The sequence below is a fragment of the Alteribacter natronophilus genome (assembly GCF_006007885.1).
In the GTDB taxonomy this organism is placed as follows: domain Bacteria; phylum Bacillota; class Bacilli; order Bacillales; family Salisediminibacteriaceae; genus Alteribacter; species Alteribacter natronophilus.
Genome location: NZ_VCRO01000007.1, coordinates 1 through 57,342, shown reverse-complemented (window position 1 = coordinate 57,342; position 57,342 = coordinate 1). Strand labels below are relative to the sequence as shown.

The window sequence follows — 57,342 nt, the reverse complement described above, 5'->3', positions numbered from 1 at the left end:
TCGTATCCAGTTCCTTCGTCGTAATACCAGGCTGGATGTGCTTTTGAAGCTCTTGATGTGTCAACGCGACAATCTTACCGGCAACCCGCATGATTTCAATCTCACGCTCAGTCTTGCAGATAATCATCGATTGTTCCCTTTCAGGAGGGTATCAAGATCTTCAAAGACGTCCTGAATGTCCTGCTTGCCATCAATATTGCGAAGGTAGCCTTTGTTGTCGTAGAAATCTACGAGCGGCTGGGTTTGTTCAAGATTAACCTTAATCCGGTTTTCAACCGTTTCGGGTTTATCGTCTTCTCGTTGAATCAAGTCGCTGCCATCCTTGTCACATTTACCGGCCACTGCAGGAGGGTTGAAGATCTCATGATAGCTGGTACCGCAGTCCGGGCAGACCCAGCGTCCAGTCAGGCGCTTGAACAGGTCCTCTTCCGGGACGTTAATGTAGACAACGTGGTCGAGCTGACGATCGAGTTCAGCGAGAATCTCTTCCAATGCTTCAGCTTGTGCTACTGTACGTGGAAAACCATCAAGGAGAAATCCGCCCTTACAGTCATCCTGACTCAGACGATCCCTTACGATTCCGACAGTAACTTCGTCTGGAACAAGGTTTCCGGCATCCATGAAGGACTTTGCTTTCAACCCGAGCTCCGTTCCGCCCTTAATAGCAGCACGGAACATATCTCCGGTTGAAATGTGCGGTATACCGTATTTATCTACGATTTTGTCGGCTTGTGTGCCTTTTCCCGCACCCGGAAGACCCATTAAGATTAAATTCATCGATTATCCCTCCATCGTACTTCATTCACGATCGAAGGCAAAGGGAGCGTAAATCTCCCTTTCCTTTTATTTAATGAATCCTTTATAGCTCCGTTTAATCATCTGGCTCTCGATCTGCTTCATGGTATCAAGGGCAACTGCCGTCACGATGAGGAGTCCTGTTCCCCCGATCTGAACGCCTGCAGGTAGACCTGCCAGTTCAGTGAAAAAGACCGGAATGACGGAGACAGACGCAAGGAAAAGCGCACCGACGAACGTGAGACGGTACAGGATTCGTGTAATGTAGACTTGCGTTGTTTTTCCTGGACGGATTCCCGGGATATATCCACCCTGCTTTTTCAGGTTGTCAGCCATCTGTTCCGGGTTCACCTGTACGAACGTGTAGAAATACGTGAAACCGATGATCAGTGCTGCATAAACAGCAAGTCCAAACGGCTGCGTATAATCAAAGTTCTGAGTGACCCAGCCCGCGATTGTGCTGTCGTCTCCGAAGAATCCGGCAACAGTCGGCGGGAAGATGAATAGTGACATGGCAAAGATAACCGGAATTACCCCTGCTGAGTTCACTTTCAGCGGAAGATGCGTGCTCTGTCCGCCCTGAGGCTTACCTGAAACAAGGCGCTTTGCATACTGTACAGGAATCTTGCGAAGGGCCTGCTGAACGAAGATTACGAAGACCACGAGCAGCAGTACAGCCAGTGCAAGCAGTGCAATTGTCACAATTCCGAGGAACAGGGCATCACCGGCATCTGCGATCTGTGTCGCATACAGCTGGTTCACTCCGTTCGGAATCGCGGCTGCAATTCCTGCAAAGATCAAAATTGATATTCCGTTTCCAACACCCTGGGCCGTAATCTGTTCACCGAGCCACATCAGGAAGGCTGTACCTGCCGTCAGTGTGAGGGCGATCAGAAGATAGGTTACGACACCCGGATCCGGAACAAGCCCCGGAAAGATCCGGTTAAAACCGATGGACATCCCCAAAGCCTGGACAAAGGCAATAATAATGGTAAAGTACCGTGTAAACTGAGCCAGCTTACGACGTCCGGCCTCACCCTGCTTCGCCCATTCCGTAAACTTCGGTACTACGTCCATACGGAGTAACTGAACAATAATGGATGCCGTAATGTAGGGCATAATCCCGGTAGCGAAGATCGAGAAGTTCTCAAGTGCTCCGCCCCCGAAAGTGTTCAGAAATCCAAATGCGTTCATCTCGCCCTGAAAGTCGAGAATGTCCGCGTCTACTCCCGGCGCCGGGATATGCGCTCCAATACGGAAAATTACGAGCATGGTCAAGGTAAATAATACCTTTTTTCTTAAATCACCAATCCGCATGATATTGGAGATTGTTCGAAACATTAGACCACCTCTGTAGTTCCGCCGGCAGCCTCAATTGCTTCTTTTGCAGAAGCGGAGAATTTATGGGCTTTCACTGTAAGCTTGTTTTCAAGCTTGCCATTCCCAAGAACCTTGATTCCGTCCTTCGCGCTGCTGACAACGCCGGACTCGATCAGAAGCTCAGGAGTTACTTCAGTTCCCTCTTCGAAACGGTTAAGCGTTTCAAGGTTTACAATCGCAAACTCTTTACGTGTAGGGTTTGTGAAACCGCGCTTTGGAAGACGGCGGAAGATTGGCATCTGGCCACCTTCAAACCCTGGACGTACGCCACCGCCTGAGCGGGCGTTCTGTCCTTTGTGACCACGGCCTGCAGTTTTTCCGTTACCGGTAGCAATACCGCGTCCAACACGTTTGCGAACTTTACGGGAACCTTCTGAGGCTTTAAGTTCGTGAAGTTTCATGTCGGCACCTCCTCAACTCTTAATCTTGTACTTATGCTTCGATTTCTTTAACAGTTACAAGGTGAGATACTTTGTTCACCATACCGCGGATCGCTGCGTTGTCTTCCTGAACCACTGTATGGTTCATTTTGCGAAGACCCAGGGTATTCACGGTAACGCGCTGATCCTGCGGGCGTCCGATCAGGCTGCGTGTGAGGGTAATTTCAAGTTTTTTAGCCATGTTAATTCCCTCCTTAACCTAGTAGCTCTTCTACTGATTTGCCGCGAAGCTTTGCAACATCTTCCGGGCTTTTTAGTTCAGTAAGTCCCTGGATTGTGGCACGAACCATGTTGATTGGGTTGTTTGAGCCAAGGGATTTACTGAGGATGTCACCGACACCGCCAAGTTCGAGTACGGCACGGACAGGTCCACCGGCGATAATACCAGTACCCTCGGAAGCCGGCTTAAGCAGTACGCTTCCTGCTCCGAATTCACCAGTGATCTGGTGAGGGATTGTCGTACCCTGAATTGGGATCGTGATAAGGTTTTTCTTCGCGTCTTCAATCGCTTTACGGATCGCTTCAGGTACTTCAAGGGCTTTACCCATGCCGAAACCTACGTGTCCGTTTTTATCTCCAACTACAACCAGTGCAGCAAAGCGGAAACGACGACCGCCTTTTACCACTTTCGCAACACGGTTGACAGTTACTACTCTCTCTTCAAGTTCAAGTTTGTTAGGGTCGATACGCAATGAATTTCCCTCCTTTTGTCGTTAATTAAAACTTCAGACCAGCTTCGCGGGCTGCATCTGCAAGTTCTTTCACTCGACCATGATAAAGGTATCCGCCGCGGTCAAATACCACAGTTTCAATGCCTTTTTCAAGGGCACGCTTAGCAACAGCTTCGCCGATTTTCTGGGCAGCTTCTTTATTTCCGCCGTTTTCAAGTTTAAGTTCTTTATCTAAGCTATCAGCACTTGCAATTGTAACGCGGTTTACGTCGTCAATTACCTGTGCGTAAATGTGCTTATTAGAACGGAAAACATTCAAACGAGGACGTTCAGCAGTACCCGTGATCGTACGACGAACATGTGCGTGTCGTTTCTTACGTACCACGTTCTTGTCAGCCTTTGTGATCATTGAACGTCATTCCTTTCATTCCGTTATTTAACCTTATTTACCTGTTTTACCTTCTTTACGGCGTACGTATTCGCCTTCGTAGCGAATCCCTTTGCCTTTGTAAGGTTCAGGTGGTCTTACAGCACGAATGTTAGAAGCAAGAGCTCCTACACGTTCTTTGTCAATTCCTTTAACGGTGATCTTCGTGTTCTCAGGAACATCGATTTCAAGTCCGTCTTCCGGATTAAATTCAACCGGGTGGGAAAGACCAACGCTCAGCGTCACTTTGCTGCCTGATTTCTGGGCACGGTAACCGACACCGACAAGTTCAAGCTTCTTTTCGAAACCTTTTGTTACACCTTCAACCATGTTGTTGATTACGCTCCGTGTTGTACCGTGAAGGGCACGGTGCTCTTTATGATCAGATGGGCGCTTAACGAAGATAGTGTTATCTTCCTGCTCTACAGTGATGTCCGCATGAAGTGTGCGTGTCAGCTCTCCTTTAGGTCCTTTGACCGTAATGGAGTTACCTTCCTGCTTCACTTCAACTCCGGATGGAATCTCAACTGGTTTTAAACCGATTCGTGACATACCTTACACCTCCATTCTTCCGTTCGATATTACCAAATATAAGCGAGAACTTCTCCGCCAACCTGCTGCTGACGGGCTTCTTTGTCTGTGATAATGCCAGTTGATGAAGAGATCACTGCGATACCAAGTCCGCCGAGAACTTTTGGTACTTCATCAGCTTTTGCATAGACACGAAGGCCTGGTTTACTGATTTTCTTAAGTCCGGTAATAACGCGCTCGTTATTTACACCGTACTTAAGGAAAATACGAAGGATGCCTTGCTTGTTATCCTCAATGAATTCGTAGTCGCGGATGAAGCCTTCACGCTTCAGGATGTCCGCAACTTCTTTTTTGATCTTGGAACCTGGGAGCTCCAGGCTTGTATGACGTACAGTATTCGCATTACGAATACGAGTTAGCATATCTGCGATAGGATCAGTCATGACCATCGTATTTACCTCCTTCCCTTAAACGGAATTACCAGCTTGCTTTTTTAACGCCCGGAATTTGACCTTTGTGCGCGAGATCACGGAAACAGATACGGCACAATTTGAACTTACGGATGACACTGTGTGGACGTCCGCAACGCTCGCAGCGAGTGTATTCTTGCACGTTAAACTTTTTAGGTCTCTTTGCTTTAGCGATCATTGATTTCTTTGCCAAGGTTCAAACCTCCTTTTCGGCGAGATCTTATTTTTGAAACGGCATACCCATTTCAGTGAGCAGTTGACGAGCTTCTTCGTCAGTTTCGGCAGTTGTAACAATGACGATGTCCATTCCGCGGACTTTATCGACTTTGTCATACTCGATTTCAGGGAAGATCAGCTGCTCTTTCACACCAAGTGTGTAGTTTCCTCGTCCGTCAAAGGCTTTCTTTGAAATTCCGCGGAAGTCACGTACACGCGGAAGAGAAACAGCAATAAGCTTATCAAGGAAGTCATACATGCGCTGTCCGCGAAGGGTAACTTTCGCACCGATCGGCATACCTTCACGCAGTTTGAATCCCGCGATAGACTTTTTCGCTTTTGTAATCACTGGCTTCTGACCGGAGATTTCAGTAAGCTCCTCAACTGCTTTGTCAAGCACCTTGGAGTTTTGAACTGCATCACCGATACCCATGTTGATTACGATCTTCTCAAGTTTTGGAACCGCCATTACGGAAGAGTAATTGAACTTCTCAGTTAGAGATGGAACAATCTCCTGATTGTATCTTTCTTTCAAACGACTCATTGTGGTGAACCTCCTTTCAGCCTGAAACTTCTTACTTATCTAGAACTTCGCCGGATTTTTTCGCGACGCGTACTTTTTTATCTTTTTCGATCTTGTATCCAACGCGTGTCGGCTCGCCTGTCTTCGGGTCGACCGGCATTACGTTGGATGCGTGAATAGCCGCTTCCTGGTTAAGGATTCCGCCTTGCGGATTCGCTTGAGATGGTTTCGCATGTTTTTTCACCATGTTAACCCCTTCTACAAGCACGCGGCTGCTGCTCGGGTAAGCTTCAAGGATTTTTCCTTCCTTGCCTTTATCCTTACCGGAGATCACTTTCACGTTATCTCCTTTTTTCACATGCATTTTGCCTAGAGACATGAGGGCACCTCCTTAACAGACATTTCCGTCCATTTATCAATTAAAGCACTTCAGGAGCCAAGGAAACGATCTTCATGAACTGGTTTTCACGAAGTTCACGGGCAACTGGTCCGAAGATACGAGTTCCGCGCGGGCTCTTGTCGTCACGTACGATTACTGCTGCGTTCTCATCGAATTTGATGTATGAACCGTCAGGACGGCGAGCACCGCTCTTTGAACGTACGATTACTGCTCTCACTACTTCACCCTTCTTGACAACGCCACCGGGTGTTGCTTGTTTTACCGAGCAGACGATTACGTCTCCGATGTTAGCCACCTTGCGTCCGGAACCACCGAGCACCTTGATGCACTGTACTTCACGGGCACCTGAGTTATCAGCTACTTTTAAACGACTTTCTTGTTGGATCATGGATCAATTTACCTCCCTTCAGGTAAGCAAACGTCAGCTTCTATTAGATAATGACTGCTTCTTCAACAACCTCTACAAGACGGAAGCGCTTGTCTTTTGAAAGTGGACGTGTTTCCATAATGCGGACAACGTCGTTTACTTTCGCAGTGTTGTTTTCGTCATGTGCTTTTAACTTTTTGGAGTATTTAACGCGTTTGCCGTATAGCGGATGCATTTTGTAAGTTTCAACAACTACAGTGATCGTCTTATCCATTTTGTCGGATACAACACGGCCAGTGTAGCTCTTACGATTATTTCGCTCAGCCACAGTGCAAACCTCCTCTCAGTATTATTCGTTCGTAATTTTAAGCTCGCGCTCGCGCAAAACTGTTTTCGCACGTGCAATTGCTTTTTTCACTTCACGGATGCGGGCTGGATTGTCTAGTTGTCCAGTCGCAAGCTGAAAGCGAAGGTTGAAAAGCTCTTCTTTAAGAGACTTTGTGTCCTGCTCAATTTCACTAGTGGTTTTTGTGCGGAAATCATTAGCTTTCATTTGCGTCACCACCCACTTCATCGCGTTTTACAAACTTCGTTTTGATCGGAAGTTTATGAGAAGCCAGACGAAGTGCTTCACGTGCTACTTCTTCTGATACCCCTGCAATTTCAAACATGATTTTCCCTGGTTTTACTACAGCTACCCATCCTTCAGGAGCACCTTTACCGGAACCCATCCGTACTTCGAGCGGCTTAGCAGTGTAAGGCTTATCCGGGAAAATTTTAATCCACACTTTACCTCCACGCTTCATATAACGTGTCATGGCAATACGGGCAGCTTCGATTTGTCTGTTTGTAATCCAGGACGCTTCAAGAGCCTGCAGGCCGTATTCGCCAAAAGAAACTTCAGTACCGCCTTTCGCACGTCCGCGCATTTTACCACGGTGCTCACGACGGAATTTAACTCGTTTAGGCATTAGCATGATTATTTTCCTCCTTCCTCTTGTTTCGTTCCTTTCGTTGGAAGGACTTCACCACGATAGATCCAGATCTTCACACCCAATTTACCGTAGGTAGTGTCTGCTTCAGCAGTACCGTAGTCGATGTCCGCACGAAGAGTGTGTAGTGGTACAGTACCTTCGCTGTATGATTCAGAACGGGCAATATCCGCTCCTCCGAGACGGCCTGAAACTTCAGTACGGATCCCCTGTGCGCCTGCGCGCATAGTGCGTTGGATCGCCTGTTTCATAGCACGACGGAAAGAGATGCGGTTTTCAAGCTGACGCGCAATGTTGTCAGCAACAAGTGTTGCATCCTTGTCCGGAGACTTCACTTCATTGATATTGATGTGTACACGCTTGCCGGTCAGCTGGTTAAGTGCTTTACGAAGTGCTTCAACTTCGGATCCGCCTTTACCGATAACCATACCAGGCTTCGCAGTGTAGATCGTTACGTTCACGCGGTTAGCAGCGCGTTCGATTTCGATAGTGGATACGGAAGCGTCTTTAAGACGGTTTTCCAGATATTCACGAATTTTGATATCTTCGTGAAGTAGATCAGCATAGTCTTTATCTGCGTACCATTTGGACTCCCAGTCACGAATAACGCCGACACGAAGTCCATTCGGATTTACTTTTTGACCCACACTTATCCCTCCTTGTTTTCTTTTTCTGTTAGTACTACTGTAATGTGGCTCGTACGTTTGTTGATGCGGCTTGCACGACCCATCGCACGTGGACGGAATCTTTTAAGTGTAACTCCTTCATCAACGAATACTTGGCTTACCACCAGGTTATCTGGTTCCATTTCGTAGTTGTGCTCAGCGTTAGCGATTGCCGAGTTAACAAGTTTCTCAACGACCGGAGAAGCTGTTTTCGGTGTATGACGCAGGATGGAGATTGCTTCTCCAACCTTTTTGCCGCGAATCAAATCAACCACTAAACGCACCTTGCGAGGAGCAATACGCACTTGTTTCGCTACTGCTTTTGCTTCCATGGAAAGTACCTCCCCTCTTTATTAGCGTTTCGTTTTTCTGTCGTCAGAAGCGTGGCCTTTGTAAGTCCGTGTAGGAGCGAACTCGCCAAGCTTGTGTCCAACCATATCTTCTGATACGTAAACCGGTACGTGTTTGCGGCCATCATAAACCGCGATCGTGTGACCGATGAATTGCGGGAAAATTGTAGAACGGCGAGACCAGGTTTTGATCACTTTTTTGTCATCATTTTCGTTCTGCGTTTCTACTTTCTTCATTAGATGTTCATCGACAAAAGGTCCTTTTTTCAGGCTGCGACCCATGAGTGTACCTCCCTTCGTGACTGCCCTACGGTTCTTAGGCAGAACCGTAGTTCAATCCCGTTATTTTTTACGACGACGTACAATGTACTTGTCAGTGTCTTTGTTCTTCTTACGCGTTTTGAAACCAAGGGTTGGTTTGCCCCAAGGAGACATTGGTGATTTACGTCCGATTGGCGCGCGTCCTTCACCACCACCGTGTGGGTGATCGCTAGGGTTCATTACGGAACCACGTACAGTAGGACGTTTACCGAGCCAGCGTGAGCGTCCGGCTTTACCGATGTTTACAAGCTCGTGCTCAACGTTACCAACCTGGCCGACTGTTGCGCGGCAAGTGGCAAGGATCATACGAGTTTCACCGGAGCGAAGACGTACTAGAACGTAGTCTCCTTCTTTACCGAGAAGCTGAGCTTCAGCACCCGCTGAACGTACAAGCTGTCCGCCTTTTCCTGGCTTAAGCTCGATGTTGTGGATGATTGTACCCACTGGAATGTCTTTAAGCTGAAGGGCGTTACCCGCTTTGATGTCAGCATCTTTGCCGGATACGATTTCTGCGCCTACCTGAAGTCCTTTCGGAGCAAGAATGTAGCGCTTTTCACCATCAGCATAGTTGATTAGTGCGATGTTAGCAGAACGGTTCGGATCATATTCGATCGTAGCAACGCGTCCTGGAATTCCATCTTTGTTACGTTTAAAGTCGATAATACGATACTGGCGCTTGTGTCCGCCGCCCTGGTGACGTACAGAGATGCGTCCCTGGTTGTTACGTCCTGCGCGCTGCTTCAATGGAGCCAGTAGTGATTTTTCGGGCTTGTCAGTCGTGATTTCCTGGAAATCAAGGCCTGTCATGCCGCGTCGACCATTAGTAATCGGTTTATACTTTTTGATAGCCATCAGATTTTCCCTCCTTCACTAAAAACTTCTTATGCACCTTCAAAGAAGTCGAGTTCTTTGCTGTCCGGTGTCAGTTGAACAATGGCTTTTTTGCGGTTGCTTTTATAGCCTGTATAACGTCCGAAACGACGGAACTTACCTTTGTAGTTCATCGTGTTTACTTTTTCCACCTTCACGCCGAAGATCTCTTCGATTGCGCTTTTGATCTGGTTTTTGTTGGCGCGAGTGTCCACTTCAAAAGTGTACTTTTTCTCAGCCATAAGATCAGTAGAACGTTCGGTGATTACGGGGCGCTTAATAATATCACGTGCGTTTGCCATTATGCAAGCACCTCCTCTACCTGTTTAACAGCGTCCTGCGTGATTACGAGGTTGTCGTAGTTGAGTACGTCAACAACGTTGAGTCCTTCAGCAGTGACTGTCTTCACTCCTGGAAGGTTGTTTGTTGAAAGAGCAACAGCATCGTCATAACCGGCAGTCACAACAAGTGTTTTTGCACCTGCGGAGATTCCGTTTAGGAGAGCTTTCATCTCTTTCGTTTTTGGTGCGTCAAGGCTCAGTCCTTCGAGTACGCGGATTTCTTCTGCCGCTACTTTCGTGGAAAGAGCTGACTTGATCGCCAGACGTCTTACTTTCTTAGGAAGTTTGTAAGCGTAGCTGCGTGGCGTCGGGCCAAATGCAACTCCACCGCCTACCCAGATTGGGGAACGGATTGTACCGTGACGGGCACGACCGGTTCCTTTCTGTCTCCATGGCTTCTTACCGCCACCACGAACGTCTGAACGTCCTTTTACTGCATGTGTACCTTGACGTTCGGATGCTTGCTGCATCACTACTGCGTCGTGAAGTACACTTTCGTTCGGCTCAATACCGAACACTGATTCAGCAAGTTCGATGTCGCCGACTTGTGAACCAGACTGGTTAAATAGAGCAACTTTAGGCATCAGGGCTCCTCCTTTCTCAATCGTTCTTCTTATTTAGCTTTTACAGCAGATTCAACTGTAACGTAGCTTTTCTTAGCGCCCGGTACATTTCCTTTTACCAAGAGCAAGTTGCGGTCTGTATCTACACGGACAACTTCAAGGTTTTGAACTGTTTTCGTTTCGCCACCCATTTGTCCAGGCAGGTTTTTGCCTTTGCGAACGTGGTTCGGGTCAACAGGACCCATTGAACCGGGACGACGGTGGTAACGGGAACCGTGGGACATTGGTCCGCGGGACTGGTTGTGGCGCTTGATTGCACCCTGGAAACCTTTACCCTTGGATGTTCCTGTTACGTCTACGACGTCTCCTGCTGCAAATGTATCTACTTTGACTTCCTGACCAACTTCGTAATCCGCACCTGAAACGTCGCGGATTTCCTTAACGTAGCGCTTAGGGGCAGTGTCAGCTTTAGCAGCGTGTCCTTTTTCCGGCTTGTTGGCGCGGTGTTCTTTCTTGTCACCGAAACCAAGCTGGATCGCTTCGTAACCGTCAGCCTCAGCAGTCTTCTTCTGAAGAATAACGTTTGGCTCTGCTTCGATTACTGTTACCGGAATGACCTCGCCGTTATCTGAAAACACTTGAGTCATACCGAGTTTTTTACCTAAGATTCCTTTGGTCATGAGTCACACCTCCTGTTTTCTATCTGATATTTATAGTTTGATTTCAATGTCAACGCCGGACGGCAGGTCCAAACGCATGAGTGCATCGACAGTCTGTGGAGTTGGCTCCAGGATGTCGATTAGACGCTTGTGCGTGCGCATCTCGAACTGTTCACGGGAGTCTTTGTACTTGTGTACCGCACGAAGGATCGTGTATACAGACTTTTCAGTAGGGAGCGGGATTGGACCAGCTACACCTGCACCTGAACGTTTCGCTGTTTCTACGATCTTCACAGCTGACTGATCTAGTGTACGGTGATCATAAGCCTTAAGACGAATGCGAATTTTTTGTTTTGCCATTTTGTTACCTCCTTTTTCGCCCATTTTTGGAAATAGACTTGCTCCGCGGAAATTTAACCTGACCGCCCTCCCATGGCAAAGGGTCCGGGTGTGTCAGCAACCTTCCACATCAACGCCTGTCATGTGACCAACATTATACATTATACATGAATGAATAATGGCTGGCAAGTGGATTTCATAATTTCAATATGCAATCACACTTTTTCTATTATAAAGACTGTAGCAGGTGATATCAAGGGGTTATTAGGGGTTCCATTAATTTCTTTGTGGAATTTCTGCGTCGTTTTCTTTGGGTCATGGGTCAGGGAGTATTTATATAGAAGAAAGGTGTTTTCGGGGTGGTTTAAATAAAGTCTCTGTGAGGTTACTGCTCGTCTTATGCATAGACGCTCTCTCAGATGGACTGGGGAGCGGATATCAACCTTCGATTGAATATATCGACCTTTGCAGAACAAATATCAACCTTCCTTTGCATATATCGATCTTCACGGAACGGATATCGACGAAGCGACAATTTTAGACACAAGTACAAATTTCCCTGCCCTGCACAAACCCTGCATAAAAAGAAAAGCCCCGGGCTCCTGTAGACAGGAACCCGGGGCTAATCATTTATGATCCGCAGCTGTTATTACTCCTGGATTTCAGCAACAACGCCGGCGCCTACTGTACGGCCACCTTCACGGATAGAGAACTTAGTTCCCTCTTCAATAGCGATTGGAGAGATAAGCTCAACTACCATTTCGATGTTATCTCCAGGCATAACCATTTCTACGCCTTCTGGAAGGTTGATAACACCAGTTACGTCAGTTGTACGGAAGTAGAACTGAGGACGGTAGTTAGAGAAGAATGGAGTGTGACGTCCACCCTCTTCTTTAGAAAGAACGTATACTTCAGATTTGAACTTAGTGTGTGGAGTGATTGTTCCTGGCTTAGCAAGAACCTGTCCACGAGTGATGTCGTCACGGGATACACCACGTAGTAGTGCACCGATGTTGTCACCAGCTTCAGCATAGTCAAGAAGCTTACGGAACATTTCTACTCCAGTTACAGTAGTCTTCTTGGACTCTTCTTCGATACCGATGATTTCAACTTCGTCACCTACGTTAAGCTGTCCACGCTCAACACGGCCAGTTGCAACAGTACCACGGCCAGTGATTGAGAATACGTCCTCAACAGGCATCATGAATGGCTTGTCTTTGTCGCGCTCTGGAGTTGGGATGTAGTCGTCAACCTGCTGCATAAGCTCAAGAATTGCCTGCTCATGGTCAGCATCGCCTTCAAGAGCTTTAAGAGCAGAACCTTTAACGACTGGGATGTCGTCGCCAGGGAAGTCGTACTCGGAAAGAAGGTCACGTACTTCCATTTCTACAAGCTCAAGAAGCTCTTCGTCGTCAACCTGGTCAGTTTTGTTAAGGAATACTACGATTGAAGGTACCCCTACCTGACGGGAAAGAAGAATGTGCTCACGAGTCTGAGGCATTGGGCCGTCAGCAGCGGATACTACAAGAATAGCTCCGTCCATCTGAGCAGCACCAGTGATCATGTTTTTAACGTAGTCAGCGTGTCCTGGGCAGTCTACGTGTGCATAGTGACGGCTGTCAGTTTCGTACTCAACGTGTGCAGTGGAGATTGTGATTCCACGCTCGCGCTCTTCAGGAGCTCCGTCGATTTGGTCATAAGCCATCGCAGAACCTTTACCGGATTGCTTATGAAGTACGTGCGTAATAGCAGCAGTTAGCGTTGTTTTACCGTGGTCAACGTGTCCAATTGTACCAATATTGGCATGCGTTTTGGAACGATCAAATTTTTCTTTAGCCATGATCGAATTCCTCCTTGATTTCTTATTAGTTTTATTTTTGAGAGCGAAACGGCGTAAAGCCTTTATCACTCTAAGCTTACAACAAGTTTAGCTTACAACAAAATCAGCCTTGAAACAATAACCGATTACTTACCGGTCTGTTTTTTAATGATCTCTTCGGAAATGCTCTTCGGAACCTCTTCATAGTGGTCGAAGTGCATTGTGTACTGACCACGGCCCTGCGTGTTGGAACGCAGTGATGTTGCGTAGCCGAACATTTCGGAAAGCGGCACCATTGCTTTAACAATCTGTGCGTTTCCGCGGGCTTCCATTCCTTCCACGCGTCCACGGCGGGAAGTTACGTCACCCATAATGTCTCCCATGTACTCTTCAGGCACGACAACTTCAACTTTCATTACCGGCTCAAGAATTGCTGGGTCACATTTTTTCGCCGCTTCTTTTACTGCAAGAGAAGCAGCTACTTTAAACGCCATCTCGTTGGAGTCTACATCATGGTAGGATCCATCAACGAGCGTCGCTTTTACGTCGATAACTTCGTAACCGGCAAGCATACCGTTTTTAAGGGACTCTTCAAGACCCTGTCCAACAGATGGGATGTATTCACGTGGAACAACACCGCCGACGATTTTATCAACGAATTCAAATCCTGCGCCCTCTTCGTTAGGTTCGAACTCAACCCAGACGTGACCGAACTGACCGCGTCCACCGGACTGACGTACGAATTTACCTTCAACTTTCGCCGCCTGGCGAATAGATTCACGGTAAGATACCTGAGGAGCACCAACGTTCGCTTCCACTTTGAATTCACGCTTCATACGGTCAACGATGATGTCGAGGTGAAGCTCACCCATACCAGCGATGATCGTCTGTCCTGTTTCTTCATCAGTGTGTGTGCGGAATGTTGGATCTTCTTCTGCAAGCTTGGCAAGAGCAATACCCATTTTATCCTGGTCTGCTTTTGATTTAGGCTCAACAGATAGAGAGATTACAGGCTCAGGGAATTCCATTGATTCGAGAATAACAGTGTCCTTCTCGTCACAGAGTGTATCCCCTGTAGAAGTGTTCTTCAGACCTACACCTGCTGCGATATCACCGGAGTAGCAAGTCGGAATCTCTTCACGGTGGTTCGCGTGCATCTGAAGGATACGCCCCATACGCTCACGCTTGTCTTTTGTAGAGTTCTTAACGTAAGAACCTGCATCAACAGTTCCGGAGTATACACGGAAAAACGTAAGCTTACCGACGAATGGATCCGTCATTACCTTAAACGCAAGTGCGGAAAATGGCTCTTCGTCACCTGGTTTACGGAGAACTTCTTCTTCACTTTCCGGAAGAAGTCCTGTCATTGGAGGTACATCCAATGGGGACGGCAGATAATCGATTACTGCGTCAAGCATAAGCTGGACACCTTTGTTTTTAAAGGCGGAACCGCAGATAACCGGGTAGAATTCAACGTCACAGGTACCTTTACGGATCGCTGCTTTGATCTCTTCAGTAGTGATCTCTTCACCTTCGAGGTACTTCATCATGAGGTCCTCGTCAAGTTCGGATACAGCTTCCATAAGTTTTTCACGGTACTCGTTCGCCTGATCCTTATACTCATCCGGGATTTCACGTGCTTCTGTACGTGACCCGAGATCATCTAAGTAATAGAAGGCCTGCATTTCAACAAGGTCGATGATTCCTTCGAATTCATCCTCTGCACCGATTGGCAGCTGGATCGCTTGTGCGTTTGCACCGAGACGATCAGTCAGTGTACCGAGAGAGTAGATGAAGTCGGCACCGATCTTGTCCATTTTGTTTACGAAAACAACCCGTGGTACGCCGTAAGTTGTTGCCTGGCGCCATACAGTTTCTGTCTGTGGTTCTACACCTGACTGTGCGTCAAGTACTGCTACCGCACCGTCTAGTACACGCAGAGAACGCTCTACCTCTACGGTAAAGTCTACGTGTCCAGGAGTATCGATGATGTTTACACGGTGTTCTTTCCAAGCGGCTGTGGTCGCAGCAGAAGTGATCGTGATTCCACGCTCCTGCTCCTGGTCCATCCAGTCCATTTGAGAAGCACCCTCGTGCGTTTCACCAATCTTATGAATACGCCCGGTATAGAAAAGAACACGTTCAGTTGTTGTCGTTTTACCGGCATCGATGTGAGCCATGATCCCGATATTACGTGTTTTTTCCAAGGAGAATTCTCTTCCCATGGTCATTTTCTCCTTCCTCAATGAAGATGTTGGTTTGCACGTCAGCTTCCGGTCTGCCGGTGAAGGGCATTCCGTGATGACGGCTTGATACTGTATTGCCGGGAGATTGTCCGGCAGACGGCTGCAGCATTACAGCGGCAGACCATCTGCACAAAGGACATCATCCTTTTACCAGCGGTAGTGAGCGAATGCTTTGTTAGCTTCCGCCATACGGTGAGTGTCTTCGCGCTTCTTAACAGCGGCTCCCGTATTGTTTGCTGCGTCCATGATTTCGTTAGCAAGGCGCTCTTCCATGGATTTTTCTCCACGAAGACGAGCGTAGCTCACGAGCCAGCGAAGGCCTAGTGTCGTACGACGCTCAGGCTTAACTTCGATTGGCACCTGGTAGTTTGCACCACCAACACGACGGGCTTTTACTTCAAGTACTGGCATGATGTTCTTAAGAGCTTGTTCAAAAACTTCCTGAGGATCATTGCCGGTACGCTCTTTAACAAGTTCAAAGGAACGGTAAAGCGTAGTCTGTGCCTTACCTTTCTTACCGTCGATCATCATACGGTTGATCAGACGAGTAACTAGCTTTGATTTGTAAAGCGGATCTGGTAGTACGTCTCTCTTTGGTACTGGTCCTTTACGAGGCATGTGGTCCCCTCCTTCCTGATGTTAGGTCTCTGTATATTCGATCGACTCGTCCGTTATTTCTTAGGACGCTTCGTTCCGTACTTGGAACGTCCCTGCGCACGGTTTTCAACTCCTGCGGTGTCAAGCGCACCACGTACGATGTGGTAACGGACACCCGGAAGGTCTTTTACTCGTCCGCCGCGGATAAGAACAACACTGTGCTCCTGAAGGTTGTGCCCGATCCCTGGGATGTAGGCAGTTACCTCGATCTGGTTCGTAAGACGCACACGTGCATATTTACGAAGGGCCGAGTTCGGCTTCTTCGGTGTCATAGTACCAACACGGGTACATACGCCACGCTTATGCGGTGAGCTTAGGTCTGTCTGAACCTTTTTGAAGCTGTTGTAACCTTTATTAAGAGCTGGTGAGTCGGATTTCTTTGTTTTGGAAACCCGGCCTTTACGTACTAGCTGATTAATTGTAGGCATGGTCTTCCTCCTTTCATATCAACGATATTTAAGTCCACTGGTCCAGGTGGTTCATAAAAGGGCAAAAGTAAAGTTTTTGCCTGGTGAGGGCTGCCCCTCAAGCAAAAACCCCTTTTACTTTTTTATTGCTACGATCGCTGCTGATACATCGATTCCACAGGCTTTTCCAAGCTTTTTCATAGAATCGACCGTCTGTACCGGTATTCCCTGTGTTTCAGCTTCAGCCAATACACGGGACAGTACTTTATGATCAGCATCGTCTGCAATGATCAATTCTTTAACCTGTTTATCTTCCAGTGCTTTTAAAGTCTGTTTGGTGCCCACTATTCTATCACTGGCCTGCACTACTTTTTCATAAGACATAGATAATCCTCCAAAGCATCAGGTATTAGGCGCACCACTACATAGTACCACCGTGAAAATTGTGTGTCAATAGCGGCTTTAAATTATTTTGAGCTGACTGATTCGGAAGCTGCATCTCCAGGTAATGAGAATCAGGCGGGGAGGGGGCACAGGGCCCCTGCTCCCTCCTGACAATTACTCCTGTACAGCTGCCTCTTCAATGGCAGGGACTTCGGTCTGTTCTTCCTCGTCCATAGCCACATTGATTTTACGGTAGCGCTGCATGCCGGTACCGGCTGGTACAAGCTTACCGATAATAACGTTCTCCTTGAGTCCCACGAGCTCATCCCGCTTCCCTTTGATCGCTGCATCTGTAAGGACACGCGTTGTCTCCTGGAAGGATGCCGCTGAGAGGAACGAGTCCGTCTCAAGAGAGGCTTTTGTAATACCGAGCAGTACCGGTTTACCGGTTGACGGTGTGCCTCCACGGAGGAGAACATCTTTGTTTGCTTCGTTAAACTGATGGATTTCAACAAGGGATCCCGGAAGAACTTCCGTATCTCCTGCATCAAGCACCCGGATTTTGCGAAGCATCTGACGTACCATTACCTCAACGTGCTTGTCGCCGATTTCCACACCCTGCATACGGTATACTTTCTGTACTTCACGAAGGAGGTACTCCTGTACACCCTGTACGCCGGATACTGTAAGAAGTTCTTTAGGATCAATGGAACCTTCTGTGAGTTCCTCTCCCGGTTTCACTTCCGTACCGACTTCCACTTTGAGTCTGGCACCATATGGCGTTGTGTAAGAACGGGTTTCGATCTCACCTTTAACCATGATTTCCTTCTTCTCGTTCACTTCCTTCACGTCGGTAACCGTACCTTCGATCTCGGAAATGACTGCCTGACCTTTCGGGTTCCGGGCTTCGAAAAGCTCCTGGATACGCGGAAGACCCTGCGTAATATCGTCACCGGCTACCCCGCCTGTGTGGAATGTACGCATTGTAAGCTGTGTACCCGGCTCACCGATGGACTGTGCGGCAATAATCCCGACAGCTTCACCGACTTCAACCTCTGAACCCGTTGCCAGGTTGCGGCCGTAACACGCTTTACATACCCCGTGTTTCGTATCACAGGTGAAGGCGGAACGGATTGTAACTTCCTTAACGCCTGCGTCTTCAATCACTTTTGCCTTATCTTCGTCCAGCGTCTCGTTCTTCTCTGCAAGAACCTCTCCTGATTCAGGATGACGGACAGTCTGGAACGTAGCACGGCCCACGAGACGATCGTAGAGCGGCTCGATCACTTCTGTTCCTTCTGTAATAGATGCGACCTTCAGACCGCGGTCGGTTCCACAGTCTTTTTCACGGACGATTACGTCCTGTGCCACATCTACGAGACGGCGCGTAAGGTAACCCGAGTCAGCTGTTTTAAGGGCTGTATCGGCAAGACCTTTACGGGCACCGTGTGTGGAAATAAAGTACTCAAGAACCGTAAGTCCCTCACGGAAACTGGATTTAATCGGAAGCTCGATAATCCGTCCGGACGGGTTGGCCATGAGTCCACGCATACCGGCGAGCTGGGTAAAGTTCGATGCGTTACCCCGGGCACCGGAGTCACTCATCATAAAGATCGGGTTTGTCGGGTCAAGTGTGCCCATCAATTTGCTCTGGATCACATCTTTAGCCGAACTCCAGATCTCGATTACTTTATCGTAACGCTCTTCCTCTGTAATCAGACCGCGGCGGTACTGCTTGAGGATGCGCTCAACTTTCTGTTCTGCTTCATCAAGGATTTCCTGTTTGTCCTTCAGTACCACGATATCGGATACACCGATTGTAATACCGGCTTTCGTGGAGTAGTAGAAACCGAGATCCTTCATCTTATCAAGCATGACAGATGTTTCGGATACTTTAAATTTCTTGAAGACTTCCGCGATGATATCACCGAGGAAACCTTTTTTGAATGGTTTTACAATATCCCGTGCTTTAATCTCCGCTTTTACATCCGTATCAGTTGTAACGATGTATTTTTCCGGAATTTCCTCCTGCAGGTTGTAGCCCGTCGGTTCGTTGATATACGGGAACTCCGGCGGAAGAATTTCGTTAAAGATAATCTTACCTACAGATGTAAGGAGCATCTTGTCTTTCTGATCTTCCTTGAATGGTTTGTTCGGAAGGGAGTTTACAGGTACCGAGATTCTTGTGTGAAGGTGGACATACCCGTTCTGATAGGCAGTCAGCACTTCATCGGCACTGTAGTAGACATTCCCTTCGCCAACAGCATCCTTACGCTCGAGTGTAAGGTAGTAGTTACCAAGAACCATATCCTGGGATGGCGTTACAACCGGCTTACCGTCCTTAGGGTTCAGGATGTTCTGTGCAGCCAGCATGAGAAGACGGGATTCCGCCTGGGCCTCTGCTGAAAGGGGCACGTGAACGGCCATCTGGTCACCGTCGAAGTCGGCGTTGTATGCCGTACATACGAGCGGGTGAAGCTTAATGGCGCGGCCTTCTACAAGTGTTGGTTCAAACGCCTGAATTCCCAGTCTGTGAAGTGTAGGGGCACGGTTAAGAAGAACCGGATGCTCTCTGATCACTTCTTCAAGAACATCCCAGACTTCAGGCTGAACACGCTCAACTTTACGCTTCGCGCTCTTAATATTATGGGCAAGGCCTTTGCTGACGAGCTCTTTCATGACGAAAGGCTTGAACAGCTCCAGCGCCATTTCCTTAGGCAGACCGCACTGATACATCTTCAGGTGCGGACCTACTACGATTACGGAACGGCCGGAGTAGTCTACACGTTTACCGAGAAGGTTCTGACGGAAACGTCCCTGCTTACCTTTAAGCATGTGGGAGAGAGACTTCAGCGGACGGTTACCCGGTCCTGTAACAGGGCGGCCGCGACGGCCGTTGTCGATCAGGGCATCCACCGCTTCCTGAAGCATACGTTTCTCGTTCTGTACGATGATGCTCGGTGCACCAAGGTCAAGAAGACGCTTCAGACGGTTGTTCCGGTTAATTACACGGCGATACAGGTCGTTCAGGTCAGACGTGGCAAAACGTCCGCCGTCCAGCTGTACCATCGGGCGAAGTTCCGGCGGGATGACCGGCAGCACGTCCAGAATCATCCAGTCCGGGTTGTTGCCGGAATTACGGAAGGCTTCAAGCACCTCAAGGCGTTTAATCGCACGTGTGCGGCGCTGGCCCTGTGCAGTGAGAAGCTCTTCTTTCAGCATTTTTACTTCCTTGTCGAGATCGATGTCCTGAAGAAGCTTGCGGATCGCTTCGGCACCCATCTGCGCCGTAAAGGAACGGCCGTATTTTTCACGGTAGGTACGGTACTCACGCTCGGAGAGCAGCTGCTTGAGCTCAAGCGGCGTATCGCCCGTTTCCGTTACAACGTAGGAAGCAAAATAAATGACTTCTTCAAGGGAGCGCGGGGACATGTCCAGGACAAGTCCCATTCTGCTCGGAATCCCTTTGAAGTACCAGATGTGAGAGACAGGGGCAGCAAGTTCAATGTGCCCCATACGCTCACGGCGGACTTTGGCGCGGGTAACTTCCACGCCGCAGCGGTCACAGACAACGCCCTTATAGCGGACGCGTTTGTATTTACCGCAGTGGCATTCCCAGTCTTTCGTCGGACCGAAAATGCGTTCACAGAACAGGCCGTCTTTTTCCGGCTTCAGTGTTCTGTAGTTGATTGTTTCAGGCTTTTTAACTTCGCCTCTTGACCAGGACCGTATCTTGTCCGGAGATGCCAAGCCAATCTTCATATACTCAAAGTTATTTACATCTATCAAGGGGCCAACCTCCCTTTCGACTTTCAGGATCTGCCATTAACCGTTTGATTCACTGGACTCGAGGTTCAGGTTCAGCTTGTCGTTGTTCTGTTCTTCTTCATCGTCAAGCTCCAGCATTTCGATTTCCTCTTCATTACTGGAGAGCATCTTCACGTCCATACCGAGACTCTGAAGTTCCTTAATCAGTACTTTGAAGGATTCAGGTACTCCCGGTTCAGGTACGTTTTCACCTTTGACAATCGCTTCATACGTTTTCACACGTCCAACGACATCATCGGATTTCACAGTAAGAATTTCCTGCAGTGTATAGGCAGCACCATAGGCTTCAAGTGCCCATACCTCCATCTCCCCGAATCGCTGTCCACCGAACTGGGCTTTACCACCGAGCGGCTGCTGTGTAACAAGGGAATATGGCCCTGTAGAACGGGCGTGCAGTTTATCGTCAACCATGTGTGCCAGTTTAATCATGTACATCACACCGACAGATACACGGTTGTCAAACGGTTCACCGGTTCTTCCGTCATAAAGGACCGTCTTCGCATCTTCAGCCATGCCGGCTTCGGAAATCGTTCCCCAGACATCTTCCTCGCGGGCACCGTCAAATACCGGTGAAGCCACGTGAATGCCGAGGTTTCTCGCAGCCATTCCGAGGTGCATTTCAAGCACCTGACCGATGTTCATACGTGATGGTACCCCTAGAGGGTTAAGCATGATATCAATCGGTGTTCCGTCAGGCATGTACGGCATATCTTCCTCAGGGAGGATTCTGGAGATAACACCTTTGTTTCCGTGACGTCCGGCCATTTTGTCTCCTTCGTGAATTTTACGCTTCTGTACGATATAAACACGTACAAGCTGGTTCACGCCAGGAGGCAGTTCATCACCGTCTTCACGGTTAAAGATTTTCACGTCAAGCACAATTCCGTCACCGCCGTGCGGGGCACGCAGGGAGGTATCACGCACTTCACGTGCTTTTTCACCGAAGATGGCGTGAAGGAGGCGTTCTTCTGCCGTAAGTTCAGTTACACCTTTTGGCGTGACTTTACCCACGAGAATGTCGCCGTCTTTCACTTCGGCACCGACACGGATAATCCCGCGGTCGTCGAGGTTGCGGAGTGCATCCTCACCGACGTTTGGAATGTCGCGTGTGATTTCTTCCGGTCCAAGCTTCGTATCACGGGCTTCGGACTCGTATTCTTCAATATGAATCGACGTATATACATCGTCTTTTACAAGGCGTTCGCTGAGAATGATGGCATCCTCATAGTTGTAACCGTCCCATGTCATAAATCCTACGAGCACGTTACGGCCAAGAGCCATTTCACCGAGTTCCATGGACGGCCCGTCAGCAAGGATTTCTCCTTTTGTGACGATGTTGCCCTCTTCCACAATTGGGCGCTGGTTGTAGCAGGTACCCTGGTTGGAACGAATGAATTTCTGCAGATTATAGCGGATCGCGTCGCCTTCCACTTCCTTGCCGTCCACTTCTTCAATGCGGCGGACCTGGATGTAGCTTCCGGACACACGTTCCACGCGGCCTTTGGATCTGGAAATCACGGCAGCTCCGGAATCCTTCGCAGACACGTATTCCATGCCTGTTCCCACGATTGGGGATTCAGGATTCATGAGCGGTACAGCCTGACGCTGCATGTTCGCTCCCATCAGGGCACGGTTGGAGTCATCGTTTTCAAGGAACGGAATACATGCTGTCGCGGCCGATACAACCTGTTTCGGTGATACGTCCATATAGTCGACACGGTCTTTTGGTACAACGATGTTATCACCACGGAAACGGCAGATAACGTTATCGTCAACAAAGGAACCATCGTCGTTCAGCTTGGCGTTTGCCTGGGCTACAACATAGTTGTCCTCTTCGTCGGCAGTCAGATAATCAATTTGGGCGGATACAGCTCCCTTTTCATGGTCAACCTTACGGTAAGGTGCTTCCATGAAGCCGAATTCGTTTACTTTCGCATAGCTGGAAAGTGAGTTGATCAGACCGATGTTCGGTCCCTCCGGCGTTTCGATCGGACACATACGCCCGTAGTGGGAATAGTGTACGTCACGAACTTCAAATCCGGCGCGTTCACGGGTCAGACCACCAGGTCCGAGTGCAGACAGACGGCGCTTGTGTGTAAGCTCGGCAAGCGGGTTCGTCTGGTCCATGAACTGGGAAAGCTGGGAGCTTCCGAAGAACTCTTTAATGGACGCGATGACCGGTCGGATGTTGATGAGCGCCTGAGGCGTAATCATGTTTGCATCCTGAATGGACATACGCTCGCGAACGACACGCTCCATACGGGAAAGCCCGATACGGAACTGATTCTGCAGGAGCTCGCCGACAGAACGAAGACGGCGGTTACCGAGATGGTCGATATCATCTGTGTTACCGACGCCGTGCAGCAGGTTAAAGAAATAGTTAATGGACGAGATGATGTCTGCAGGCGTAATGTTTTTTACGCTGCGGTCAACCATACCGTTGCTCATTACACGGATTGGTTCTGCATCTTCTTTCCCGTTTTGCGGATAAATAAGAACAGACTGAAGTTCCACCTCTTCTTCGTCCACTACTCCGCCGTTAAGCGTGTAATGCTGAAAACCGACATTGTTTTCGAGGTATGGAATCAGGCGGTCAAGAAGACGGCGGTCAATGACAGCACCCTCTTCAGCAAGCACCTCACCTGTGTCAGGGTCTACCAGGGTTTCTGCCAGACGCTGATTAAACAGGCGGTCCTTAATATGGAGTTTTTTATTCATTTTGTAGCGGCCGACATTTGCCAGGTCATATCGCTTCGGATCGAAGAAGCGTGATTCAAGAAGACTCTTGGCGTTTTCCACTGTCGGCGGCTCTCCCGGGCGAAGCCGCTCGTAGATTTCAAGAAGCGCTTTTTCAGAGCTGTCTGTGTTGTCTTTATCGAGCGAATTCCGGAGATACTCATCTTCTCCCAGAAGGTCAATGATCTCTTGATCAGTCCCAAACCCGAGAGCACGGAGCAGTACGGTTACCGGGATTTTACGTGTACGGTCGATACGGACGTAAACAACGTCCTTGGCATCAGTTTCAAGCTCAAGCCATGCACCGCGGTTTGGAATCACGGTTGCACCGAAGCCCTTCTTTCCGTTTTTATCGATTTTGTCATTAAAATAGACACTTGGGGAGCGGACAAGCTGAGATACGATGACACGCTCTGCCCCATTAATGACAAACGTCCCTGTGTCGGTCATAAGTGGGAAATCTCCCATGAATACTTCCTGCTCTTTCACTTCTCCTGTCTCTTTGTTAATAAGGCGGACCTTAACACGAAGAGGTGCAGAATAAGTTACATCTCTCTCTTTTGAATCTTCTACAGAGTACTTCGGTTCTCCGAGACTGTAGTCGATAAACTCCAGTACCAGATTACCTGTGAAATCTTCAATTGGAGAGATGTCCTGAAACATCTCACGGATACCCTCATCAAGAAACCATTGATAAGAAGCAGTTTGAATTTCAATCAAGTTTGGAAGTTCCAGCACTTCATTGATTCGCGCATAACTTCTTCTCTGGCGGTGACGTCCATACTGAACTTGTTGACCTGTCAACTGATTCACCCCTCAAAACTAACGTTATTATTAAGAAAAGCGCAAGCGCCCTCTTCAGGACCCCCGCCTGCCGGCAGCTCGGCCGTACAGCGGATTTCCACAGAACGCAGGGCTAAACATAGACATGAAAAACCCCATCTATGATCAGCGTGCTGAAGAACACGCAAAAAACCTGTCCTAAAGCAGGCACGGGTCAGATCAAGCCGGCGGTGTATGTACACCTGCGCACTGCATACTGAAAAAAAGAGTATTTTCAGAGCCTTAAGCCCCAAAAAAACAGCAAAGACGTTACTAGTCTGTCCTTAACTGTCTCTTTTATACACAGCACTTATATTTAAACGCATTGATCCTATTTTCATTTTCATACGCATTACATAACATTAACACAATCAAAATACCGAGTCAAACCTTTTGGGCACGGAAGATAAAATACCCTTTTTCCTTCGTGACGACCTGAACCTGCCCATCTCCAAAAAGCTCTTCGAGTTTCTTCCCGGCCGATGGTGCCCCCTGCTTTTTCCTGATTACAACCCAGAGGTCCCCTCCTCCCTTCAGGCGGGAGAAAGCATCTTCAAAAAGTTGGTGAACAACCTGTTTCCCCGCACGGATCGGCGGGTTGGTGAGAATCGCTGCAAAACCCTCTGTATCGACAGCGGAAAACAGCGAACTTACTATAATATCGGTGTTCCCGCTCACCCCGTTTTTCTCAGCGTTTCTTTTTGCAAGACTTACAGCCCGCTCGTTAATATCCCCCATGAGAAATGAGCGGCCTCTGAATTCGGAGGCGAGTGTGATCCCGATCGGCCCCCAGCCGCAGCCGATGTCTGCAATCGGACCTTCCGTTTCCGGAAGTTCAAAAGCTTCCAGTAGTGTGCGGGTTCCAAAATCCAGATCGCCCCTGGAGAACACCCCTCTGTCGGAAAGGAAGGAAAGTTCCTGCCCGCGGATGGTGACCTTCACCTGTGCCGGACTGCTTTCCACATCCGGTTTTTCCGAGTAATAGTGCCCCATTTCTTTTCACCCCACTGTTCTGATTAGATGAGATTTATAAAAGCTCCACCACACGGCACCCTGCAGATATCACTGCAGTGCCAATGCGAATCCTGCTTCATTCATTCTTACATGTTTAGAAGTGAATATACCTCCGGTTGAATCAACGCTCCGCCGAACGCCGTCCATTCGCTTTCCGCGGCGGTCCGGGGAGCCTCCTCGGGCTTCCGCCCTGCGGGGTGTCTCCCCCTGGCCCCGTCTGCCGCAGGAGTCTCACTGCCGGCGACCGGCTGCGCTTCATTTTTTCAAATTCTATTACTGCCGTTTTAAGATACTAAAGGCTGTCCTAACATGGAATCACCGTATCTATTCTTTCTATTAGAAAGCCGGAAAGGAAAGGCGTTGCCCGCGGAAAGCGCCCGCCTGCAGCGTAATAAAACAGGAACCTTTCCGCATAGGGGGTAATTCAGCAGCAGCCTTTAATAACCCCTTCCGGAAGGAGCAGCTCCATCATTTCACCGGGTTAAAAAAGCCCGCTTTGGGGTTACCAAAGCGGGCTTTCTGCCGTAAGAGCAGATCTTACTTAAGTTCGATAGAAGCGCCAGCTTCTTCAAGCTTAGCTTTCATTTCTTCAGCATCTTCTTTCGATACGCCTTCTTTTACTGGTGCAGGCGCGCCGTCAACAAGAGCTTTTGCATCTTTAAGACCAAGGCCAGTGATTTCGCGAACCACTTTAATTACGCCGATCTTAGAGCTTCCAGCAGACTCAAGGACTACGTCGAACTCAGTTTGTTCTTCAGCAGCTTCACCAGCGCCACCGCCAGCTACTGCTACAGGAGCTGCAGCTTCTACTCCGAATTCTTCCTCAATTGCTTTAACGAGGTCGTTAAGTTCCAAAACAGACATTTCTTTAATCGCATCGATAATTTGCTCTTTAGTCATTTTGTCGTTCCTCCTATTTAGTGTATTACTTGTGATTTTTAAGCTGTCAGGCGGCTGAATTTACGCGCCCTGTTCTTCTTTCTGCTCTGCAACCGCCTTTGTAGCAAGGGCAAAGTTGCGGATTGGAGCCTGCATAACGCTGAGAAGCATTCCAAGCAGACCATCGCGGGAAGGCAGTTCTGCAATAGCCTTGATTTCCTCAAGAGTTGCAACGCGGCCTTCGATTACACCCGCTTTGATTTCAAGTGCATCGTGATCCTTTGCGAATTTGTTAAGAATTCGTGCAGGAGCGATTACATCATCGTTACTGAACGCGATCGCAGTCGGTCCTTTAAGCTGTTCATCAAGCTCTGAAAGGCCGGCTTCTGCTGTCGCGCGGCGCGTCATCGTGTTTTTGTAAACTTTGAAGTCAACGCCTTCTTCACGAAGCTGTTTACGAAGTTCAGTTACTTCCGCCACGTCAAGTCCGCGGTAATCAACCACGATTGTAGACTGGCTTTCTTTCAGTTTCGCTGCAATTTCATCAACGACCTGTTTCTTCTGTTCAATCACTGCGCTCATCCTGTACTTACACCTCCTGTAGAATCAAGGATTCATACCTTAACTGGGAGAAATAAAAAGGCCTCCAGGTCTTTGCAGACATGGAGGCACACGTATCGGTAACCTGTGATTGACTCACAGGATTCTGATCGGCATTTCACCTCGGCAGGGTATTAAGCGGCAAGCCGCTCCTGCTGTCTGCGGTATGATTTACTGATTAAATTTTAATCACTAGAAAACAGTATATCGCCCTGAAAAGGGGAAGTCAACTGCTTATTTGATTAAAGTTTAAAAGCGGACGCGTTTACTTTCACGCCAGGGCCCATTGTAGATGCAACGGACACGTTACGCATGTAAGTTCCCTTGGATGCAGCCGGCTTCGCTTTGATAAGAGTGTCAACCATTGTGCGGAAGTTCTCTTCAAGCTTGTCAGCGTCAAAGGATACTTTTCCGATTGGAACGTGGATGTTCCCGGATTTATCAACGCGGTACTCAACTTTACCCGCTTTAATTTCGTTTACAGCTTTTTCTACGTCAAACGTTACAGTACCGGTTTTCGGGTTCGGCATAAGACCTTTTGGTCCAAGCACACGACCGAGTTTACCAACCTGGGCCATCATGTCCGGAGTGGCAACGACTACGTCGAAGTCAAACCATCCCTGGTTGATTTTGTTGATCATGTCTTCCTCACCTACGTAGTCCGCTCCTGCAGCTTCCGCTTCCTTGGCTTTTTCGCCTTTCGCGAAAACAAGGACACGCTGGGTTTTACCCGTTCCGTTTGGAAGAACAACTGCGCCGCGGATCTGCTGGTCCGCTTTCTTAGGATCTACTCCAAGACGGGCAGCCATTTCTACTGTTTCGTCAAAGTTAGCTGTTGCTGTTTTCTTAACAAGTTCAAGTGCTTCGCGAGCTTCGTACGCTTTTTCGCGGTCAACAAGCTTCTGAGCATCTTCAAACTTTTTGCCATTCTTAGCCATGTTATTTCCTCCTTGATTGTGGTTTTAGCGGTTAGACCTCCCACTAATAAAGGCTGCGACCCCGGAGCGGGCGCTGTGTCCTGTAAAGGAACACGGCACACGCAGCCGGGCGGGACGGATCCCGCTTCGCAACCTCAATGACGGTTCATGGGTTCAATTAACCTTAAGATTAACCTTCGACCGTGATACCCATACTGCGGGCAGTACCTTCAACCATACGCATAGCTGATTCTACATCAGCTGCGTTGAGGTCAGGCATCTTTGTTTCCGCAATTTCACGTACTTTATCACGACTCACTGTTGCCACTTTCACCTTGTGCGGCTCCCCGGAACCGGATTCGATTCCTGCTGCTTTCTTCAGAAGAACTGCAGCCGGTGGAGTTTTTGTGATAAATGTAAATGAACGGTCTTCAAATACCGTGATTTCAACCGGAATAATTAAGCCCGCTTGTTCCTGTGTACGAGCGTTAAATTCTTTACAGAATCCCATGATGTTTACTCCAGCCTGACCAAGCGCCGGCCCTACTGGCGGTGCTGGGTTTGCTTTACCAGCTGGGATTTGAAGTTTTACAACTTTAATGACCTTTTTAGCCACGCGACACACCTCCTTAAGTCCGTGATGTGGTAAACCGGGCATGATGCCCTCCCACTCATATCTGCATGATTGCAGGAAAAAACGTGAACATGATGTTCACGTCATTAACAACATTCAAATTTTATCACTTTCAAAAACAGATCGCAAGTCCTTTTAAAAATCGTTTTGGGTAGTGCGGATAAGGCTTCGCCGAATCCTTCAGCTCCCTGGAAAGATTTACTGGACTTTTTCGACTTGATTGAATTCAAGTTCAACCGGTGTTTCACGGCCGAACATGTTGACGTGAACTTTGAGTTTCTGCTTTTCGGCGAAAATGTCTTCAACCGTACCGATGAAGTTGGCAAACGGACCTTCTTTAACCTTGACAGGTTCCTTGATCTCGAAGTCAACTTCCGCTTTCGGCTGTTCAACACCCATTTGACGCAGAATAGCATCCACTTCTTCAGGAAGAAGCGGTGTCGGCTTTGATCCTGCTCCTGCAGAACCGACAAACCCGGTTACACCCGGCGTGTTGCGGACAACGTACCAGGAATCATCCGTCATAACCATTTCTACGATAACATAACCCGGAAAGACCTTTTTGGTAACCTGCTTGCTCTTTCCATTCTTAATCTCCGTTTCCTCTTCAACAGGAACAAGAACCCGGAAGATCTTGTCGGTCATGTCCATCGACTCAACACGCTTCTCCAGGTTCGTTTTTACTTTATTCTCATAACCTGAATAGGTGTGGACAACAAACCAATTTTTCTCCATGACGATCAGGACGTGAAGTCCTTCCCTCCTCTTAAAAACCAACTTCTCCAGCCGTGTGCTGCAGGTGTTTTACTAGTTTAGAATTAAATTAATCAGCTGGGAAATACCAGAGTCAACAATAAAGAAGAATACAGCGATGAATGCAACCGTTGCGATTACGACACCTGTGTAGCGCACAAGCTCTTTCCGGTTCGGCCATGATACGCGCTTCATTTCCGTGGATACTTCTTTAAGGAACTTTACCGGCTTTTTTGCTGATGATGCAGTTGATGTTTCTGCCATACAAGCCACCTCCAACCTTTTGTAAAGGGTCCGGCTCTGTGCCGCTGCCCGTCATTATTATTTACTTCGTCTCGACATGGGTTGTATGCTTACCGCATGTACTGCAGTATTTGCTGATTGTTAAACGGTCGGCGCGGCTGCCTGCCGTCTTTTTGGTTGAATAGTTCCGGGTTTTGCATTCCGAACATGCGAGAACGATTTTTGCTGACATGTCATACTCCTTGACTGCTGTGAAATAGATCGTGCGTACATGTGTACATACCATTTCAACTTATCACAATAAAAGAAGGGCTGTCAATCGCCCCTCTTCTCTCAGTGTCGCCCGTTTCAGCCGTTTTCATAACCTTTGCAGAAGAAAGTTTGAGAGGGTTGTCCTGACCGTCCTGCATAAGCCTGTACCCATTATCGGCTGCGGGTTTTATACTTTCTTTTTTAAAAGCTGCTTTCGGAAAGACTGTTGTTTTATTCTGCTGCAGGCGGACGCTTTCCGCGGGCATCGCTTCAGCCTCCTCGGGAAAAACGCCCTGCGGGGTCTTCACCTGATGCTATTCCCGCTGGAGTCGCCGCCTTTCGCTGCATAATTAATTTGGTCATTAACAACAACGTATACGAACACAGCCTTTTCAATAGCTTTACACGGTTTTACAGTTTTACGCCTTTGATTTCCACGTATCGTTCGAGCTTTCTTTTTACGCGCTGGAGCGCATTATCGATTGATTTTACGTGCCGGTTAAGATCGGCTGAAATTTCCTGGTAGCTGCGGCCGTCCAGATACAGCATTAGAACCTGACGCTCCAGCTCACTTAAAATTTCACCCATTTTGACTTCAATATCATCAAACTCTTCCTGGTTGATGAGCAGTTCTTCAGGGTTACTCACCCTTGACCCGCAGATGACGTCCAACAGTGTCCGGTCCGATTCCTCATCGTACAACGGCTTGTCCAGTGAAACGTAGGAATTGAGAGGAATGTGCTTCTGCCGGGTAGCGGTTTTGATAGCCGTGATGATCTGCCTGGTGATGCACAGCTCGGCGAACGCTTTAAAGGAAGAAAGCTTGTCCCCTTTAAAATCCCGGATGGATTTGTAGAGACCGATCATGCCTTCCTGAACGATGTCTTCATGATCTGCACCAATAAGGAAGTACGATCTCGCTTTTGCTCTGACGAAGTTTTTGTACTTGTTAATCAGATGCTCAAGTGCCGCACTGTCTCCCTCCCGGACATACTCTACCAGGGTTTCGTCGTTCATTCCTTCAAACTTGACGTTCCGTCCAGTTTCCATGAGGTTTAAAGCCACCGCGATCCCTCCGACCCTGTCTTTTTTCTCCGCGTTAAAAAGGGAGTGCCGACACCGGCCCATCCTGATGTAAGCGCATTACAAATGACTGTTTTAAAAGTAAGGAAACTGTTCCTTACCCTTACTGACTGCCATTGAAACCTTTTTAACCAGATAGAATTGTGAATTGTCTAAATATAGAAACATTATACTAGACAAAAAGGAAAGGCGTCAAGGTGCTCACCGCTCACCTCGACGCCATTTCTCAAATATTTCTGCCATCTCGTCCGTAATCGGCAGCTTGGATCGCCCCTTATGTTTTTTTGCATTCATAACCTTACGGGAAATTCTTTTTTCAATCGCCATCACTTCGTTACGCAGTTCCCTTGCGGATTTCCGGAGAGCACCGCTGGCAAAGATCACCCGCTGTTCAAGGAAGTCGGATGTAGCAACGGAGATTTCCGTGTCTACCCGTTTCAGGGTGCGGACGAGTTTTTCAATCCGCTCATCGGCGGTTTCCTTTTCTCTCGTGTAAATAATGTCGAGTCTGAAGTTTTTCATTTTCCGGCCGAGACCCGGGACCATGTGGGCATCGAACACGATAATGACACTCGCCCCTGTGTAGGCCTGGTATTCTGCCATTTTTTCTATCAGAATGTCCCTCGCTTCTTCCAGGTTGCGGGTCTGAAGCTCCCTGAGTTCAGGCCAGTCACCGATAATATTGTAGCCGTCTACAATAAGGAATCTGCGCATCAGCCCTGTCCTTCCGGATGACGGCGCCGATAGACTTCGTACATGAGAAGAGCGGCAGCAACCGATGCGTTCAGGGAGGTGACGTGACCCGCCATTGGAATCCGCACAAGAAAATCGCACTTTTCTTTTACAAGCCTGCTGAGACCTTTCCCTTCACTGCCGATCACAAGCCCTGTAGGCATGGTGAAATCAGTCTGCCTGTAATCTTCCTTTCCTGAGGCGTCGGTTCCTACAAACCAAAGGCCGCGATCCTTCAGCTCATCCATCGTACGGGCAAGGTTGGTAACCCGCGCCACCGGTATATGCTCAATGGCACCGGTGGATGCTTTTGCCACGGTCTGGGTCAGTCCGACCGAACGACGTTTCGGCACGATTACGCCATGGGCCCCGACAGCATCCGCCGTCCTCAGTATCGACCCGAGGTTATGGGGATCCTCCAGTTCGTCAAGAAGCAGAAACAGCGGTGCTTCCCCGCTCTTTTCAGCCGCTGCGAACAGGTCATCCATATCACTGTATTCATAGGCTGCCACCTGGGCTACCACGCCCTGGTGCTGGGTCCCCCCGGTCATCTGGTCAATTTTGCGTTTCGGAACAAACTGGACATTCACTTTCATCGTTTTGGCCAGTTCCGTCACTTTGTTCATCTGGCCTTTCTGGGAACCTTCTGCAACCCAGATTTTATTGACCGGACGCTTCGCTTTCAGTGCCTCGATCACCGGGTTTTTTCCTGCTATATAATCCTGTCTTTCACTCATTCTCAGTCCCCCCCTTCCGTATCAAGTAAAGTAAACGTTTCAGTCATAACAGCATCCAGTCTTTCATGGTCATCCTTCAGATAAAGATAACCGAGAAGCGCCTCAAAAGCGGTGCTGTATCTGTATGTTGTCACATCTGTATTTTTGGGCACGGTGCCTGATTTGGCATTTCGCCCCCTCAGTGTAACAGCCCGTTCCCTTTCTGTAAGAAACCCGTTTTCGAGGAGCTGCAGCACCGCACGGGCCTGCGCCTTTGCGGATACAAAGGCGCTCGCTTTCCGGTGCAGCTGGTTCGGTTTCACCTGGCCGGAGGCAATCAGACGGTAGCGCACATACATATCCATTACGCCGTCTCCCATATAAGCCAGTGTCAGTCCGTTAAGCTGATCAACATCTTTGACTTCTTCTTTCAGCTTCAACCTTTACACCCTCTTCCAGCGTGTACCCTGCGGTGTGTCCTCAAGAACGATCCCCTGCTCTTTCAGGTCATCCCGGATCTGGTCAGCTCGTGCAAAGTCGCGGTTTTTCCGGGCATCGATCCGCTCCTGAATCAAAGTTTCAATTTCCTCATCAAGAATTTCCGCTGTCTGGTTCAAAGCGACTCCGAGAACATCCGACATCCGGTCCATCGTCTCAAGTATGTGAGAAAGCACGGTTTTGCTCGTGTGCTTTTCACGAAGGTAGTTGTTTGCTGTTTTAACGAGGTCAAACAGGGCAGCTACAGCATTTGCGCTGTTAAAGTCGTCATCCATCTCCTCAATAAAACGGTCATGGTGGGCATCGACTTTCCCGGTCCACTGCTCCGCGTCTTCCCCGAGATCGGCCGTTTCGGAGAGACGGTGCGAGATGTTGGCGTACGTTGTCCTGATACGCTCGAGGGAGCTTGCTGCACTTGTAAGCTGCTCGTCGCTGAAGTTGATCGGACTCCGGTAGTGGTTGTTTACGATAAAGAACCTCACGACTTCCGGATCGAATTTTTTAATAATATCGTGCACAAGAATAAAGTTTCCGAGAGATTTCGACATTTTTTCGTTGTCAATATTGATGTATCCGTTATGGATCCAGTAATTGGCCATCTTCTTTTCATTTAGCGCTTCGGACTGGGCTATCTCATTTTCATGGTGCGGAAACGACAGATCCTGGCCTCCGGCGTGAATATCGATCGTATCGCCGAGGTACTTTTTCACCATGGCCGAGCACTCGATGTGCCAGCCGGGCCGCCCTTTTCCCCATGGACTGTCCCAGTAGATTTCATCGGGTTTTGCCCCTTTCCAGAGAACAAAATCAAGTGGATCTTCCTTTTTCTCTCCCACTTCAATCCGGGCACCGAGCTGAAGATCGTCCACTGACTGGTGGGACAGTTTTCCGTATCCTTCAAATTTGCGGGTTCTGAAATACACATCCCCGCCTGAAGCATAGGCGTATCCTTTATCCACCAGCTTCCCGATGAAGCTGATGATGTCTGTCATCGTTTCGGTTACACGTGGATGAAGGTCGGCTTTTTTAACTCCGAGTGCTCCTGTGTCCTCGTGATAAGCCTGAATGAAGCGCTCGGCAATTTCCGTTACGTCTTCGCCCATTTCATCGGCAGCCCTGATAATTTTGTCGTCCACATCCGTAAAATTGGAGACGTAATGGACGTCGTAGCCGCGGTATTCAAAATAGCGGCGTACCATATCAAAAACAACGGCGGGCCTGGCATTTCCGATGTGGATGTAGTTGTAAACCGTCGGACCGCAAACGTACATCTTTACTTTGCCTTCCTCCATAGGTGTGAATTCCTCTTTTTGTCTTGTGAGTGTATTATAGAGCTTAATCGCCACGATAAGCGCCTCCTTTATGACTCTGTGTCCCGTCCAGCTGTTCTTTTAAACGGGCAATTTCCTCTTCGAGCTCTTTCAGTTTGTCTGATACCGGGTCGGGCAGATTGATATGATCGAGATCGTGGTCCACTTTTACACCGTCCTGTACAACCACTCTTCCGGGAATACCCACCACCGTTGAGTTGGGGGGCACTTCCTTCAGAACGACTGACCCTGCACCAATCCTCGCATTCATTCCAATTCTCATGGAACCGAGTACTTTCGCGCCCGTTGCAATCAGCACATTGTCTTCAAGGGTCGGATGGCGTTTGCCTTTTTCCTTCCCTGTTCCGCCCAGGGTTACTCCCTGGTAGATTGTACAGTTGTCGCCGATTTCACACGTTTCACCGATGACCACTCCCATCCCATGGTCGATAAACAGCCGCTGGCCGATCACAGCGCCGGGGTGAATTTCAATACCCGTAAAGAAACGGCTGATCTGGGAAAGAAAGCGGGCGAGGAAGTAAAAACGCTTTTTCCAGAGCCAGTGGGCCAGCCTGTGGCTCCAGATCGCATGGACCCCCGAATAATTAAAAATAACTTCAAGGCGGTTTCTGGCGGCCGGGTCCTGGTCCAGTACCACATCAATATCATTTTTTAGTGTTTTAAACACAGCACTGACCTCCTTCATTTCCTTATGTTTCGTGTCTTCCCTGAAAGTCCTGACATCACTTCCGCTTCTCACTTTACTTTCGCTTTCTGCGGCGATCCGGCAAGGCTTCTCTCCTGGATTTACAAAAAAAGCGCCCCTGTGCCCGGTCGGGCACAGAGGCGCTTTTTACTGCGCGGTTCCACTCTGCTTGAATTCCCCCCATGATACGGAAGAAACTCCTCTTATCCCTGTAACGGCGGGTGGGCCGCCTGAACCTACTTGTTCCTTTTCAGCAAAGGATGTTCGGAACAGGACTCGGGGATGCATGTTCCCTGCACCGTTCTTTAAGCTGCTTTCAGCCGGCGGCAGCTCTCTCTGTCAAAGTCGGATACAAATACTTTTTCCCTTCAGCGTTCTTTTATATATGCGAATCACTCTTACTCACTTACTGCCTGGTCGAGACGGACGAGAACCTTTTCCCTGCCCAGGAGTGCAATCGTATCCGGGAGATCCCGGCCGTGCGTCTGACCGCTTACAGCGACACGGATCGGCATGAACAGTTTCTTGCCTTTATGGCCGGTCGATTTCTGAACGGACTTGATCGCCTTTTTAATTGCAGCAGGCTCAAACTCCTCAAGTGCGGCGACTTCCTCTTTGAAGGCTGCCATAACTTCCGGCACCTGCTCTTCCGATAGTACCTGCTTCGCTTCTTCATTATACTCGATTTCCTCTTTGAAGAACAAATCAGCAAGCTCAACAATTTCTGCTCCGTAGCTCATCTGCTCCTGATAAAGAGCTATAAGCTTTTCCGCCCACTGGCGCTGCTCACTGGCCATATCTTCCGGCAGTTTACCCGCCTTAACGAGGTGAGGAAGGGCAAGGTCCACCACTTCACTCAGTTCCGCTTCTTTCACATAGCGGTTGTTGATCCACTCAAGCTTATCGGTATCAAAGACAGCCGGTGCTTTGGATACACGTTCGAGGCTGAATTTTTCGATCAGCTCTTCTTTGGAGTAAATCTCCTCTTCCTCCCCGGCAGACCAGCCGAGAAGAGCAAGGAAGTTCACGATCGCTTCCGGCATATATCCGAGATCACGGTACTGTTCCACAAACTGGATAATCGACTCATCACGCTTGCTCATTTTCTGACGGTCCGGATTCAGGATAAGGGAGGCATGTGCAAAAAGCGGCTTCTCCCAGCCGAATGCTTCATAAACCAGTGCCTGACGAGGCGTGTTTGAAAGGTGCTCCTCCCCGCGAATAACGTGGGAAATCTCCATCAGATGATCGTCGATAACGACAGCAAAGTTGTACGTCGGTACGCCGTCTTTACGTGCAATGACAAAGTCGCCCGTTCCTTCATTTTCAAACGTCACATTACCACGGATCACGTCTTCAATAACAACAGAGCCTGATTCAGGAACGCGGAAACGGACAACAGGTTTTTTGCCTTCTTTTTCATACGCTTCACGCTGTTCCGGTGTAAGGTCGCGGTCCCGGCCGGAATATTTCGGCGTTTCACCACGGGCACGCTGTGCTTCGCGTTCAGCTTCCAGCTCCTCTTCGGTCATGTAGCAGTAGTAGGCTTTTCCTTCGTCAATCAGCTTCTGAATATGTTCTCTGTAGATATCCATACGCTCCATGCTTTGGTATGGTGCGTGAGGGCCTCCGGTATCAACACTTTCATCCCAGTCGATCCCGAGCCACTTCATGCTCTCCATGAGTTTTTCAGTGGCTGTTTCCACGTTTCTTGCCTGGTCTGTATCTTCAATACGAACGATAAACTTTCCGTTCTGGTTCCGTGCAAATAAATAGTTAAACAGAGCCGACCGCGCTCCGCCAATGTGAAGATGTCCGGTAGGTGACGGTGCAAAACGCACCCGGATTTCCTTAGCCATAGTATGACTCCTTTCATGCATAGGTTCGTAAATTTACAGTGGCAGACCACTGCTTTTTATAAGTATAAAAGATTACATGCCGCTCGCAGATGACCCTCCCGGAAGACAGCTCCGCCGTTCTTCTGCAAAGGCCCTGCAGCGGGTATTCCCGCTTAAGCAGCCGTCTCATGTTTCAGGCTTTCCTTTACGGTCTGACACTGCATTCATTTTACCATTACCGTCAAGTGGACTGCCTCCGTGAGCAGTCTATTTTTCTGCAGGAACCAGCAGCACGACAGCCTGGGAGGCAATCCCTTCCCCGCGTCCGGTGAAACCCAGTTTTTCTGTCGTAGTGGCTTTCACGTTCACCTGGGCAGGATCGGCTTCAAGGAGGCCGCTGATTGTTTCCCTCATGTGCTCGATGTGAGGTGCCATCTTAGGCATTTGTGCCATGATGGTACAGTCCACATTCCCGAGAGTATACCCTTTTTCTTTTACGATCGCCCATACGTGACTGAGCAGTTTTTTGGAGTCCGCGTCTTTAAATGCCGGGTCGGTATCGGGAAAATGTTTTCCGATATCCCCCTCTCCAACCGCACCCAGGCACGCATCGGCAATGGTGTGAAGCAGCACGTCTGCATCTGAATGGCCGAGAAGCCCTTTTTCGTATGGAATTTCAATGCCGCCGATAATCAGCGGGCGGCCTTCTGTAAGCTGGTGTACATCGAATCCCTGTCCAATCCTCATTGTCTCTGACCGTCCTTCCGTTGTGAAATAATCGCCTCTGCAAAAAGCATATCCTCAGGAGTTGTGAGTTTGATATTCGAGTAGTCTCCTTCCACAATCCTGACTTCCTCACCCTGCCATTCAGCAAGGCTGGCATCGTCAGTGCCGGCAAAGCCTTCAGCCTGTGCTTTCTCATGAGCGCGAAGTATGAGCGGGAGCTGGAAAGCCTGGGGCGTCTGCACGGCCCAGAGGCTTGTCCGGTCGACCGTTTCTGCCACAACGCCTTCCTCTGCTTTCTTCACAGTATCTTTAACCGGCACACCAAGGACGGCTGCTCCGCTTTCGGCGGCTTTGGCGGTAAGTTCGCTAATCCGCTTACGGCTCACAAAGGGGCGTGCCCCGTCATGAATCAGAACCATTGTTCCTTCATCCCCGTCGATCTGTTTCAGACCTTCACGGACGCTGTCCTGGCGTTCCTTTCCACCCGGTATTACCTGAATGGTTTTCGTAATCTTATATGTGGCTATAAGATCCTGCATTGCTTCTGTCTCCTGGTCGTTGACGACGAGGACGATTTCCCGGCAGGCCGGGTCCGTATCAAAAACGCGGAGTGTATGTATGACGAGCGGGGTATTGTCGAGCATCAGAAACTGTTTGTTTTTTCCGGCCTGCATCCGCTTCCCCTGACCTGCTGCCGGAATGACAACCGTATAGTTCTCCATCCGTATCTTCCCCAATACCTGTTTTTTCTGTAAACATGACTTTGAGGTTGACCCAAAAGGTATGCTTTTTACCTTTTGTATCAACCTCTGACGCAATGAGCAGAGCCGCTTCGCGCACCGGTGCTTTCCCGGTCCGGCCGAAGCGTGCGCGGCCATTGCTTATTTTATAGGTGTAAGTCTGCTGTATAGAAGCTCCGCTTCAGGTGCTGCGCTTCGCCGCTTAACCCACAGTACTAATAACATAAGATCATCATGCAAACGTGCGGCTGGAAGGTCGGTTTTACGGGCTCTCCCCGCTTCTGCAGCAGTAGGTTTTACAGCGCTTTTTCCAGTGGTTTCGGTTTGGCGAATATCATCCTGCCTGCAGATGTCTGAAGGACGCTGGTCACAATCACATCGATTTCCTTACCGATATAGCTGCGGCCCTCCTCAACGACGATCATCGTGCCGTCATCAAGGTAGGCAACTCCCTGGTTGTGCTCCTTGCCGTCTTTGATGACCTGAACGGCCATTTCTTCGCCGGGCAGAACAACCGGTTTAACGGCGTTTGCCAGGTCGTTAATATTCAGAACGGAAACGCCCTGGAGATCACAGACCTTATTCAGGTTGAAATCGTTGGTTACCACGTAACCGTCGATGACTTTTGCAAGTTTCACAAGCTTGGAATCCACTTCCTGGATATCTTCAAAGTCTCCTTCATAGATTTCCACGTCGATCGGGAGTTCCTTCTGTATTTTATTCAGAATATCAAGTCCCCTTCTTCCCCTGTTCCGCTTCAGAACATCGGATGAATCGGCGATATGCTGCAGTTCCTCAAGGACAAACTCGGGAATAATCAGGGTGCCTTCCAGAAAACGTGTCTGGCAGATATCCGCAATTCTTCCATCGATAATGACACTTGTGTCAAGAATTTTGAGAGAACCTTTGCTGCCTTTAAGCGTTTCCTCTTCTTCTTTTTTCCTGCCTTCCCTGGAGCCGAGCCGGCCGGAAAGAGCCGTCAGCGTGCCAAGTTCCTCGCGTTTTTTAAACCCGATCTGGAAACCGAGATAGCCGAGGAAAAAAGTGGCAAACAGGGGCAGGAAGGTGCTGAGGATCGGGATGCCCAGGGCATCAATCGGCAGACCGATCAGGAATGCCACAATCAGGCCGACAATCAGACCCATTGTTCCAAACAGAAGATCAGTTACAGGCACTTTTACCAGCTTTTCTTCCAGAACTCTGATGAGCTCGACAAAATCATCGATAAACCAGTAAGTGATTAAAAATAAAATAATTGCGCCCAGAACCGCTCCTGCGTAGGGACTCTCCAGCAGAGGAGCATCTCCAATATTAAGAATCTGAATAAGATCAGGTATAAATATAAATCCTGCCGCGCCACCAACGATCAGTATGAAAAGCTGTGTAATTCGTCTAAGCAACGTCTTCACCTCCTTTAACCATTATAGACAAGTCACCGGATTTGAAACCTGGTTGCGTAAAATCACAAAAAGTTACACTCTATTCCGGTGATTTGCAATAAATTAACAATATCAGAGTGAAAAACAGGTGTCAATGAAAGCAAATTTATCATTATACCTTTAAAAGTGAAGTTTCGTCAAGGTTAGATTTCGTTTGACACACCCTTTCACATTTCCCCCTTAAAAACAGGAAGAGGGACACAGGAAATAATGACGCCCCATCCACCGGGCTTCCTAAAGCCACAGGTTAAATGTGCCGGTCGATAAACAGCTGTTCCTGGATTCTGGTGAGGCCTTCTTTAATTTTTCTCGCCCTTGCTTCCCCGATGCCGTCCACTTCATCAAGCTCCTCGGTTGACGCCCGCATAACCTGTGGGAGATTATCAAACCTCTGGATAAGGTTTTCAACGACGAGCGGCGGAATCCGCGGGATTTTATGGAGGATCCGGTAACCACGCGGACAGATGGCAAACTCGGACAGGTTCACTGTCCTGCTGTAGCCGAGAAGCTTGACGATAATCATGTCATCGAGCAGTTCGTCGCTGGACAGTTTTTTCAGCTGCTTAAGAATGTTAAGAGGGTCGGCGTTACGGTCCTTCATGTAATCTTTAATTAACAGAACAGCTTCTTTCTCCGTATTCGAAACCAGTTCCTCAAGCTGCATGGAAATGAGACGTCCCTCATTTCCAAGTTCATTCACATAGTTGAGAATTTCGGCTTTGATTCGAAGTACCATTTCAACGCGGTGCATAACCTGGGAGACTTCCTGAATGGTGACAAGCTCTTCAAATTCAAGTGCGCCAAGGTTGGTGATACTCTGATCGAGAACAGACTTGTATTTTTCAAGCGTCTGGATCGCCTGGTTGGCTTTTGTGAGTATTACGCCGATGTCCTTGAGGGAATACCGGTATTCCCCCTGGTAGAGCGTAATGACGTTACGCCGCTGGGAAATGGAGATGACAAGGTTTCCTGTCTGGCGGGCAACACGCTGGGCAGTACGGTGCCGGATGCCTGTTTCCGTGGAATCTATGGCATTGTTCGGTACAAGCTGTGTATTTGCATACAGAATGCGTTTTCCGTCCTCACTGAGAATAATCGCACCATCCATCTTCGCCAGCTCGTAAAGGTAGGCCGGGGAAAATTCACAGTTGATAAAGAAACCTCCGTCTACAATATGCATCATCTCGTTATTATATCCAAGGACAATCAGTCCTCCGGTTTTCGCCCGCAGCACGTTGTCAATCCCTTCCCTGAGAGGCGTCCCCGGGGAGACAAGCTGCAGGACGTTGCTGATAAAATTTGTATCATAGTTCGAACGCGGATCCACCTGATGATGCACCTCCTAAACATTCCTCTAATGCTTCACTTACAGTGTTTACACCGATTATTTCGATGCCGTCGGGAACTGTCCACCCGCCGATGTTTTTCTTCGGAATGACAGCCCGTTCAAAGCCGAGTTTGGCCGCTTCCATCACGCGCTGTTCCACCCTTGATACACGTCTGATTTCTCCTGTAAGACCCACTTCCCCAATTACAACGTCCCTCGGCCTTGTAGGAACATCCCGGAAACTGGAGGCAATGGCTACTGTTACGGCAAGGTCGATCGCAGGTTCATCCAGCCTCACACCACCGGCAACTTTAACGTAGGCATCGTGATTCTGAAGCAGCATACCGACTCTCTTCTCGAGCACGGCCATAAGCAGCGAGATCCGGTTATGATCAAGGCCTGTGGCCATTCTTCTCGGGTTTCCGAAACTGGTAGGTGAAATAAGGGACTGGATTTCCACAAGAACTGTTCTGGTTCCCTCCATGGAAGGAACCACCGTGGAACCGGCGGAACCGGCAGTTCGTTCCTGAAGAAAGATTTCAGACGGATTGAGAACTTCGGTCAGACCTTCCTCTTTCATTTCAAATATACCCATTTCGTTGGTGGAACCGAACCGGTTTTTTACGGCACGGAGAATTCTGAACGTATGGTGCCGCTCACCTTCAAAATAAAGCACCGAGTCCACCATATGTTCCAGAAGCCTTGGGCCTGCAATGGCACCCTGTTTAGTAACGTGACCCACCAGGAAGATTGCAATTCCCTTCGTTTTGGCGATCCGCATAAAAGCTGCTGTACATTCCCTTACCTGGGACACACTTCCCGGAGCAGAAGTCACTGCATCCAGGTAAACCGTCTGAATCGAATCGATTATGACGAGTGTCGGGGCCACTTCCTCGATCACTTTTTCAATATATTCAACATCGGTTTCGGCAAGGACAAACAGATTGTCGTCTGCCACGCCGAGTCTGTCTGCTCTCAGCTTCGTCTGCTTGACGCTTTCCTCACCCGAGATGTAGAGCACCCGGTGCTTCTGCCGTGCCATCTGGGATGAGACCTGAAGGAGCAGGGTTGATTTTCCGATTCCCGGATCCCCGCCGACAAGGACGAGTGAACCCGGCACCACTCCTCCCCCGAGCACCCGGTTCAGCTCTTTCATGTTCGTGCTTAACCGCTGTTCATTCTTCTGTTCAATCTGGGTAATCGGCTGGGGCTTTGTGACGCCCCCTCTGGAACTGGTCACAAAGCTTTTTGAAGAGGAAGCTGATGTTTTTTCCTCAAACTCCTCTGTCATTGTGTTCCAGCTCTGGCATCCGGGACATTTTCCCATCCACCGGGTGGACTCGTACCCGCACTCCTGACACACGTATTTCGTCTTTCTTTTTGCCATATATCCTTCCCCGTCCTTATCCGTTAGCTTAGTCTGTCTCTAGTTTATCATGTTTGTTTACAAATCAGGAATGGGGAGACTTCATATCATTTCCCCCTTGTTTCCGGGGAGTTTTAATACGATTGGGCCTTTTTCATATCATTTCCCCCTTGCTTCTGGGGAGTTTTAATACGATTATGCTCTATTCATATCATTTCCCCCTTGCTTCCCACGAGTTTTAATACGATTATGCTCTTTTCATGTCATTCCCCCCTTGCTCCCGCGAGTTTTAATACGATTTTGCTCTTTTCATATCATTTCCCCCTTGCTCCAGCGAGTTTTAATACGATTGGGCCTTTTTCGTATCACTTCTCACTTGCTCCCGGGAGTTTTAATACGATTTTGCTCTTTTCATATCATTTCCCCTTGTTTCCCACGAGTTTTAATACGATTACGCTCTTTTCTTATCATTTGCCCCCTGCTCCCGGGGAGTTTTAATACGATTACGCTCTTTTCTTATCATTTGCCCCCTGCTCCCGGGGAGTTTTAATACGATTATGATCCTTCACCCTCTCCTCCCCCTCATGCCCATAAAGTAAGGCAGTGCTGTATTCCTGAACAAAAAAACCGGGAAAGTGGTGTACACTTTCCCGGCTTACGCGATTCAATTTGCGTTTATTTACCGGCGTTTCCGGCTCCTGTTGCAGCTCCGGTTTCCACTTCATAGTCCCCGTCCTTGACAGTAAGCTTTACGCGCTGGCCTTTGTGAATATTGCCGCGGAGCAGTTCTTCGGAAAGCCGGTCTTCAACCTGCTTCTGAAGTGCCCGTCGGAGCGGACGCGCCCCGTAGTCAGGGTCGTACCCTTCATCTGCAATCTTCGCTTTTGCCTCATCGGAAAGTTCAAACTCAATTTCCTGTTCTGCGAGGCGTTTCTTCAGCTGATCAGCCATGAGTGTCACAATCTCTTTGATATGCTCTCTATCGAGAGAGTGGAATACGATGGTTTCATCGATCCGGTTCAGGAATTCTGGACGGAAGCTCTTCTTCAGTTCGGTCATCACTTTGTCTTTCATATCCTTGTAGGACTGGCCGTCACGCTCTGCCGTGAAGCCGAGGCTCTTACTCTGGCGCAGCGTGCTGGCACCTACGTTGGATGTCATGATGATGGCCGTGTTTCTGAAGTCCACCCGGCGTCCTTTTGAATCTGTGAGGAAACCATCCTCAAGCACCTGAAGAAGAATGTTGAACACTTCAGGGTGAGCTTTCTCGATTTCATCAAGGAGTACGACGGAGTATGGCTTGCGCCGTACTTTTTCCGTAAGCTGTCCGCCCTCTTCGTGGCCTACATAGCCTGGAGGCGACCCTACAAGACGGGACGTTGTGTGCTTCTCCATGAACTCGGACATGTCGATCCGGATGATGGAATCCTCATCACCGAACAGGGATTCGGCTACGGCACGGGCAAGCTCCGTTTTACCGACGCCTGTTGGACCGAGGAAGATAAATGAGCCGATCGGGCGTTTTGGATCCTTGAGTCCCGCGCGTGCACGGCGGATCGCTTTGGATACAGCCTTCACTGCTTCATCCTGTCCGATAACACGGTCGTGAAGAATATCCTCCATTTTGAGAAGGCGCTCGGTTTCCTCTTCTGCCAGTTTGCTTACCGGAATACCGGTCCAGCTGGCAACGACGAGGGCGATGTCTTCTGTGGTCACTTCGGAATTCTCCTGACCCTGCTTTTCCTTCCATTCCTTTTTCATCGTTTCAAGTTCTTCCCGGACACGCTGTTCGCTGTCCCGGAGAGAAGCGGCTTTTTCAAATTCCTGGCTCTGAACGGCAGCGTCTTTTTCCTTCCGCGTTTCCTCCAGCTTCTGCTCAAGCTCCTTCAGGTTCGGCGGGGCAGTATAGGAGCGGAGTCTCACTTTGGAAGCCGCTTCGTCGATCAGGTCAATCGCCTTATCCGGCAGAAAGCGGTCGGCAATGTAGCGGTCGGACAGTTTCACTGCCGCTTCGATCGCTTCATCCGTAATCGTCACTCTGTGGTGTGCTTCGTAACGGTCACGAAGACCGCTCAGAATTTTTACGGATTGGTCGTTTGTCGGCTCATCCACCTGGATCGGCTGGAAACGGCGTTCAAGAGCCGCGTCTTTCTCAATATATTTACGGTACTCATCAAGGGTAGTCGCACCGATACACTGCAGTTCCCCTCTGGCAAGAGACGGCTTCAGAATGTTGGAAGCATCAATGGCACCTTCCGCACCACCTGCCCCGATGAGGGTGTGCAGTTCGTCGATAAAGAGAATCACGTTCCCTGCCTGGCGGATTTCCTCCATTACTTTTTTCAAACGGTCCTCGAATTCACCGCGGTATTTTGTTCCGGCTACGACTGTACCCATATCAAGGGTCATGACACGCTTCCCGCGCAGGGTCTCCGGCACTTCGTTATTCACGATCTGCTGGGCAAGACCTTCGGCAATGGCTGTTTTACCGACACCCGGCTCACCGATGAGAACCGGATTGTTTTTCGTCCGGCGGCTGAGGACCTGGATGACCCGCTCGATTTCCTTGGCTCGCCCGATGACCGGGTCGATCTGTTCTTCTTTTGCGATGGCAGTGAGATCCCGGGCAAGGCTGTCAAGAGTCGGCGTGTTTACGTTTGCGCCGGATCCGGCACTCTGCTGCTGACTGTTTGAAGATTCACTGCTCCCGAGAAGCTGCAGTACCTGCTGACGTGCTTTGTTGAGGCTCACGCCGAGATTGTTGAGGACCCGGGCCGCAACGCCTTCACCTTCACGGATCAGACCGAGGAGGATGTGCTCGGTTCCCACGTAGGAATGTCCGAGTTTGCGGGCTTCGTCCATGGAAAGCTCAATGACCTTTTTCGCACGGGGCGTGTAATGAATCGTTTTGGATCCTTCCTCGCCTCTGCCGATCAGCTGCTCCACTTCCGTCTGAATTTTTTCCGGGCTCAGCCCAAGCGCAGACAGGGCTTTTGCCGCAATCCCCTCTCCTTCACGTACAAGGCCGAGCAGGATGTGCTCTGTACCGATATTGCTGTGCCCGAGACGGGTAGCTTCTTCCTGTGCAAGTGCAAGTACTTTCTGTGCTCTCTCTGTAAAACGTCCAAACATCATATTCCTCCACCTCCGTTTAATGGTCAATCTGTTCTTCTTCAAGTTTCAGCCGGTCTCTGATCAGTTTCGCTCTTCGCTGATCCCTCTGGTCGGGGGAAAGAATTTCCCCGGCATACTGCTGCAGAAAACCGGGCTGTGTGAGAATCATAAGTTCATTGAGAATTTTGCTGTCCACGTCGGTAATCAGGCCGAGATCGATGCCGAGCCTGAGGTCGGAAAGCCGTTTGGCGGCTTCCTTGGACTCCATTACCCGGCTGTTGGCAAGAATCCCGTATGAACGGTACACTCTGTCTTCCATCTGCAGCTTTGACTGTTCGATAAGCGATTTCCTCGCTGCTCTCTCCTGCTGAATAAGCTGAAGGACAACACTCTGCAGATCCTGGACGATATCTTCCTCCGATTTACCGAGTGTAATCTGGTTGGAAATCTGAAAGAGGTTTCCCTGGGCTTCGCTTCCTTCCCCGTAAATTCCCCGGACCACCAGTCCCAGCTGGTTAATTGCCGGAAGAATACGGTTCATCTGACGGGTAATGACAAGAGCCGGAAGGTGCATCATGACCGATGCCCTGAGCCCTGTGCCCACATTGGTAGGGCAGCTCGTCAGATAGCCCCGTTTTTCATCGAAGGCAAAATCAAGTTTATCCTCCATCCAGTCGTCGACTTCATTCGCCAGCCGGAGCGCTTCTGTGAGCTGAAAACCGGCTAATAAACATTGTATTCGGATATGGTCTTCTTCATTGACCATAATACTGAGAGATTCATCTTCGCTGAGCAGGACAGCCCCTGATTTTGATTCATCGGAAAGTGCCGGGCTGATGAGATGCTTCTCTACGAGCACCCTTTTTTCGTTCTGCTTCATAGGATCCATCGTCAGAAATTCGATCGTCCCGAACCGGGAGTGACCGGCCCCTCCGTACTCTGAACCTATTTTATCTGTTAGGGCAGCCAGATCATCCGAAGAAGCAATGACAGGGAAAGGGACGTGCTGGATGTTCCGCGCCAGCCTGACTCTGCTGCTTAAAACGATATCGGAATTCGGGCCGTCCTTTTTCATCCAAGGACTGATGGCCTCACTGATAAACTGCTGCAGTGACACGTGTTATCCCTCCCTTTTCTCTTTCAGTGTTTTCTCAAGTGACCGGATGCGGTCACGGAGTTCTGCTGCCTGTTCAAACTCTTCATTCGCAATGAGTGCCTGCAGTTCCTGCTTAAGGTTTTCAATTTCTTTATGCAAATGCAGATCCTGTCCGATACGTTTCGGCACCTTTCCTCCGTGCACGACATTTCCGCTGTGAATCCGCTTGAAAATCGGATCGAGTTTTGACTGAAACGCCTGGTAGCATTCGGAACAGCCGAATCGTCCGATTTTGGCAAACTGTTCATACGTCATCCTGCACCCGGGGCAGACAAGCCCCTCCCGAGTCTTTCTGATCCCTCCGCCATGGGACGACGGCATCTGCTGTTCAAAATCGAGCAGACCGGACAGAAGCTGGTGCATGGAGAAAGTTTTTGCTCCCGGCATGTGACCGTCCTGTTCTTTTGCACATACATCACAAAAATGAAATTCCGTTTTTTCACCGTTGATGATTTTCGTAAAATGCAGTGTCGCCTGACGTTCCTTACATTCCTGACAGAGCATATTCACCCCTCCTGATCTAAGTATTCCGCACGCTTTCAGCGGTATTTAAGTGAATCAATCATGGCTTTCAGTACTGCGGCCCGGACTTCATCTCTTGCAGGAAGCGGCAGGTTAATGACGTGACGGTCTGTTGCACTGATCATCAGACCCGCTTCACGTTTTGACACGGCATCTTCCTCAAGAAGTCTGGAAATGATATTTTCCGCAGACTGCTGGGCAATTCCCCTGCCGATCACCGCCGTCACCTGATTGAACAATTCCTCTCTGTCCGCTGCTCTCGCCTTTGTAATCCGGATATAGCCGCCTCCGCCCCGCTTGCTTTCCACGATGTATCCTTTCTCGAGGGTAAAGCGGGTACTGATTACGTAGTTAATCTGGGACGGAACACATTGAAAATGCTCTGCAATTTCACTCCGTTTGATTTCCACGGCTTCATCCCTGCTCTGCTCAAGGATTTCCTTCAGATAATTTTCAATCACATCCGATATATTACGCATCGCATCAGCCTCCCCGGGACTTCCCGAAAAATTGGGTCAGTCATATCACTGACAGCGCGCTTTTTCACTGCCGGTTTGACTTTGACTATCTTTGACTTTAATTTTATTATACCCAATTCTCCTCCGTTTGCAATCATCCTGCACCCGATTTTTTAACATTTTCTTTTTGACCGGACAGGTTTCCGCACGGCAGGATCCGGTTCCACCGCTTCACCCTTTTCCCCCATCCATTATTGCCTTCATACGGGGCATTCATTCTGATTTCCGTACATCCGTCAATCAGCCCCACTTTGTTCTATTCCACGCAAAAGCGGTATTCAATCATCGGGAGGATGTGAATACCGCTTTCTGTCTAACAGTATGTTTTTGTTACGTTATATTTTCCACTTCGACCTGCTGGACGTCCTCAAGGGATTTCAGCGTATAGAAAATGTCGGTGGTATAGGTGTTTTTGTCTGTGACAATGACGCATGTAAGCACGATGCAGTCACCTTCCTCCTTTACTTTCACTCTTCTCAGGCCAAGGTCTTTCCCTTTAACGCCTTTAAGAAGGGAGGTAAGGTCCGTTCCTTTTTTCAGGTACATTTTCGTTCTTACTTCAATTTCGTTGAGCTTTTTCAGTCCCAGCCACTCCAGGACATCAGGAATAATCCGTACACCAAGGATCAGAAATATTACGCCAACGGCCGCCTCCATGTAAAAACCGACACCGATTGTGATCCCGATTCCGGCTGAAGCGAGCACCAGCGCCGCTGTCGTCAGCCCGGAAATGACATCATTATTCCGTCTCAGGATTACACCTGCCCCCAGAAAACCGATTCCGCTGATAATGTAGGATGGAATACGGCCCGGGTCCATCGGCCTCGAATAGGCCTCCGAATACAGCATGGCCGATTCGTATGAGACAATCGTCAGCAGACAGGCAGTCACTGAAACGATCAGACACGTTTTAAGCCCCAGCGGCTTTCCCTTCAATTCCCGTTCAAGCCCGATGATCAGGCCTGCAGCAGCGGCAAAGGCCATTTTCAGCAGGGTGCCGCCGGTAAAAAATTCAGTTACTGTTTCCATCATCCTCTGTTTCTCCCCTTTTGTATATTCTCTGGTCGCCTGCACTCCTTTAAACAAAAAAGTTTTGAGGCTGGAGCAGCCTCCTGCACGTCAGCACCACCATCCCTGCTCGGGCCGCTGGCGCTTCCACCAAGGTTTTTCCGTACGATGCAGCAGGAGGACTGTCGTCTGACCTCTGGTTATGCTCTGCTTTACAGCGAACCGTTCCCCTGAACAACGGTTTTCGCGATCATCTCTCCTGACGACCTTTAGTTTCACTATGTACATATACGACGAAGCTCCCCATATATCCTGCCCGGACACTGTCATTTCTAACTCGTTCCGATGTTCTCGGGGATAAACAGGCACCCGGACAGGCACCCGGGTATATTCCGTCTAACCATCAACTCCCGGTCAGGTCAGGCCAGGCCTTCTCTCTCTGTATATACCCTATGTCCGGAATAACAGCATTAGAAACGTGATCTTAAAAAGACTCTCCCCGGGAAGCCTGGTTCGGGATCTTCCCCCTGCTTCGTGCAAAAAACAGGAACGCCGGGTTCCCGAACCCGGCGTTCCATCCAGTCAGTATGCTTTTGTTAAACCTCCATCGACTACGATCGACTGGCCGGTCACGTACGTATTTGCAAACGACCCCAGAAAAACAACCGTCCTGGCAAATTCCTCCGGTGTCCCCTAGCGGCCTGCAGGGATCAGTTCCTCGTACTGCGCTTTTACTTCCTCACTGCTTTTTCCTGTTTTTTCACCACGTAGCCTGTCCAGATGATCGACTCGTTCCGTGGCAATCCTTCCCGGACCGACGGTATTAATCAAAATCCCGTCTTTACTGTATTCCTTCGAGAGACTTTTTGCCATTCCCACAACGCCTGTACGGAATGTGTTGGAAAGAATCAGTCCCTCAACCGGTTCCTTGATGGATGAGGAAGCGATATTGATAATTCGTCCGCTGCCCTTTTCCTTCATACCGGGAAGCACTTCCCTGATCGCCCGGATGAAACTGAGGAGATTCAGCTCAAACGCCTGCTCCCAGTCTTCGTCTGACTGGTCTTCAAAACCGCCGGCTTTCGGTCCGCCGGTATTGTTGATGAGGACATCAACAGCGCCGTTTTCACTGGCAGCCGCCTTGAACAGTTCAGCCAGCTGATCCCGGCTTGTCACGTCACATACACGATACGAAGCCTTCTGCCCTGTTTTTTTAAATATATCTTCAGCTGCGCGCGCAAGTTCGCTTTCACTGCGGCTTGCCAGCATCACCTTTGCCCCTTCCTGTGCATACGCAAGAGCGGTGGCAAATCCGAGGCCCTTACTCGATGCAAGCACAACAACGGATTTATCTTTGAGGCCAAGATTCATTTTGATCAATCACTCCTTCTCTCAAGTTACATTGGACTTACGGTTCCGGAACCACGGTCAGCCTGCTTTTTCCCTTTTTGCCACTGGATGAACCACACGAGCGCAATGACCGAAAAGCCGATTATGTCCTGGATCAGGTTCGGATTCATGAACATCAGCGATCCTCCAAAGAGTATTAGCCGTACAAAAGGATTAATGTGGGTGAACAGGTATCCTTCCGCCGCTGTTCCGAGCATGATGACTCCGGCCACAGCTGTGATGACAACCAGAACCCCGTCCATAAAGGACGTATCAATGAGCAGCAGTGAATGGTTGTAAACGAACATGTAAGGGACGATGAAACCGGCAATTGCCAGCTTGAGCGAGACAAAACCGGTCTTCATCTGATCCCCGCCTGATATTCCCGCTGCTGCAAAGGCGGCAAGTGCCACCGGCGGCGTAATGTTGGCAAAAAGACCAAAGTAGAACACAAACAGGTGCGCCACAAGCGGTTCGATGCCCAGTGTAACGAGGGCCGGTGCTGCCATTGTAGCCGTGATAATGTATGTCGGGATGGACGGCAGCCCCATTCCGAGAACAATACAGGCAATCATCGTAAAGACGAGCGTAAGGAAGAGACTTTCTCCTCCGAGAGCCACGATTCCGTTGGCAAGCTTCAGTCCAAAACCTGTAAGTGTTGCAATTCCAACGACGATACCGACGGATGCACAGGCAACAGCCACACTCACAGCCATGCGTGCCCCGTTTTCAAGAGCGTCAAGAATGTCCCTTAAGGACATGCGTGTTGTTCTGCGGACCATCGCCACAAGGATCGTTACGAGAATCGTCAGGAATGCGGAAAAAATGATCGTTCTTCCGCTGAAAAACAGCATATACAGAAGAAACATCAGCGGAATGAGCAGATGTCCCCGCTCCTTCAGAACGTCCATTACCTGAGGCAGATTGTCTTTTGAAATCCCTTTGAGTCCCTGTTTCGTTGCCCGCAGGTGAATCTGGACGATAATACCCAGATAGAAAAGCAGGGCCGGCAGAAGGGCAGCAAGCACAATCTGGCTGTACGGAATGCCGAGCATTTCGGCCATAATAAATGCCGCAGCCCCCATAATGGGCGGCAGAATCTGACCACCGACTGAAGCGGCACTTTCCACTGCGCCGGCAAAGTTACGGCTGTAGCCGATCCGTTTCATAAGCGGAATCGTAAATGATCCCGTTGTGACAACATTAGCTACGGCTGCGCCGTTAATACTGCCGAGAAATCCGCTGGCAATAACCGATACTTTTGCCGGTCCACCCCGGGTCTGTCCGGCAATTGCCATCGCCATATCGTTGAAAAACTGGCCCATTCCCGATTTGGAAAGGAAGGCCCCAAACAGAATGAACAGGAAGATGTAGGTGGCGGAAACCCCGATCGCGGTCCCGTAGATCCCCTCTGTTGTCACGTACATGAAGTTTACGATCTCATCCCATTCGTATCCTCTGTGGCGGAACAGCCCCGGCATCTCTCTTCCGTACAGGCCGTAAAGGAGAAACAGGATCCCAAGGACCGGAAGTCCCCAGCCTGTCACTCGTCTTGCCGCTTCCAGTACAAGTAGAACGAGAAGACCTCCGAAAATCAGATCAAAGTTATTCGGCATTCCCCCGCGGTTTACGATGCCGATATAATCCACAAAGATGTAGACGGATGTGGAGATGGCCATCAGCGTAAACAGAAGGTCGTACCATGGCAGCTTCGTTCTGCTCGCCTTTTTAAATGGCGGATAAAGAAGGAATACAAGTGCCAGAATGACTGCCACGTGAAGGGACCGGTGCTGAAGCGTAACCGGTGTGCCAAAGTAGGATGTATACATATGATAAAGGGATAGGAAAATGGCAATTGCAGAAACAATTACAGCCACTGTCCGGGAGGAAAACGTCCGGTAACGCGATTCGGCCGAATACTTCTCCAGTACCTTCTTCTGTTCACCGGTCATTTCCGGCTCATCAATATTTGCGTTCTGTTTCTTTTCGTCAGTCATGACTTCACCTCTTTTCAACAGTAACCATTATTGCTTCATGGTGAGGCAGATCTTCGGGACCCGCCGCTTGAGTCTCATTTATCGTAATAGTGTAGGACGCCTGTTCGGAATGAATCCAGCTGATGAAAGGGACATGCTGTTCCAGGTCCGTTACTTTGACTTTGCCGTCCTCAACCGTCATCTCCCCCCGGCTGTAATCCACACCTGCACCAAAAGATTCAAACTCGGTTTCCACAAGAACCAGTTCACCCGAATCCCTGACTTCATACCTTTCAAGCCAGGGGGTTTTTTCAACGGAGTGGATCCACCTGAGCGTAATAAGGTCGCCCGGAAGTACCCTCTCTTCCTTTAAAACCACAGACTCATCCTCCGCACTGGAAACAACGGCATAAAGCCCCTGATCCCCACTGCACCCTCCAGTTATGAAAAACAGCCAGAAAATCATTACAAGTTTCATATGAACCCCTCTTTACAGCTTTCTCCTGGAGTCAGCCCGGCAGTTGATAAAACAGGGTGTCCCTCAATGGTCCATCAGTCAGGACCATGAAGGGGCACCCTTTCATTCATCGGCTTAGTGTATCCTACTCTTCTTCCAGAGCACCGACTTCCTCAAAGTAACGCTCAGCTCCCGGATGAAGCGGAATCGGCATTCCTGCCTGCACAGTTTCAAGCGTGATATCCTGCGCTGCGTTGTGGGAAGACTGGATATCCTCAATGTTCTCAAACAGTGCTTTCGTCATTTCATAAACGGCATCCTCAGAAAGATCGTTGGACACCAGAAGCAGGTTTGTAATCGCTGCTGTCGGAATGGCTTCTGCATTGCTGTAGGCATCTGCCGGAATTTCCTCTGCAGAGAAGAACGGGTAATTCTCCTCCAGGTAATCCATCGCTTCTCCTTCTATAGGAATGATCTTGGCATCATGTGTTGTATCAAGGTCAATAACCGTGGCATTTGGTACCCCACTCGTTACAAATGCAGCATCAACCATGCCGTTTTTAATCTGGTCAATGGCTTCGGAGTAGGAAAGAAAGTCCTCGTTGATGTCGTCATAGGACATACCGTGAGCTTCAAGCACCATCCGGGCATTCAGTTCCACACCGGAGTTTGGTGCCCCTACACCCACACTCATCCCTGCAAGGTCCTCCATCGTCTCAATACCGGAATCCTCTGTCGTAACTACCTGTACAAAGTTTGGATAAAGGGCGGCCATTCCGCGAAGAGATTCAATCGGCTCCTCTCCGTCAAAAGCGCCGCTGCCTTCATACGCCTGGATGACGGCATCTCCCATCGTAATGGCAAGTTCTGCTCTTCCGTTATCGAGGAGATTGATATTTTCCACGGAAGCCCCTGTTGCCTGCACAGATGAATCCAGACCAAGCTCTCCTTCAAGAATGTTGGAGATAGCGCCCCCTATTGGGTAGTACACACCGGATGTGCCCCCTGTTGCCACTGTGACAAAGAGATCATCCAGCTCCTGTCCACCGGCTTCGTCACCGTCTCCTCCATTTTCATTTCCCGCATCTGTATCTGTATTCTCATCTCCGCACGCAACCGCAAACAGCATCGTCGCCGCCAGTATGCCAGCTAATTTTTTCATATCATTCAGCCCCCTAGTTAAAATTTATTCGCTTTTCTAATAATGCAAAAACGATGCCAACTTTTAAAACCCCTTTATGACAGCGCTTTCTTTTAATCGGTTTCATCTGTCTTATCAGCAAAAGCGGCAAATTTTGCCCCATGTGCAAAATTTGCCGCTTTCCTATTTTACTTTTACCTTATCCCTTAAGCTCCGTTCACTGATGCCGAGCATTTTTGCCGTGTTTTTCCGGTGTCCCTCGTTGTGGTCAAGGGTAACTGAAATAAACCGCTTTTCTAGTTCTTTCAGTGTCAGACCCACGTAGCGCTCCAGAGTTGCCTCCCCTTCCTCCGGCTGGGGATAACTCTCTCTCAGCTGTGCCGGAAGATCGGAAATGCCGATGGTGTCCCTTTCTGCCAGGACCATGGAAGACTCGATAATGTTGGAAAGTTCACGGATATTGCCGGGATAGTCGTAGTTCAGCAGAATCTTCTTCGCCTGCTGGCTGAAACCGGTGATCTCCCGGTTGAATTCCTCATTAAACTGTTTTCTGAAATGATCGATCAGATAGGGAAGATCCTCTTTTCGGTCCCTGAGCGGCGGAAGGGGAATCTGAATCACATTCAGTCTGAAGTACAGGTCCTCCCTGAACTCTCCTTTTCTGATTACTTCATCGAAATTTTTATTAGTCGCTGCGATTACCCGCACGTCAACCTGCTCCTTCTTATTTGAGCCGAGACGCGTCACTTCCTTTTCCTGAAGAACTCGTAGAAGCTTTGCCTGGAGGTTCAGCGGCATATCCCCAATTTCATCAAGAAAAATAGTGCCTTTATCGGCAAGCTGAAACTTCCCCTCTTTTGAAGTTACCGCTCCCGTATACGCTCCCTTTTCATATCCAAACAGCTCACTTTCAAGAAGCTGCTCCGGGATTGCCGCACAGTTCACCACTTCAAAATGTTCCTGTTTCCGTTTACCGGAAAAATGAATCGCCCGTGCCACCAGTTCTTTTCCTGTACCGCTTTCACCGGTAATCAGCACACTTGTATCCACTTTCTTCACTTTATCCATCATGTCGAATACCCGCTTCATCTGACTGCTTTTACCGATAATACCCTCGTAACCGTATTTCTTCTCCAGTTCCTGGCTCAGGTACTCTACGCGGCTGCTCAGCTCCTGATAGTGAAGGGCCTGTCCGGTTACGGAAAGCAGCTCTTCCATATTGACCGGTTTTGTAATGTAGGAATAGGCTCCTTCTTTCATGGCCGTCACAGAGGAAGAAATGGTTCCATAGGCAGTTACCATAATGACGATAACCGAAGGACGGATTTTTTTAATTTCCCGGAGTACATCCAGTCCATTCACATTCCCGATTCTGAGATCAAGCAGGCAAAGATCAAAATGCTCGTTTCTGATCATCTCCAGTCCTTCTTCGGGACTGGTTGTTGTGGTCATTCTGTAGTGATCCTCCAGCGCAAACTCCAGTGACGAACAGATTGAAACTTCATCATCGATTACAATGACTTTTTTCATTCCTCTCTACCTCCTTTTACACGGTCAAACGTCAGAACGATTGAGGTGCCTTTTCCTTTTATGCTGTCTATTCTCATCTGCCCGTTATTATCCCGGATATACTGCTGGGCAATAGCCAGCCCGAGGCCGGTTCCTTTTGCCTTTGTTGTAAAGAAAGGCTCGAGTGCCTGCTTCTGCTGCTCTCTGCTCATCCCTTCACCCTCATCTTTAACTGTAATGATAACCTGGTTCCATTTCTGACAGGCAGTTAGTGTGAGCGTTTTTACCTCGCCGTCCGCAGCTCCTACTGTCTCCATAGCGTCAATCCCGTTAAGAACAAGATTAATGATCACCTGCTTCAGCTGGTTTTCATCGGCTTCAATGAACAGGTCTTCCTCTGATTCACACTTCATCTGAAATCCACTGTTATTTGCTGTCCGCTTAAACAGAATCGTACATTCATCCAGAAAAGGACCCACGTTTATAATCTTCCTGTCTGCCTGTTTCGGTTTCGCATAGTCGATCAGCCCTTCAATCAGCGTATTTACCCTTTCAATCTCCTGGGGAACATAGGTGGAAATCTCCTTCTGGAAACGTTCATTGCTGAACTTAAGTGGGATAAGCTCCACAAAAGTTTTGATTGATGTAAGAGGATTGCGGATTTCATGTGCTATACCCGCAACAACCCGTCCAAGTGCCTGGTTTTTCTCCTGTTCAAAAATCTGCTGTCTCAGTTTCTTCTCCTCGGTCACATCTTCAAAAGTTACAATAATACCGGTCATCTTTTTATTAAGGTCATACAGCGGGTAAACATAGTAACGGAGAAAGTACGAACTTCCATCCCCACGTTCCCATTCCGCACCCTCTCCCAGGTAGAGCTTTTTCCGGGTAAATACATCCTCAAATTTATCACCGAGAAGCTGATTGAGAATCCTCACCCCGGTAAAATGACGGGCAACTGCTTCTTCACTGAATCCTGCCATTTCCTTTGCCTTTGTATTAAACGACGTCACGATGCCTTCACGGTCCACCGTCGCAATCCCCCTCGGACTGCTGTTGAGAATCTGCTTCTTAAACTCGTCGCTGCTTTTTGTCTGTTTCACCTGGTGCCTGAGTGACTGGTTCAATTCATTGAGGACATTGGTTTTTTTACGGACTTCCTTTTTAAGCTGACGGTTCCACTTCACACCGACCAGAAGCAGAACGACTATGGCAACAAGAAGGGTGCCGATAACCTGTAGAGCAAGCCAGAGCCGGCCGGTTAGATCATCGTCCTGATCAAACCATTGAGTGTACAGACGGTTATAGGTCCCGTCTCCGCGCAAATCACGCAGAGCCCTGTTAAGCTGATCAACGAGAAGATAGTTTTCTCCCTGAACGACCATCGAGTATTCAACCGGAAGAAGATAGCTTCCAACAGTCTGAAACTCCTCCTGTCTCCCGGACTGTTCAAGAATATAGGAGGCAGTCAGTACGTTACCCACAAATGCTTCGGCCCGCCCTTTCAGCAGAAGTTCAAGGGCTTTCTCCTGACTTGTTGCTGTATGATAATGAACACCGCGGATATTTCTGAGAAAATCATATTCAAGCGTGTCGGTCTCTAAAGCGGTTACAATCCCGCCCAGATCAGCCAGCCCGTCGACCGATTCATTATCTTCGTGAACATAAAGGCCGACAGAAGTTTTAATGTAGGGATCTGCAAATTCCATCACCCCTGCATCTTCCTCGTTAAAATACGCACTCAGGAGTACATCGACCTCTCCGGTGTCGAGAGCTTCTCTCCCATCTCTTCTGGGCACCTCGACAAACCTTACGTCCCGGCCGAGCTGCTTAGCTGATTCGTACGTCAGATCCACCGCAAATCCTGAAGCAGCACCGTCATCGTTATAATGCAGAGGCGGCATGTCCGGGTCGTAGCCTACAATAAGTGGAGGTCCTTGTCTTTCGCTCCCTGAGGCAGCAGCCCCCTCTGTAAAAAGGAGCATTATAAATGTTATCAGAACTGCTGTTTTCATCATGTACTGCTCCCCTCGGCAATATTCCGATTGTTCCTTCTTTTTATGCTAGAGTAAAACAGTGTTTTTGCCAACCGGATATCTTTGACAACCTGGTGCAGAGGGAGTAGAGGAGGATTAAAAGGAAGGCGGCGGTTTTGATTTGGGCTGTGGAAGGCTGCTTTTAATTGATGATGAGATTCCGTCCTTCACCGGGTGGATATTGGACGGCGTTTTCAGGGAACGACCTTATGTTTTAGGAAATCCTGCCGCAGCCCCTGAGAGATCAATCTTATCTTAGTCCGCGGTATCGACAGAAAATCCCGGGAAATCGACGGTCAAGGGCGCGATATCGGCGAAGCGACAAAATCCGAGGCTTCCCACTCCCCCACGCCCTCCTTCTCCTCTCCTGCACCCACCGCCACACGCAAAAAAAGACCCACCCGCATATGCGAGTGAGTCTCTTCTGCCCAGCGGCGTCCTACTCTCACAGGGGGAGAGCCCCCAACTACCATCGGCGCTGGAGAGCTTAACTTCCGTGTTCGGCATGGGAACGGGTGTGACCT

At 49.1% G+C, this 57,342-nt stretch carries 62 protein-coding genes, 1 rRNA gene, 1 pseudogene and 2 other annotated features (1 of these 66 only partly in view); all 64 genes and pseudogenes read right to left on the bottom strand.

Going from position 1 to position 57,342, the window contains the following annotated elements:
• Positions 1-127 carry the 5' end (the start) of a type I methionyl aminopeptidase gene (gene map / locus FGB90_RS17855; RefSeq protein WP_138812233.1) on the bottom strand. The gene continues 620 nt to the left of window position 1, outside the view, so 127 of the gene's 747 nt are visible here — the first part of the coding sequence; the start codon lies at positions 125-127; its stop codon lies beyond the left edge, outside the window.
• Entirely contained in the window at positions 124-777 is a 654-nt protein-coding gene (locus tag FGB90_RS17850) for an adenylate kinase (protein ID WP_138812232.1), read from the bottom strand. The genes map and FGB90_RS17850 overlap by 4 nt, the downstream gene beginning before the upstream one ends.
• 66 nt (positions 778-843) lie before the next feature.
• Positions 844-2,136, bottom strand: a complete 1,293-nt coding sequence (secY, locus tag FGB90_RS17845; protein ID WP_138812231.1) for a preprotein translocase subunit SecY — start codon at positions 2,134-2,136, stop codon at positions 844-846.
• On the bottom strand, positions 2,136-2,576 hold the full coding sequence (rplO, locus tag FGB90_RS17840) for a 50S ribosomal protein L15 (RefSeq protein WP_138812230.1): 441 nt from the start codon (positions 2,574-2,576) through the stop codon (positions 2,136-2,138). The genes secY and rplO overlap by 1 nt, the downstream gene beginning before the upstream one ends.
• A 31-nt stretch (positions 2,577-2,607) precedes the next feature.
• Complete coding sequence (rpmD, locus tag FGB90_RS17835) at positions 2,608-2,796, bottom strand: 50S ribosomal protein L30 (RefSeq protein ID WP_138812229.1); 189 nt, start codon at positions 2,794-2,796, stop codon at positions 2,608-2,610.
• Between the two features lie 13 nt (positions 2,797-2,809).
• Positions 2,810-3,307 (bottom strand): 30S ribosomal protein S5, encoded by a 498-nt coding sequence (gene rpsE / locus FGB90_RS17830; protein WP_138812228.1) that lies wholly within the window; start codon positions 3,305-3,307, stop codon positions 2,810-2,812.
• Between the two features lie 25 nt (positions 3,308-3,332).
• Positions 3,333-3,695, bottom strand: a complete 363-nt coding sequence (rplR, locus tag FGB90_RS17825; RefSeq protein ID WP_138812227.1) for a 50S ribosomal protein L18 — start codon at positions 3,693-3,695, stop codon at positions 3,333-3,335.
• Positions 3,696-3,728: 33 nt separating this feature from the next.
• Complete coding sequence (gene rplF / locus FGB90_RS17820) at positions 3,729-4,265, bottom strand: 50S ribosomal protein L6 (RefSeq protein WP_138812226.1); 537 nt, start codon at positions 4,263-4,265, stop codon at positions 3,729-3,731.
• Positions 4,266-4,294: 29 nt separating this feature from the next.
• Positions 4,295-4,693 carry a 30S ribosomal protein S8 gene (rpsH, locus tag FGB90_RS17815; protein ID WP_110521765.1) on the bottom strand — a complete coding sequence of 133 codons (399 nt, stop codon included), beginning with the start codon at positions 4,691-4,693 and terminating at the stop codon, positions 4,295-4,297.
• Positions 4,694-4,721: 28 nt separating this feature from the next.
• Positions 4,722-4,907 (bottom strand): type Z 30S ribosomal protein S14, encoded by a 186-nt coding sequence (locus FGB90_RS17810; protein WP_138812225.1) that lies wholly within the window; start codon positions 4,905-4,907, stop codon positions 4,722-4,724.
• 27 nt (positions 4,908-4,934) lie between these two features.
• Complete coding sequence (gene rplE / locus FGB90_RS17805) at positions 4,935-5,474, bottom strand: 50S ribosomal protein L5 (protein ID WP_138812224.1); 540 nt, start codon at positions 5,472-5,474, stop codon at positions 4,935-4,937.
• A 31-nt stretch (positions 5,475-5,505) separates the two neighbouring features.
• Positions 5,506-5,817: a 50S ribosomal protein L24 gene (gene rplX, locus FGB90_RS17800; RefSeq protein ID WP_138812376.1), complete on the bottom strand. Its 312-nt coding sequence runs from the start codon at positions 5,815-5,817 to the stop codon at positions 5,506-5,508.
• Positions 5,818-5,872: 55 nt separating this feature from the next.
• Positions 5,873-6,241: a 50S ribosomal protein L14 gene (gene rplN, locus FGB90_RS17795; protein ID WP_110521768.1), complete on the bottom strand. Its 369-nt coding sequence runs from the start codon at positions 6,239-6,241 to the stop codon at positions 5,873-5,875.
• A 43-nt stretch (positions 6,242-6,284) separates the two neighbouring features.
• Positions 6,285-6,548 (bottom strand): 30S ribosomal protein S17, encoded by a 264-nt coding sequence (rpsQ, locus tag FGB90_RS17790; RefSeq protein WP_138812223.1) that lies wholly within the window; start codon positions 6,546-6,548, stop codon positions 6,285-6,287.
• A 21-nt stretch (positions 6,549-6,569) separates the two neighbouring features.
• Positions 6,570-6,773: a 50S ribosomal protein L29 gene (rpmC, locus tag FGB90_RS17785; RefSeq protein WP_138812222.1), complete on the bottom strand. Its 204-nt coding sequence runs from the start codon at positions 6,771-6,773 to the stop codon at positions 6,570-6,572.
• Entirely contained in the window at positions 6,763-7,197 is a 435-nt protein-coding gene (rplP, locus tag FGB90_RS17780; RefSeq protein ID WP_138812221.1) for a 50S ribosomal protein L16, read from the bottom strand. Before rplP ends, rpmC begins: the two co-directional genes overlap by 11 nt.
• A 2-nt stretch (positions 7,198-7,199) precedes the next feature.
• Positions 7,200-7,859, bottom strand: a complete 660-nt coding sequence (gene rpsC / locus FGB90_RS17775; RefSeq protein WP_138812220.1) for a 30S ribosomal protein S3 — start codon at positions 7,857-7,859, stop codon at positions 7,200-7,202.
• Between the two features lie 2 nt (positions 7,860-7,861).
• Positions 7,862-8,209: a 50S ribosomal protein L22 gene (gene rplV / locus FGB90_RS17770; protein WP_110521773.1), complete on the bottom strand. Its 348-nt coding sequence runs from the start codon at positions 8,207-8,209 to the stop codon at positions 7,862-7,864.
• A gap of 21 nt (positions 8,210-8,230) precedes the next feature.
• A complete protein-coding gene (gene rpsS / locus FGB90_RS17765) occupies positions 8,231-8,509 on the bottom strand; it encodes a 30S ribosomal protein S19 (RefSeq protein ID WP_138812219.1) in 279 nt (92 codons plus the stop codon).
• A gap of 60 nt (positions 8,510-8,569) precedes the next feature.
• A complete protein-coding gene (gene rplB / locus FGB90_RS17760) occupies positions 8,570-9,400 on the bottom strand; it encodes a 50S ribosomal protein L2 (protein ID WP_138812218.1) in 831 nt (276 codons plus the stop codon).
• A 29-nt stretch (positions 9,401-9,429) separates the two neighbouring features.
• Positions 9,430-9,720, bottom strand: coding sequence for a 50S ribosomal protein L23 (rplW, locus tag FGB90_RS17755; protein ID WP_138812217.1), 291 nt, complete (start codon positions 9,718-9,720; stop codon positions 9,430-9,432).
• Positions 9,720-10,343 (bottom strand): 50S ribosomal protein L4, encoded by a 624-nt coding sequence (rplD, locus tag FGB90_RS17750; protein ID WP_138812216.1) that lies wholly within the window; start codon positions 10,341-10,343, stop codon positions 9,720-9,722. The genes rplW and rplD overlap by 1 nt, the downstream gene beginning before the upstream one ends.
• Before the next feature lie 29 nt (positions 10,344-10,372).
• On the bottom strand, positions 10,373-11,002 hold the full coding sequence (gene rplC / locus FGB90_RS17745; RefSeq protein WP_138812215.1) for a 50S ribosomal protein L3: 630 nt from the start codon (positions 11,000-11,002) through the stop codon (positions 10,373-10,375).
• Between the two features lie 30 nt (positions 11,003-11,032).
• A complete protein-coding gene (rpsJ, locus tag FGB90_RS17740; RefSeq protein WP_138812214.1) occupies positions 11,033-11,341 on the bottom strand; it encodes a 30S ribosomal protein S10 in 309 nt (102 codons plus the stop codon).
• A 628-nt stretch (positions 11,342-11,969) separates the two neighbouring features.
• The gene (gene tuf, locus FGB90_RS17735; RefSeq protein ID WP_138812213.1) at positions 11,970-13,160 is read right to left on the bottom strand and encodes an elongation factor Tu; all 1,191 of its coding nucleotides are present in this window, start codon (positions 13,158-13,160) and stop codon (positions 11,970-11,972) included.
• A 125-nt stretch (positions 13,161-13,285) separates the two neighbouring features.
• Positions 13,286-15,364, bottom strand: a complete 2,079-nt coding sequence (fusA, locus tag FGB90_RS17730) for an elongation factor G (protein WP_138812212.1) — start codon at positions 15,362-15,364, stop codon at positions 13,286-13,288.
• Between the two features lie 168 nt (positions 15,365-15,532).
• Positions 15,533-16,003, bottom strand: a complete 471-nt coding sequence (gene rpsG / locus FGB90_RS17725; RefSeq protein ID WP_138812211.1) for a 30S ribosomal protein S7 — start codon at positions 16,001-16,003, stop codon at positions 15,533-15,535.
• 53 nt (positions 16,004-16,056) lie between these two features.
• Entirely contained in the window at positions 16,057-16,470 is a 414-nt protein-coding gene (gene rpsL, locus FGB90_RS17720) for a 30S ribosomal protein S12 (RefSeq protein WP_138812210.1), read from the bottom strand.
• Positions 16,471-16,584: 114 nt separating this feature from the next.
• On the bottom strand, positions 16,585-16,833 hold the full coding sequence (locus tag FGB90_RS17715; protein WP_138812209.1) for a 50S ribosomal protein L7ae-like protein: 249 nt from the start codon (positions 16,831-16,833) through the stop codon (positions 16,585-16,587).
• Between the two features lie 174 nt (positions 16,834-17,007).
• Complete coding sequence (rpoC, locus tag FGB90_RS17710; RefSeq protein WP_138812208.1) at positions 17,008-20,622, bottom strand: DNA-directed RNA polymerase subunit beta'; 3,615 nt, start codon at positions 20,620-20,622, stop codon at positions 17,008-17,010.
• 36 nt (positions 20,623-20,658) lie between these two features.
• Positions 20,659-24,201 carry a DNA-directed RNA polymerase subunit beta gene (gene rpoB, locus FGB90_RS17705; RefSeq protein ID WP_138812207.1) on the bottom strand — a complete coding sequence of 1,181 codons (3,543 nt, stop codon included), beginning with the start codon at positions 24,199-24,201 and terminating at the stop codon, positions 20,659-20,661.
• Between the two features lie 402 nt (positions 24,202-24,603).
• Complete coding sequence (locus FGB90_RS17700; RefSeq protein WP_138812206.1) at positions 24,604-25,212, bottom strand: class I SAM-dependent methyltransferase; 609 nt, start codon at positions 25,210-25,212, stop codon at positions 24,604-24,606.
• 558 nt (positions 25,213-25,770) lie between these two features.
• The gene (gene rplL / locus FGB90_RS17695; protein WP_138812205.1) at positions 25,771-26,133 is read right to left on the bottom strand and encodes a 50S ribosomal protein L7/L12; all 363 of its coding nucleotides are present in this window, start codon (positions 26,131-26,133) and stop codon (positions 25,771-25,773) included.
• A gap of 60 nt (positions 26,134-26,193) precedes the next feature.
• Positions 26,194-26,694 carry a 50S ribosomal protein L10 gene (gene rplJ, locus FGB90_RS17690; protein ID WP_138812204.1) on the bottom strand — a complete coding sequence of 167 codons (501 nt, stop codon included), beginning with the start codon at positions 26,692-26,694 and terminating at the stop codon, positions 26,194-26,196.
• Positions 26,695-26,740: 46 nt separating this feature from the next.
• Positions 26,741-26,895: a sequence feature (ribosomal protein L10 leader region), on the bottom strand.
• 59 nt (positions 26,896-26,954) lie between these two features.
• Positions 26,955-27,650: a 50S ribosomal protein L1 gene (gene rplA, locus FGB90_RS17685; RefSeq protein WP_138812203.1), complete on the bottom strand. Its 696-nt coding sequence runs from the start codon at positions 27,648-27,650 to the stop codon at positions 26,955-26,957.
• 169 nt (positions 27,651-27,819) lie between these two features.
• Positions 27,820-28,245, bottom strand: a complete 426-nt coding sequence (rplK, locus tag FGB90_RS17680) for a 50S ribosomal protein L11 (RefSeq protein ID WP_138812202.1) — start codon at positions 28,243-28,245, stop codon at positions 27,820-27,822.
• A 216-nt stretch (positions 28,246-28,461) separates the two neighbouring features.
• On the bottom strand, positions 28,462-28,998 hold the full coding sequence (nusG, locus tag FGB90_RS17675; RefSeq protein ID WP_138812375.1) for a transcription termination/antitermination protein NusG: 537 nt from the start codon (positions 28,996-28,998) through the stop codon (positions 28,462-28,464).
• A gap of 72 nt (positions 28,999-29,070) precedes the next feature.
• Complete coding sequence (gene secE / locus FGB90_RS17670; protein ID WP_138812201.1) at positions 29,071-29,280, bottom strand: preprotein translocase subunit SecE; 210 nt, start codon at positions 29,278-29,280, stop codon at positions 29,071-29,073.
• 61 nt (positions 29,281-29,341) lie between these two features.
• Positions 29,342-29,491, bottom strand: coding sequence for a 50S ribosomal protein L33 (rpmG, locus tag FGB90_RS17665; RefSeq protein ID WP_138812200.1), 150 nt, complete (start codon positions 29,489-29,491; stop codon positions 29,342-29,344).
• A 55-nt stretch (positions 29,492-29,546) separates the two neighbouring features.
• Positions 29,547-29,777: a hypothetical protein gene (locus tag FGB90_RS17660; protein WP_138812199.1), complete on the bottom strand. Its 231-nt coding sequence runs from the start codon at positions 29,775-29,777 to the stop codon at positions 29,547-29,549.
• Between the two features lie 145 nt (positions 29,778-29,922).
• Positions 29,923-30,561: an RNA polymerase sporulation sigma factor SigH gene (gene sigH, locus FGB90_RS17655; RefSeq protein ID WP_138812374.1), complete on the bottom strand. Its 639-nt coding sequence runs from the start codon at positions 30,559-30,561 to the stop codon at positions 29,923-29,925.
• Between the two features lie 234 nt (positions 30,562-30,795).
• A complete protein-coding gene (locus tag FGB90_RS17650) occupies positions 30,796-31,308 on the bottom strand; it encodes an NYN domain-containing protein (RefSeq protein ID WP_138812198.1) in 513 nt (170 codons plus the stop codon).
• The gene (gene rlmB / locus FGB90_RS17645; protein WP_138812197.1) at positions 31,308-32,063 is read right to left on the bottom strand and encodes a 23S rRNA (guanosine(2251)-2'-O)-methyltransferase RlmB; all 756 of its coding nucleotides are present in this window, start codon (positions 32,061-32,063) and stop codon (positions 31,308-31,310) included. Before rlmB ends, FGB90_RS17650 begins: the two co-directional genes overlap by 1 nt.
• 2 nt (positions 32,064-32,065) lie before the next feature.
• Positions 32,066-32,482, bottom strand: a complete 417-nt coding sequence (locus tag FGB90_RS17640; RefSeq protein ID WP_138812196.1) for a Mini-ribonuclease 3 — start codon at positions 32,480-32,482, stop codon at positions 32,066-32,068.
• A 3-nt stretch (positions 32,483-32,485) separates the two neighbouring features.
• Positions 32,486-33,886 carry a cysteine--tRNA ligase gene (gene cysS, locus FGB90_RS17635; protein WP_138812195.1) on the bottom strand — a complete coding sequence of 467 codons (1,401 nt, stop codon included), beginning with the start codon at positions 33,884-33,886 and terminating at the stop codon, positions 32,486-32,488.
• Complete coding sequence (gene cysE / locus FGB90_RS17630) at positions 33,876-34,538, bottom strand: serine O-acetyltransferase (RefSeq protein ID WP_138812194.1); 663 nt, start codon at positions 34,536-34,538, stop codon at positions 33,876-33,878. Before cysE ends, cysS begins: the two co-directional genes overlap by 11 nt.
• 151 nt (positions 34,539-34,689) lie before the next feature.
• Positions 34,690-34,937 (bottom strand) — a binding site (T-box leader).
• Positions 34,938-34,954: 17 nt separating this feature from the next.
• On the bottom strand, positions 34,955-36,415 hold the full coding sequence (gltX, locus tag FGB90_RS17625) for a glutamate--tRNA ligase (RefSeq protein WP_138812193.1): 1,461 nt from the start codon (positions 36,413-36,415) through the stop codon (positions 34,955-34,957).
• 246 nt (positions 36,416-36,661) lie between these two features.
• Entirely contained in the window at positions 36,662-37,141 is a 480-nt protein-coding gene (gene ispF / locus FGB90_RS17620; RefSeq protein ID WP_138812192.1) for a 2-C-methyl-D-erythritol 2,4-cyclodiphosphate synthase, read from the bottom strand.
• Positions 37,138-37,842 carry a 2-C-methyl-D-erythritol 4-phosphate cytidylyltransferase gene (gene ispD, locus FGB90_RS17615; protein WP_138812191.1) on the bottom strand — a complete coding sequence of 235 codons (705 nt, stop codon included), beginning with the start codon at positions 37,840-37,842 and terminating at the stop codon, positions 37,138-37,140. Before ispD ends, ispF begins: the two co-directional genes overlap by 4 nt.
• Before the next feature lie 314 nt (positions 37,843-38,156).
• A complete protein-coding gene (locus FGB90_RS17610; RefSeq protein WP_138812190.1) occupies positions 38,157-39,260 on the bottom strand; it encodes a PIN/TRAM domain-containing protein in 1,104 nt (367 codons plus the stop codon).
• Positions 39,261-39,546: 286 nt separating this feature from the next.
• Positions 39,547-40,626, bottom strand: coding sequence for a DNA integrity scanning diadenylate cyclase DisA (gene disA, locus FGB90_RS17605; protein WP_138812189.1), 1,080 nt, complete (start codon positions 40,624-40,626; stop codon positions 39,547-39,549).
• A complete protein-coding gene (gene radA, locus FGB90_RS17600) occupies positions 40,604-42,013 on the bottom strand; it encodes a DNA repair protein RadA (RefSeq protein ID WP_138812188.1) in 1,410 nt (469 codons plus the stop codon). Before radA ends, disA begins: the two co-directional genes overlap by 23 nt.
• Before the next feature lie 654 nt (positions 42,014-42,667).
• Positions 42,668-45,127, bottom strand: coding sequence for an ATP-dependent protease ATP-binding subunit ClpC (clpC, locus tag FGB90_RS17595; RefSeq protein ID WP_138812187.1), 2,460 nt, complete (start codon positions 45,125-45,127; stop codon positions 42,668-42,670).
• Positions 45,128-45,143: 16 nt separating this feature from the next.
• Entirely contained in the window at positions 45,144-46,223 is a 1,080-nt protein-coding gene (gene mcsB, locus FGB90_RS17590; protein ID WP_138812186.1) for a protein-arginine kinase McsB, read from the bottom strand.
• A 3-nt stretch (positions 46,224-46,226) separates the two neighbouring features.
• The gene (gene mcsA, locus FGB90_RS17585) at positions 46,227-46,766 is read right to left on the bottom strand and encodes a protein-arginine kinase activator protein McsA (RefSeq protein ID WP_138812185.1); all 540 of its coding nucleotides are present in this window, start codon (positions 46,764-46,766) and stop codon (positions 46,227-46,229) included.
• A 35-nt stretch (positions 46,767-46,801) separates the two neighbouring features.
• Positions 46,802-47,263 (bottom strand): CtsR family transcriptional regulator, encoded by a 462-nt coding sequence (locus FGB90_RS17580; RefSeq protein ID WP_138812184.1) that lies wholly within the window; start codon positions 47,261-47,263, stop codon positions 46,802-46,804.
• 369 nt (positions 47,264-47,632) lie between these two features.
• Entirely contained in the window at positions 47,633-48,334 is a 702-nt protein-coding gene (locus tag FGB90_RS17575; RefSeq protein WP_138812183.1) for an MgtC/SapB family protein, read from the bottom strand.
• A 558-nt stretch (positions 48,335-48,892) separates the two neighbouring features.
• Positions 48,893-49,681 (bottom strand): annotated as a pseudogene (locus FGB90_RS17570) (SDR family oxidoreductase).
• Positions 49,682-49,707: 26 nt separating this feature from the next.
• On the bottom strand, positions 49,708-51,696 hold the full coding sequence (locus tag FGB90_RS17565) for a TRAP transporter permease (protein ID WP_138812182.1): 1,989 nt from the start codon (positions 51,694-51,696) through the stop codon (positions 49,708-49,710).
• Positions 51,697-51,700: 4 nt separating this feature from the next.
• The gene (locus FGB90_RS17560) at positions 51,701-52,153 is read right to left on the bottom strand and encodes a DUF1850 domain-containing protein (RefSeq protein ID WP_138812181.1); all 453 of its coding nucleotides are present in this window, start codon (positions 52,151-52,153) and stop codon (positions 51,701-51,703) included.
• A gap of 124 nt (positions 52,154-52,277) precedes the next feature.
• Complete coding sequence (locus FGB90_RS17555) at positions 52,278-53,294, bottom strand: TAXI family TRAP transporter solute-binding subunit (RefSeq protein WP_138812180.1); 1,017 nt, start codon at positions 53,292-53,294, stop codon at positions 52,278-52,280.
• Between the two features lie 162 nt (positions 53,295-53,456).
• Positions 53,457-54,803, bottom strand: a complete 1,347-nt coding sequence (locus tag FGB90_RS17550) for a sigma-54-dependent transcriptional regulator (protein WP_138812179.1) — start codon at positions 54,801-54,803, stop codon at positions 53,457-53,459.
• Positions 54,800-56,800, bottom strand: coding sequence for a transporter substrate-binding domain-containing protein (locus FGB90_RS17545; RefSeq protein ID WP_138812178.1), 2,001 nt, complete (start codon positions 56,798-56,800; stop codon positions 54,800-54,802). Before FGB90_RS17545 ends, FGB90_RS17550 begins: the two co-directional genes overlap by 4 nt.
• A gap of 444 nt (positions 56,801-57,244) precedes the next feature.
• Positions 57,245-57,342 (bottom strand): 5S ribosomal RNA (rrf, locus tag FGB90_RS17540); the annotation flags it as partial.

Excerpts from the sequence above, each read along its gene's own strand:
- FGB90_RS17850 (WP_138812232.1), bottom strand. The coding sequence starts at position 777 with ATGAATTTAATCTTAATGGGTCTTCCGGGTGCGGGAAAAGGCACACAA.
- secY (WP_138812231.1), bottom strand. The coding sequence starts at position 2,136 with ATGTTTCGAACAATCTCCAATATCATGCGGATTGGTGATTTAAGAAAA.
- rplO (WP_138812230.1), bottom strand. The coding sequence starts at position 2,576 with ATGAAACTTCACGAACTTAAAGCCTCAGAAGGTTCCCGTAAAGTTCGC.
- rpmD (WP_138812229.1), bottom strand. The coding sequence starts at position 2,796 with ATGGCTAAAAAACTTGAAATTACCCTCACACGCAGCCTGATCGGACGC.
- rplR (WP_138812227.1), bottom strand. The coding sequence starts at position 3,695 with ATGATCACAAAGGCTGACAAGAACGTGGTACGTAAGAAACGACACGCA.
- rplF (WP_138812226.1), bottom strand. The coding sequence starts at position 4,265 with ATGTCACGAATCGGTTTAAAACCAGTTGAGATTCCATCCGGAGTTGAA.
- rpsH (WP_110521765.1), bottom strand. The coding sequence starts at position 4,693 with ATGGTCATGACTGATCCTATCGCAGATATGCTAACTCGTATTCGTAAT.
- rplE (WP_138812224.1), bottom strand. The coding sequence starts at position 5,474 with ATGAGTCGTTTGAAAGAAAGATACAATCAGGAGATTGTTCCATCTCTA.
- rplX (WP_138812376.1), bottom strand. The coding sequence starts at position 5,817 with ATGCATGTGAAAAAAGGAGATAACGTGAAAGTGATCTCCGGTAAGGAT.
- rplN (WP_110521768.1), bottom strand. The coding sequence starts at position 6,241 with ATGATCCAACAAGAAAGTCGTTTAAAAGTAGCTGATAACTCAGGTGCC.
- rpmC (WP_138812222.1), bottom strand. The coding sequence starts at position 6,773 with ATGAAAGCTAATGATTTCCGCACAAAAACCACTAGTGAAATTGAGCAG.
- rplP (WP_138812221.1), bottom strand. The coding sequence starts at position 7,197 with ATGCTAATGCCTAAACGAGTTAAATTCCGTCGTGAGCACCGTGGTAAA.
- rplV (WP_110521773.1), bottom strand. The coding sequence starts at position 8,209 with ATGGAAGCAAAAGCAGTAGCGAAACAAGTGCGTATTGCTCCTCGCAAG.
- rpsS (WP_138812219.1), bottom strand. The coding sequence starts at position 8,509 with ATGGGTCGCAGCCTGAAAAAAGGACCTTTTGTCGATGAACATCTAATG.
- rplB (WP_138812218.1), bottom strand. The coding sequence starts at position 9,400 with ATGGCTATCAAAAAGTATAAACCGATTACTAATGGTCGACGCGGCATG.
- rplW (WP_138812217.1), bottom strand. The coding sequence starts at position 9,720 with ATGGCAAACGCACGTGATATTATTAAGCGCCCCGTAATCACCGAACGT.
- rplD (WP_138812216.1), bottom strand. The coding sequence starts at position 10,343 with ATGCCTAAAGTTGCTCTATTTAACCAGTCTGGTTCACAAGTCGGCGAC.
- rplC (WP_138812215.1), bottom strand. The coding sequence starts at position 11,002 with ATGACCAAAGGAATCTTAGGTAAAAAACTCGGTATGACTCAAGTGTTT.
- rpsJ (WP_138812214.1), bottom strand. The coding sequence starts at position 11,341 with ATGGCAAAACAAAAAATTCGCATTCGTCTTAAGGCTTATGATCACCGT.
- tuf (WP_138812213.1), bottom strand. The coding sequence starts at position 13,160 with ATGGCTAAAGAAAAATTTGATCGTTCCAAAACGCATGCCAATATTGGT.
- fusA (WP_138812212.1), bottom strand. The coding sequence starts at position 15,364 with ATGGGAAGAGAATTCTCCTTGGAAAAAACACGTAATATCGGGATCATG.
- rpsG (WP_138812211.1), bottom strand. The coding sequence starts at position 16,003 with ATGCCTCGTAAAGGACCAGTACCAAAGAGAGACGTACTACCAGATCCG.
- rpsL (WP_138812210.1), bottom strand. The coding sequence starts at position 16,470 with ATGCCTACAATTAATCAGCTAGTACGTAAAGGCCGGGTTTCCAAAACA.
- FGB90_RS17715 (WP_138812209.1), bottom strand. The coding sequence starts at position 16,833 with ATGTCTTATGAAAAAGTAGTGCAGGCCAGTGATAGAATAGTGGGCACC.
- FGB90_RS17700 (WP_138812206.1), bottom strand. The coding sequence starts at position 25,212 with ATGGGGCACTATTACTCGGAAAAACCGGATGTGGAAAGCAGTCCGGCA.
- rplL (WP_138812205.1), bottom strand. The coding sequence starts at position 26,133 with ATGACTAAAGAGCAAATTATCGATGCGATTAAAGAAATGTCTGTTTTG.
- rplJ (WP_138812204.1), bottom strand. The coding sequence starts at position 26,694 with ATGAGCGCAGTGATTGAACAGAAGAAACAGGTCGTTGATGAAATTGCA.
- rplA (WP_138812203.1), bottom strand. The coding sequence starts at position 27,650 with ATGGCTAAGAATGGCAAAAAGTTTGAAGATGCTCAGAAGCTTGTTGAC.
- nusG (WP_138812375.1), bottom strand. The coding sequence starts at position 28,998 with ATGGAGAAAAATTGGTTTGTTGTCCACACCTATTCAGGTTATGAGAAT.
- secE (WP_138812201.1), bottom strand. The coding sequence starts at position 29,280 with ATGGCAGAAACATCAACTGCATCATCAGCAAAAAAGCCGGTAAAGTTC.
- rpmG (WP_138812200.1), bottom strand. The coding sequence starts at position 29,491 with ATGTCAGCAAAAATCGTTCTCGCATGTTCGGAATGCAAAACCCGGAAC.
- FGB90_RS17660 (WP_138812199.1), bottom strand. The coding sequence starts at position 29,777 with ATGCCCGCGGAAAGCGTCCGCCTGCAGCAGAATAAAACAACAGTCTTT.
- sigH (WP_138812374.1), bottom strand. The coding sequence starts at position 30,561 with ATGGAAACTGGACGGAACGTCAAGTTTGAAGGAATGAACGACGAAACC.
- FGB90_RS17650 (WP_138812198.1), bottom strand. The coding sequence starts at position 31,308 with ATGCGCAGATTCCTTATTGTAGACGGCTACAATATTATCGGTGACTGG.
- rlmB (WP_138812197.1), bottom strand. The coding sequence starts at position 32,063 with ATGAGTGAAAGACAGGATTATATAGCAGGAAAAAACCCGGTGATCGAG.
- gltX (WP_138812193.1), bottom strand. The coding sequence starts at position 36,415 with ATGGCTAAGGAAATCCGGGTGCGTTTTGCACCGTCACCTACCGGACAT.
- ispF (WP_138812192.1), bottom strand. The coding sequence starts at position 37,141 with ATGAGGATTGGACAGGGATTCGATGTACACCAGCTTACAGAAGGCCGC.
- ispD (WP_138812191.1), bottom strand. The coding sequence starts at position 37,842 with ATGGAGAACTATACGGTTGTCATTCCGGCAGCAGGTCAGGGGAAGCGG.
- radA (WP_138812188.1), bottom strand. The coding sequence starts at position 42,013 with ATGGCAAAAAGAAAGACGAAATACGTGTGTCAGGAGTGCGGGTACGAG.
- clpC (WP_138812187.1), bottom strand. The coding sequence starts at position 45,127 with ATGATGTTTGGACGTTTTACAGAGAGAGCACAGAAAGTACTTGCACTT.
- mcsA (WP_138812185.1), bottom strand. The coding sequence starts at position 46,766 with ATGCTCTGTCAGGAATGTAAGGAACGTCAGGCGACACTGCATTTTACG.
- FGB90_RS17580 (WP_138812184.1), bottom strand. The coding sequence starts at position 47,263 with ATGCGTAATATATCGGATGTGATTGAAAATTATCTGAAGGAAATCCTT.
- FGB90_RS17575 (WP_138812183.1), bottom strand. The coding sequence starts at position 48,334 with ATGATGGAAACAGTAACTGAATTTTTTACCGGCGGCACCCTGCTGAAA.
- FGB90_RS17565 (WP_138812182.1), bottom strand. The coding sequence starts at position 51,696 with ATGACTGACGAAAAGAAACAGAACGCAAATATTGATGAGCCGGAAATG.
- FGB90_RS17560 (WP_138812181.1), bottom strand. The coding sequence starts at position 52,153 with ATGAAACTTGTAATGATTTTCTGGCTGTTTTTCATAACTGGAGGGTGC.
- FGB90_RS17555 (WP_138812180.1), bottom strand. The coding sequence starts at position 53,294 with ATGAAAAAATTAGCTGGCATACTGGCGGCGACGATGCTGTTTGCGGTT.
- FGB90_RS17550 (WP_138812179.1), bottom strand. The coding sequence starts at position 54,803 with ATGAAAAAAGTCATTGTAATCGATGATGAAGTTTCAATCTGTTCGTCA.
- FGB90_RS17545 (WP_138812178.1), bottom strand. The coding sequence starts at position 56,800 with ATGATGAAAACAGCAGTTCTGATAACATTTATAATGCTCCTTTTTACA.